At 42.6% G+C, this 57,671-nt stretch carries 48 protein-coding genes and 1 tRNA gene (2 of these 49 cut by a window edge); 38 read left to right on the top strand and 11 right to left on the bottom strand.

The genetic code is table 11. The annotated features are described in order from the left end of the window. From BT112_RS06005 to BT112_RS05985, 5 genes are all read left to right on the top strand, one after another. Positions 1-937, top strand: partial view of a M28 family metallopeptidase gene (locus BT112_RS06005; RefSeq protein ID WP_072316454.1) — the 3' portion only. It extends 20 nt beyond the left edge of the window; 937 of the gene's 957 nt are visible here — the last part of the coding sequence; its start codon lies beyond the left edge, outside the window; it ends in the stop codon at positions 935-937. Positions 938-1,008: 71 nt separating this feature from the next. After that, the gene (locus BT112_RS06000; protein ID WP_072316453.1) at positions 1,009-1,692 is read left to right on the top strand and encodes an SDR family NAD(P)-dependent oxidoreductase; all 684 of its coding nucleotides are present in this window, start codon (positions 1,009-1,011) and stop codon (positions 1,690-1,692) included. A gap of 70 nt (positions 1,693-1,762) precedes the next feature. Then, positions 1,763-2,365 carry a SprT-like domain-containing protein gene (locus BT112_RS05995; RefSeq protein WP_072316452.1) on the top strand — a complete coding sequence of 201 codons (603 nt, stop codon included), beginning with the start codon at positions 1,763-1,765 and terminating at the stop codon, positions 2,363-2,365. A 62-nt stretch (positions 2,366-2,427) separates the two neighbouring features. Further along, complete coding sequence (locus BT112_RS05990) at positions 2,428-3,516, top strand: mannose-1-phosphate guanylyltransferase (RefSeq protein ID WP_072316451.1); 1,089 nt, start codon at positions 2,428-2,430, stop codon at positions 3,514-3,516. A gap of 6 nt (positions 3,517-3,522) precedes the next feature. Continuing rightward, positions 3,523-4,995: a TIGR00341 family protein gene (locus BT112_RS05985; RefSeq protein ID WP_072316450.1), complete on the top strand. Its 1,473-nt coding sequence runs from the start codon at positions 3,523-3,525 to the stop codon at positions 4,993-4,995. A gap of 68 nt (positions 4,996-5,063) precedes the next feature. On the opposite strand, the gene BT112_RS05980 is transcribed toward BT112_RS05985, so the two are convergent. Both BT112_RS05980 and BT112_RS05975 read right to left on the bottom strand, forming a co-directional pair. Beyond that, positions 5,064-5,831, bottom strand: coding sequence for an ABC transporter ATP-binding protein (locus BT112_RS05980; protein WP_072316449.1), 768 nt, complete (start codon positions 5,829-5,831; stop codon positions 5,064-5,066). Then, positions 5,831-6,568 carry an MlaE family ABC transporter permease gene (locus BT112_RS05975; RefSeq protein WP_072316547.1) on the bottom strand — a complete coding sequence of 246 codons (738 nt, stop codon included), beginning with the start codon at positions 6,566-6,568 and terminating at the stop codon, positions 5,831-5,833. Before BT112_RS05975 ends, BT112_RS05980 begins: the two co-directional genes overlap by 1 nt. A 164-nt stretch (positions 6,569-6,732) precedes the next feature. On the opposite strand from BT112_RS05975, the gene pafA reads away from it, so the two are divergent. Then, a complete protein-coding gene (gene pafA, locus BT112_RS05970; protein WP_072316448.1) occupies positions 6,733-8,385 on the top strand; it encodes an alkaline phosphatase PafA in 1,653 nt (550 codons plus the stop codon). 58 nt (positions 8,386-8,443) lie between these two features. On the opposite strand, the gene BT112_RS05965 is transcribed toward pafA, so the two are convergent. The 5 genes from BT112_RS05965 to BT112_RS05945 form a co-directional block, all read right to left on the bottom strand. Beyond that, positions 8,444-9,907: an alpha-L-fucosidase gene (locus tag BT112_RS05965; RefSeq protein WP_072316447.1), complete on the bottom strand. Its 1,464-nt coding sequence runs from the start codon at positions 9,905-9,907 to the stop codon at positions 8,444-8,446. A gap of 15 nt (positions 9,908-9,922) precedes the next feature. Further along, positions 9,923-11,368 (bottom strand): alpha-L-fucosidase, encoded by a 1,446-nt coding sequence (locus BT112_RS05960; protein ID WP_072316446.1) that lies wholly within the window; start codon positions 11,366-11,368, stop codon positions 9,923-9,925. A gap of 175 nt (positions 11,369-11,543) precedes the next feature. After that, a complete protein-coding gene (locus tag BT112_RS05955; RefSeq protein WP_072316445.1) occupies positions 11,544-13,946 on the bottom strand; it encodes a glycoside hydrolase family 3 N-terminal domain-containing protein in 2,403 nt (800 codons plus the stop codon). Between the two features lie 108 nt (positions 13,947-14,054). After that, the gene (locus tag BT112_RS05950; protein WP_072316444.1) at positions 14,055-15,647 is read right to left on the bottom strand and encodes a SusD/RagB family nutrient-binding outer membrane lipoprotein; all 1,593 of its coding nucleotides are present in this window, start codon (positions 15,645-15,647) and stop codon (positions 14,055-14,057) included. A gap of 19 nt (positions 15,648-15,666) precedes the next feature. Further along, positions 15,667-18,942 carry a SusC/RagA family TonB-linked outer membrane protein gene (locus BT112_RS05945; RefSeq protein WP_072316443.1) on the bottom strand — a complete coding sequence of 1,092 codons (3,276 nt, stop codon included), beginning with the start codon at positions 18,940-18,942 and terminating at the stop codon, positions 15,667-15,669. Positions 18,943-19,698: 756 nt separating this feature from the next. On the opposite strand from BT112_RS05945, the gene BT112_RS05940 reads away from it, so the two are divergent. Next, the gene (locus BT112_RS05940; RefSeq protein WP_072316546.1) at positions 19,699-20,481 is read left to right on the top strand and encodes a hypothetical protein; all 783 of its coding nucleotides are present in this window, start codon (positions 19,699-19,701) and stop codon (positions 20,479-20,481) included. Between the two features lie 117 nt (positions 20,482-20,598). After that, positions 20,599-21,480, top strand: coding sequence for a GTPase Era (gene era / locus BT112_RS05935; RefSeq protein WP_072316442.1), 882 nt, complete (start codon positions 20,599-20,601; stop codon positions 21,478-21,480). Between the two features lie 21 nt (positions 21,481-21,501). Here era and BT112_RS05930 read toward each other — a convergent pair whose 3' ends face one another. Then, positions 21,502-22,002 (bottom strand): hypothetical protein, encoded by a 501-nt coding sequence (locus BT112_RS05930; RefSeq protein ID WP_072316441.1) that lies wholly within the window; start codon positions 22,000-22,002, stop codon positions 21,502-21,504. Positions 22,003-22,130: 128 nt separating this feature from the next. Here BT112_RS05930 and der point away from each other — a divergent pair, with 128 nt between their 5' ends. After that, entirely contained in the window at positions 22,131-23,435 is a 1,305-nt protein-coding gene (gene der / locus BT112_RS05925; protein ID WP_072316440.1) for a ribosome biogenesis GTPase Der, read from the top strand. Positions 23,436-23,529: 94 nt separating this feature from the next. Here the strand turns inward: der and BT112_RS05920 are convergent, their stop codons facing one another. After that, positions 23,530-24,033 carry a DUF456 domain-containing protein gene (locus BT112_RS05920; RefSeq protein WP_072316439.1) on the bottom strand — a complete coding sequence of 168 codons (504 nt, stop codon included), beginning with the start codon at positions 24,031-24,033 and terminating at the stop codon, positions 23,530-23,532. Between the two features lie 154 nt (positions 24,034-24,187). On the opposite strand from BT112_RS05920, the gene BT112_RS05915 reads away from it, so the two are divergent. The 6 genes from BT112_RS05915 (at position 24,188) to hemW (ending at position 29,691) form a co-directional block, all read left to right on the top strand. Next, positions 24,188-24,556: a BlaI/MecI/CopY family transcriptional regulator gene (locus BT112_RS05915; protein WP_072316438.1), complete on the top strand. Its 369-nt coding sequence runs from the start codon at positions 24,188-24,190 to the stop codon at positions 24,554-24,556. Further along, positions 24,553-25,953 (top strand): M56 family metallopeptidase, encoded by a 1,401-nt coding sequence (locus BT112_RS05910; RefSeq protein WP_072316437.1) that lies wholly within the window; start codon positions 24,553-24,555, stop codon positions 25,951-25,953. Before BT112_RS05915 ends, BT112_RS05910 begins: the two co-directional genes overlap by 4 nt. A 140-nt stretch (positions 25,954-26,093) precedes the next feature. Further along, positions 26,094-27,260, top strand: a complete 1,167-nt coding sequence (locus BT112_RS05905) for a tetratricopeptide repeat protein (RefSeq protein ID WP_072316436.1) — start codon at positions 26,094-26,096, stop codon at positions 27,258-27,260. An 89-nt stretch (positions 27,261-27,349) separates the two neighbouring features. Further along, on the top strand, positions 27,350-27,925 hold the full coding sequence (locus BT112_RS05900; RefSeq protein ID WP_083564805.1) for a hypothetical protein: 576 nt from the start codon (positions 27,350-27,352) through the stop codon (positions 27,923-27,925). Between the two features lie 33 nt (positions 27,926-27,958). Continuing rightward, positions 27,959-28,516, top strand: coding sequence for a crossover junction endodeoxyribonuclease RuvC (gene ruvC, locus BT112_RS05895; protein ID WP_072316435.1), 558 nt, complete (start codon positions 27,959-27,961; stop codon positions 28,514-28,516). Positions 28,517-28,563: 47 nt separating this feature from the next. After that, the gene (gene hemW, locus BT112_RS05890; protein ID WP_072316434.1) at positions 28,564-29,691 is read left to right on the top strand and encodes a radical SAM family heme chaperone HemW; all 1,128 of its coding nucleotides are present in this window, start codon (positions 28,564-28,566) and stop codon (positions 29,689-29,691) included. A 22-nt stretch (positions 29,692-29,713) separates the two neighbouring features. On the opposite strand, the gene BT112_RS05885 is transcribed toward hemW, so the two are convergent. Beyond that, positions 29,714-30,679 carry a M20/M25/M40 family metallo-hydrolase gene (locus tag BT112_RS05885; RefSeq protein ID WP_072316433.1) on the bottom strand — a complete coding sequence of 322 codons (966 nt, stop codon included), beginning with the start codon at positions 30,677-30,679 and terminating at the stop codon, positions 29,714-29,716. 186 nt (positions 30,680-30,865) lie between these two features. Between BT112_RS05885 and BT112_RS05880 the strand changes: the two genes are divergently transcribed. The 4 genes from BT112_RS05880 (at position 30,866) to BT112_RS05865 (ending at position 33,103) form a co-directional block, all read left to right on the top strand. Further along, a complete protein-coding gene (locus BT112_RS05880) occupies positions 30,866-31,612 on the top strand; it encodes a cyclase family protein (RefSeq protein WP_072316544.1) in 747 nt (248 codons plus the stop codon). A gap of 1 nt (position 31,613) precedes the next feature. Further along, positions 31,614-31,973 carry a DUF4260 domain-containing protein gene (locus BT112_RS05875; protein WP_072316432.1) on the top strand — a complete coding sequence of 120 codons (360 nt, stop codon included), beginning with the start codon at positions 31,614-31,616 and terminating at the stop codon, positions 31,971-31,973. Between the two features lie 8 nt (positions 31,974-31,981). Next, positions 31,982-32,620, top strand: coding sequence for a DUF4230 domain-containing protein (locus tag BT112_RS05870; protein WP_072316431.1), 639 nt, complete (start codon positions 31,982-31,984; stop codon positions 32,618-32,620). A gap of 114 nt (positions 32,621-32,734) precedes the next feature. Further along, positions 32,735-33,103, top strand: a complete 369-nt coding sequence (locus tag BT112_RS05865; RefSeq protein WP_072316430.1) for an MmcQ/YjbR family DNA-binding protein — start codon at positions 32,735-32,737, stop codon at positions 33,101-33,103. A gap of 228 nt (positions 33,104-33,331) precedes the next feature. Here the strand turns inward: BT112_RS05865 and BT112_RS05860 are convergent, their stop codons facing one another. Beyond that, a complete protein-coding gene (locus tag BT112_RS05860; RefSeq protein ID WP_072316429.1) occupies positions 33,332-34,735 on the bottom strand; it encodes a dipeptidase in 1,404 nt (467 codons plus the stop codon). Positions 34,736-34,930: 195 nt separating this feature from the next. Here BT112_RS05860 and BT112_RS05855 point away from each other — a divergent pair. The 19 genes from BT112_RS05855 to BT112_RS05760 form a co-directional block, all read left to right on the top strand. Then, positions 34,931-35,012: transfer RNA gene (locus BT112_RS05855), tRNA-Leu, on the top strand. A gap of 500 nt (positions 35,013-35,512) precedes the next feature. Beyond that, positions 35,513-37,300, top strand: coding sequence for a ParB/RepB/Spo0J family partition protein (locus BT112_RS05850; protein WP_072316428.1), 1,788 nt, complete (start codon positions 35,513-35,515; stop codon positions 37,298-37,300). Between the two features lie 261 nt (positions 37,301-37,561). Further along, entirely contained in the window at positions 37,562-38,398 is an 837-nt protein-coding gene (locus tag BT112_RS05845) for a DUF932 domain-containing protein (protein ID WP_072316427.1), read from the top strand. Continuing rightward, positions 38,376-38,801, top strand: coding sequence for a DUF6660 family protein (locus BT112_RS05840; RefSeq protein ID WP_083564804.1), 426 nt, complete (start codon positions 38,376-38,378; stop codon positions 38,799-38,801). The genes BT112_RS05845 and BT112_RS05840 overlap by 23 nt, the downstream gene beginning before the upstream one ends. 119 nt (positions 38,802-38,920) lie before the next feature. Then, positions 38,921-43,342, top strand: a complete 4,422-nt coding sequence (locus tag BT112_RS05835; protein WP_072316426.1) for a CusA/CzcA family heavy metal efflux RND transporter — start codon at positions 38,921-38,923, stop codon at positions 43,340-43,342. Between the two features lie 6 nt (positions 43,343-43,348). Further along, on the top strand, positions 43,349-44,578 hold the full coding sequence (locus BT112_RS05830; RefSeq protein WP_072316425.1) for an efflux RND transporter periplasmic adaptor subunit: 1,230 nt from the start codon (positions 43,349-43,351) through the stop codon (positions 44,576-44,578). A gap of 6 nt (positions 44,579-44,584) precedes the next feature. Next, positions 44,585-45,226, top strand: coding sequence for a cation diffusion facilitator family transporter (locus BT112_RS05825; protein ID WP_072316424.1), 642 nt, complete (start codon positions 44,585-44,587; stop codon positions 45,224-45,226). Further along, complete coding sequence (locus BT112_RS05820) at positions 45,219-45,641, top strand: Fur family transcriptional regulator (protein ID WP_015361364.1); 423 nt, start codon at positions 45,219-45,221, stop codon at positions 45,639-45,641. Before BT112_RS05825 ends, BT112_RS05820 begins: the two co-directional genes overlap by 8 nt. A gap of 27 nt (positions 45,642-45,668) precedes the next feature. Further along, positions 45,669-46,460 (top strand): cation efflux transmembrane domain-containing protein, encoded by a 792-nt coding sequence (locus BT112_RS05815; RefSeq protein WP_217652332.1) that lies wholly within the window; start codon positions 45,669-45,671, stop codon positions 46,458-46,460. 33 nt (positions 46,461-46,493) lie between these two features. Beyond that, positions 46,494-48,458, top strand: a complete 1,965-nt coding sequence (locus BT112_RS05810; protein ID WP_072316422.1) for a heavy metal translocating P-type ATPase — start codon at positions 46,494-46,496, stop codon at positions 48,456-48,458. 77 nt (positions 48,459-48,535) lie between these two features. After that, the gene (locus BT112_RS05805; protein WP_072316421.1) at positions 48,536-48,976 is read left to right on the top strand and encodes a hypothetical protein; all 441 of its coding nucleotides are present in this window, start codon (positions 48,536-48,538) and stop codon (positions 48,974-48,976) included. A gap of 71 nt (positions 48,977-49,047) precedes the next feature. After that, positions 49,048-50,232: a TolC family protein gene (locus tag BT112_RS05800; RefSeq protein ID WP_072316420.1), complete on the top strand. Its 1,185-nt coding sequence runs from the start codon at positions 49,048-49,050 to the stop codon at positions 50,230-50,232. An 18-nt stretch (positions 50,233-50,250) separates the two neighbouring features. Next, entirely contained in the window at positions 50,251-50,541 is a 291-nt protein-coding gene (locus BT112_RS05795; RefSeq protein ID WP_072316419.1) for a hypothetical protein, read from the top strand. Positions 50,542-50,561: 20 nt separating this feature from the next. Further along, positions 50,562-52,064, top strand: a complete 1,503-nt coding sequence (locus BT112_RS05790; RefSeq protein ID WP_072316418.1) for an efflux RND transporter periplasmic adaptor subunit — start codon at positions 50,562-50,564, stop codon at positions 52,062-52,064. A gap of 12 nt (positions 52,065-52,076) precedes the next feature. Next, the gene (locus tag BT112_RS05785) at positions 52,077-55,160 is read left to right on the top strand and encodes an efflux RND transporter permease subunit (protein WP_072316417.1); all 3,084 of its coding nucleotides are present in this window, start codon (positions 52,077-52,079) and stop codon (positions 55,158-55,160) included. Between the two features lie 780 nt (positions 55,161-55,940). After that, positions 55,941-56,285: a single-stranded DNA-binding protein gene (locus tag BT112_RS05775; protein ID WP_072316415.1), complete on the top strand. Its 345-nt coding sequence runs from the start codon at positions 55,941-55,943 to the stop codon at positions 56,283-56,285. Positions 56,286-56,360: 75 nt separating this feature from the next. Then, the gene (locus tag BT112_RS05770; RefSeq protein WP_072316414.1) at positions 56,361-56,810 is read left to right on the top strand and encodes a JAB domain-containing protein; all 450 of its coding nucleotides are present in this window, start codon (positions 56,361-56,363) and stop codon (positions 56,808-56,810) included. Positions 56,811-56,821: 11 nt separating this feature from the next. Then, on the top strand, positions 56,822-57,019 hold the full coding sequence (locus tag BT112_RS05765; protein ID WP_072316413.1) for a hypothetical protein: 198 nt from the start codon (positions 56,822-56,824) through the stop codon (positions 57,017-57,019). A gap of 433 nt (positions 57,020-57,452) precedes the next feature. Continuing rightward, positions 57,453-57,671 carry the 5' portion of a BfmA/BtgA family mobilization protein gene (locus tag BT112_RS05760; protein WP_175545754.1) on the top strand. It continues 183 nt past the right edge of the window, so 219 of the gene's 402 nt are visible here — the first part of the coding sequence; the start codon lies at positions 57,453-57,455; its stop codon lies beyond the right edge, outside the window.

The raw sequence follows: 57,671 nt of genomic DNA, 5'->3' as shown, positions 1-57,671 counted from the left end.
TGTCGTATGCTGCTGTGGACTGATCTTCGGATTGAATGCCCAGGCTGTGCAAGCTCCAGAAAAATACGAGGTCAGTGCCGACGATGTTCGGGAAACGCTTGAATATTTGGCTTCCGATGAACTGGAGGGACGGGATTCCGGAAGTCCTGGTATAGAAAAAGCGGCACAGTACATAGAGCAGGTATTTGCTGCGCACGGTGTAAAACCCTATTTCACCTCTTACCGTGATACGCTGGAGAATTTTAAGGAGCCCGCATATAATATCGTAGGCTATGTGGAAGGGAACGACCCCGAACTTAAAGACGAGTTTATCATCATCGGAGGACATTACGATCATATCGGTATTCAGGATACGGGAGAAGGTGATGATGTTATTGCCAATGGTGCAAATGATAATGCCTCGGGGACTACCGGGGTGCTGGAACTGGCCAAGTACTTCGGTGATACCCGGACTAACAGGAGAAGCCTGCTCTTTGTGCTGTTTTCAGCTGAAGAAAAAGGTCTCCTGGGATCGCGCCATCTGGCTCGAAAACTGCGTGCCGATAAATTCAACCTGTACACTATGGTAAACCTGGAAATGATAGGAGTGCCTATGCAGGCCGATTATACGGCGTATATCACAGGATATGAAGATACTAATATGGCCGATAAAATGAATGCTTATGCCGGGAAAAACCTCATAGGTTTTTTGCCTAAGGCCAAAGAATTTCAACTGTTCAAAAGGTCGGATAATTATCCCTTCTTCCTGGAATTCGATGTCCCCGCTCAAACAGTCTGCACCTTCGATTTCACGAACTTCGAACACTATCATAAAGTGGGAGATGAGGCCGGTCTTATGGATATAGAGCACATGACTTCCTTTATTTCGGATATGATACCGATATTGGAAAAAATGGCCAATGCCGATTCGGAAGAAATCACCTTTGTAAACAAATAAATTTACGTGCCGGATGGAATCTGAATTTCCTGTTGGCAGGAAGTTATTCTCACCGGCATGGTATTCTACACATGAAACACGTTATTATTACAGGTACCAGTAGGGGAATCGGGCTTCAACTGGCAGGAATTTTTGCGGATCAGGGGCACAAAGTGCTGGCGCTTTCAAGAAATGACCGTCCGGTGCTGGAGAAAAATCATCCCGGTATTACCGCTTTTATTTTTGACCTTGCCGTAAAAGGAGACCTGGAAAAGGTTGCACATTTTGTCAAGGAAGAATGGGGAGGTAAGGTGGATATATTGATCAATAATGCAGGTAAACTGGTGAATAAGCCTTTTACGGATATTACTCCCGAAGAGTTTGAGGAGGTATACCGCGTCAATGTTTTTGGCGTTGCGGAGGTCATCCGTAAGGTACTCCCTTTTATGAGCGTTGAAGGGCATGTCGTCAATATCAGTAGTATGGGTGGGGTACAAGGTAGTGTGAAGTTCCCCGGACTTGCCGCTTATAGTTCGGCCAAAGGTGCTGTCATAACACTTACCGAGCTTTTGGCTGAAGAGTATAAAGGAACAGGTCCTTCATTTAATGTTCTTGCCTTAGGTGCGGTACAGACAGAAATGCTGGAGGAAGCCTTCCCGGGTTATAAGGCTCCGCTCTCCGCATCCGAAATGGCTTCGTATATCTTCGACTTTGCTTTGAAGGGCAATAAATTTTATAATGGCAAGCTTTTACAAGTGTCCAGTTCGACCCCTTAGAAGACCTACAATACCGGGCAGATAATAGCTCCGGATATACCGCTAAAGAAATTCACATGCAGATCAGGAAGTGAGAGATATTTTAAGAAAATACCTGCCGGAACGTGCAGTAACACCATGTTTTGAACTGATTCGGGATAATGGGGTCTACCTCAAGATCGTAAACGAACGGGTAACCAGGCATGGCGATTACCGGCGTTTGCCCAATGGTATGCACCAGATCACGGTGAATGCCAGCCTGAACAGATACAAGTTTCTTATTACCCTTGTCCACGAGGTGGCACACCTGGTAGCATTCAGAGAATACGGTATGCGGATCAAACCCCACGGCGTGGAGTGGAAGTCTACGTTCCGTAGGCTGATGCTCCCTTTTATAAACCCGGCGATATTTCCGGACAGTATCCTGCCCCTGCTGGCAAGGCACTTCAGGAATCCGAGGGCGAGCAGTGACACCGATGCTTCTCTTGCCCTGGCTTTGAAACAATTCGACCCGGAGAACGATAAAAACTATATATTTGAACTCCCGTACGGAAGTTTTTTTCGTATATACAATGGAAAGATTTTCCGTAAAGGGCAAAAGAAGATTAAACGTTACGAATGTGTGGAGATTTCATCGGGAAGGATTTACCTGTTTAATCCGAATGCGGAAGTAGAACTTCTACCGGACCCATAAAACCGATTAGGGCCGGAAGTATAAAAAATGATTGACTTTAAATAACTGAAAACCAGTTTGAATTGAGTAAAAATTACTATGCAATATTAATGGCCGGGGGAATCGGTTCGCGATTCTGGCCGGTAAGTACCACAGAACTTCCCAAGCAGTTTCACGATATGCTTGGCACGGGAGAAACCCTGATCCAGAAAACATTTAACAGGCTCAGCAAGGTAATTCCGGAAGAGAATATCTGTATCCTTACACATGAACGCTATAAAGACCTGGTCCTGGAACAACTACCCAAAGCCAATCCCGGGCAGTTGTTGTTGGAGCCTGAAATGCGCAATACCGCTCCCTGTATTTTATATGCATCCATGAAGATCCGAAAGGAAAATCCGGATGCGGTAATCCTCGTTGCCCCCAGTGATCACTGGATTGAACAGGAGGATATTTTTGCCGGGGATGTAAAACGTTGCTTTGCAGAATGTGCGGAGCGCGATATTCTGATGACTCTGGGAATCACACCCACTTTCCCGAATACAGGGTATGGTTATATCGAATATGATGGGGAATCCGGTAATAATGGGCACGATGTCTGTAAAGTGAAAAAGTTCACGGAGAAACCGGACTATGCTACTGCCAAGGAATTTCTCCGGCAGGGAAACTACCTGTGGAATGCCGGGATATTCATCTGGAGTGTGAAAAGTATCCTCAAGGCTTTCGAGCATTTACAGCCCGAAATGTACCGTTTGTTCTCTAAGGGGATACCGAAATACAATACCCTGGCAGAAAGAACGTTTATCCGGAAAAACTACGGTAAGGCCGATAATATTTCCATCGACTACGCGATTTTGGAGCACTCTGATAATATTCATGTATTGCCGGCCGGCTTTGATTGGAATGACCTCGGTACCTGGGGTTCGCTCTATGATAAGTTACCCAAGGACGATTGCGGTAATGCCGTGGTGAATGCCAGGACACTGATTGAGAATTCCGGAAATAACATGATCCGTACCAGTGGAAAAAAACTTGTTGTTATCGATGGTCTGGACGATTATATAGTTATCGAAAAAAAGAAAGTATTACTGATCTACCCCAAGCAGAAAGAACAGCGTATAAAAGAAGTATTACAGAAAGTTAAACAAAAGTTTGGTGAAGATTTAATATAGTAATTTATGCAGAAAAAAGATAATTCGTCTGTGCAGCCTGAGGAAAAGAAAGAAGGCAGTCAGAACAACAGTTCGGAAAAGGTAAAAAAGGACTTTTCCGGGTTGTTAGGGAGTCTTAAAGCCTTTTTTGGAGAGCTTCTGGATATCCGTTCCAACACAGACCAGGAGACGACCATAGAACATATCAAAAATGATATACCTTTCAAAGGGCACAACTCCTGGATTTTGATATGTTCGATATTCATTGCATCCATAGGGCTTAATGCCAATTCTACAGCAGTAGTTATCGGAGCGATGTTAATTTCCCCGCTTATGGGACCTATATTGGGTATGGGGATGTCTATAGCGATAAACGATGTGGATACTTTAAGGAGATCCGTAAAGAATTTCCTGGTCATGGTAGGGTTGAGTATTCTTACCGCCTTTCTGTTTTTCCGGTTTTTCCCGTTACGCGATGAGTCATCCGAATTACTTGCACGTACGGCACCTGATATCCGGGATGTACTGATCGCCTTTTTCGGTGGTTTGGCCCTTGTTATTGCACGGGCTAAAAAAGGAACTATTGCCAGTGTAATATTTGGAGTTGCTATCGCGACGGCTTTGATGCCTCCGTTATGTACCGTAGGTTTCGGCCTGGCCATAGCCAATTGGGAATATGCCATGGGAGCCATGTACCTGTTCCTAATCAATACCATATTTATAGGATTGGCAACATTCCTGGTCTTGAAAATCCTGAGATTTCCTATGGTACGGTATGTGAATTCGGCCCGGAGAAGGCTTATTTCGAGAGTGGCTTCTTTGATTGCTATTATAGTGATGATCCCTGCGGGGTACACCTTCTTTAACGTCTGGAAAGAGTCGCGTTTTCGTAATGATGCACGTAAATTTGTACGTACCGTAGTAGCGCCGTACCAGTTTACCAAGGGGGGCATGTTCCTGGAGAACCTTTCGGAAATCAACTATCAGCGAAATGGTACATCCACGATAGAGCTCGTTTTCATGGGAGATGAAATTATTCCGGAAAACGTAATCAGTACCTGGGAAAACCAGAAAGAATCGGAATATCCGATACTGAAAAATGCCCAATTGCGGATTGTACAGGGAGGGCAGAACGACTCGCAGCAAAAATTCGATTATGTTCATGAACTGTATGAGTCGAGTAAGCGCGAACTGGTAAATACTACGGAGAAAATACAGTTTCTGGAAGCAGAAGTCCGGAGGTTGCGCAAGCTTACTTATAATGTCGATTTTGCCAATCTGAGTGCAGAAGCCAAAGTGTTGTATGACGGGGTGGAAGAGTTTGGTTTTTCGAATGAGATCAGAACGGACTTTTCCAAAATGGATACGGTACCGGCCTTTACCGTGAAGTGGAAAGAATCTGCTCCTAAAGCACAACGCGATAAGGAATACCAGAAGCTGAAAGGCTGGCTGGAACTCAAAACTTCCAATGATAAAGTAGAAGTGAAAGAATTGAACTAAATAAAAACCGGGATCTGAATAGTAAAGATCCCGGTTTTTTTATGGGACAACCAAATTAGGTTTCGTACTTAGTTTCTTTCTTCGATATACATCTGGCGTACCTTCTTAAAAAGTTCTGATGAATATACAAAATTGGTCACGGCTTCATTGTCTGTCCTGAAAATCTCTTTATTACTCCCTTCCCAGGCCTTGTGACCATCCTTCAGGAAAACGATCTTTTCTCCGATCTCCATAACAGAGTTCATATCGTGTGTATTAATAACCGTGGTGATATCGTATTCCTGAGTAATCTCCTGTACGAGGTTGTCGATGATAATAGCTGTTTTCGGATCCAGTCCGGAGTTGGGTTCATCGCAGAACAGATACTGGGGTTTATTAACAATGGCTCTTGCAATCGCTACACGTTTCTGCATTCCGCCGGAAATTTCGGAAGGAAATTTATGGTGTGCATCCGTGAGTTTCACCCTGTTCAATACAAAATCGACCCGATCCTGCATTTCACTTAACGGGGCCTTTGAGAACATCTTAAGGGGAAACATTACATTTTCCTGTACACTCATGGAGTCGAAAAGCGCACTTCCCTGGAATACCATTCCCATTTGCTGACGGAGTTCCCTTTTCTGATCGTCATCCATTTCGGAATACGTGATTCCGTTATAGATGATATTACCTTCTTCGGGTGTAAATAGTCCGAGGAGCGATTTCAGAAAAACGGTCTTTCCCGAACCGCTTTGCCCTATGATAAGATTGGTCTTTCCTTTCTCGAAAGTGGTTGAAATTCCTTTTAGTACAGGGGTCCCGTCAAAGGATTTATGTAAATTTTCTACAACGATCATCAGCCCAGTAACATTTGTGTTATGATATAATTGATAATAATAATAGCCACACTGGTCCAAACGAAAGACGTGGTGCTGGCCTTACCTACCTCCAGGGCGCCTCCTTTCATGTAAAAACCGTGAAAAGACGGTATAGTTGCCAATATAAAAGCAAAAATGATGGTTTTTGTAAAAGCATAGAACACGTGAAAAGGCTTGAAATCTATCTGGAGTCCGTCGATAAACTCTACGCTCGTACTGAAGCCTCCCATAACACTTGCAGCCCATCCGCCGAAAATGCCGAGAAACATTGAGATCGAGATCACAAAAGGATATAGTAGCATTGCAGATATTTTGGGAAATACGAGATAATTGAGGGCATTTACTCCCATAACCTCCAATGCGTCGATCTGTTCCGTAACCCGCATTGTACCGATGCTGGATGTAATATAAGACCCTACTTTACCCGCCATGATAATAGAAGTAAACGTAGGAGCAAATTCCAGAATAACCGATTGGCGCGTGGCAAAACCTACAAGATACTTTGGGAGTAATGGAGAGTCCATATTGAGCGCTGTCTGTATGGCTACTACACCGCCCACGAAAAAAGATATGAAGATCATGATACCCAGGGAGCCAAATACCAGGTCATCAATTTCTTTCAGGATGAGGTTTTTCATGATACTCCACTTCGTGGGTCTGAGAAATACCTCCCGTATCATTAAAAAATACTTGCCAATGGCTTCAAAATACTTCATACGGTAAAGATATAGCAACTAAAGTAAAAAAATAATGTTAGTCTGTTTTATTTCGGACAGATCATTTTTTTCCGGTTGCCTGCAATTTGACGTTAAATAATCTGCAGGTAACCCGATTTTAATGAGAACTTTTTACTTTTACAAGTCTTAAAATTTCAAATGTTATGAGAAAATCAATAGCTGCGGTATTATGGTGTACGCTTGCAGTGTTTAGTTCCAAAGCACAAACCGAAGAAGGTCCTTATGTAAAGCCAAAGCTCGTGGTGGGTATTGTCGTAGATCAGATGCGTTATGACTACATCACCCGGTTCTGGGAGAAGTATGGTAATGACGGTATCAGACGCCTGGTCAACGACGGTTATAACTGTCGTAATAACCACTACAATTACGTGCCTACCTATACGGGGCCCGGGCATACTTCTGTCTATACGGGAACAACTCCTGCGATACATGGTATTATCGCTAACGATTGGTATGATAAAGAGCTGGATCAGATGGTGTATTGTGCACAGGACGATTCCATGGAATCGGTAGGAACTGCATCCGACGCCGGAAAGATGTCTCCGCACCGAATGAAAACGACTACGGTTACCGATCAGTTACGTCTGGCTACCGAGTTGCGGGGTAAAGTTATAGGAGTAGCCCTTAAAGACAGAGGAGCAATTTTGCCCGCAGGACATGCCGCTAATGCTGCATATTGGTTTCACGGAAAGGATGAAGGAAAGTGGATTACCAGTTCGTATTACATGAAAGAACTTCCGGAATGGGTGGAGAAATTCAATACATCCGGAAAAGCCAAAAGCTATGTAAAAACATGGAATACGCTCTACGATATTGAGACGTATGCGGAAAGCGGTCCGGATGACAATGCGTATGAAGGTCCGTTTAAAGGGGAGAAAGCCCCTGTTTTTCCACATGAACTCAAAAAAATCATGAAAAATAACGGTGGATATGATATCCTCAAATCCGTTCCTTATGGAAATAGCATGACTGTGGATTTTGCTCTTGCGGCTATAGAAGGAGAGGCCCTGGGGCAGGACGATATTACCGATTTTCTCGCTGTCAGTTTTTCCGCGACCGACTATGTAGGCCATCGTTTCGGCGTTAACTCCAAAGAAGTACAGGACACATACCTTCGGCTGGATAAGGATATTGCCAGGTTACTTTCCGAACTCGATGAAAAAGTAGGTAAAGGGGAGTACACCGTATTCCTGACCGCCGATCATGCTGCCGTACAGGTGCCTTCCTATCTGCAATCCCTCAAGATTCCCGCAGGATATTTCGATCAACTGAATTTTACGCTCCACATGAAGAATTTTGCCAAAGAAAAATATGGTGTGGATGGATTAATCTCCAATATATCCAATTTTCAGATCTTTATAGATCATAAGGTAGCGGGCGATAACAAACTGCGTATCCGTGACCTTCAGGACGATTTCGTGGAGGAAGTTATGAAATATAAAGATGTGGAGAAGGCTTTTGCCGCTCATGTTTTTACAGAGGCCGAATTTAACGAGCGGATCACAGGATTACTGCAGCGGGGATATAACCAGAAAAGGTCGGGAGATGTACTCTATGTATTGGCCCCTGCGGTAATTTCTTATCCTAAGACCGGCTCCACACACGGCTCGGCTCTGAATTATGATACGCATACACCGCTTCTGTTTTTCGGGAAGGGTATCCGTAAAGGAAAAAGTACCGTAGAGGAAACACATATCAATGACATAGCTCCGACTATTGCAGCATTGTTAGGCATAGCATTTCCGAGCGGGACTACCGGTTACCCGGTGCACCAGGCACTGATTACGGAAGACTAAGGAGAAAATATATACAAAACAAAAAAGAGGAACTCTGACTTAGTTCCTCTTTTTTGTTTTAGTAGATTTCTATATTGGAAATTAATGGACAGGCCTTGGCGCCGGTGATATTTACCCGGATTTTATCCGTATTCAGGTCTCCTGTTTTCAGGATTCTTTTATAGCCGATAGTGGTGGCTTCTGTGATGGTTTTCCAGCCGTTTTCCTTCCAGGCTTCTACAGTAAAGGACCGGACTCTTTGCCCGAGGGCTATGTACTCCTGGAGTACGATATAGGAAATATCCTTTGCTGCTTCCAGCCGAATTTCCACGGAGCCCGTGCTGGTGTCATCATCTGTGGTCCAATAGGTGTCCTTTTTTCCGTCGGTAACATTAGAGGCGGCATATTGCGGCGAACCGGCCCGGAATGAGCTGGCTGTAGCCGATGCTTTGAAGGCGAGGTTGTTGCCCAACCTTTTATCGAGTAGTTTGCGCCACTCCCGGAGTGCCTTAACATCGTTTTCATGGATCAGTCCGCGTCTGTCCGGAGGTATATTCAAAAGCAGGTTGGAGCCCCGTCCTACGGAACTCAGATAAATATCGAATAACTGTTCTGCCGTTTTTACACTGTGATCTTCCTCTTCGTGATAAAACCAACCGGGGCGGATGGAAACATCGACTTCGGCAGGGATCCACCGTGTGCCGTCTTCCGAGCCTGAGGCCAGCAGGTCGTTTATGCCCGCTTTTCCTGCATAAAGCGTATCGTTTGAAATGGTATTCCAATTGGTTTTTCCGGCGTGTCCTTCTTCATTGCCTACCCATCGGATATCGGGACCGGCATCACTGAAAAACAAAACCTGTGGCTCGGGTTGCAATGCGCGGACCATATCCAGGGTTTCCGGCCAGTGGTAATAGGTTTTCCTGTCGATATTACGTGTTTCCCGCGCCCCTCCATAATAGCCGTCACCACCATTGGCACCGTCAAACCACATTTCAAATGCAGGTCCGTAATTGGTGAAAAGCTCTTCCAGTTGATTACGGTAATAGGTAATATATGAAGGTTGCCCGTAATCGGAACGGTTCCGGTCCCAGGGCGAGAGATAAATTCCAAACTTCATACCGTACCGTTTGCAGGCTTCGGAGACTTCTTTCACGACATCACCTTTCCCGTTTTTATAAGGACTGTTTTTTACGGAATGTGTCGTGTACTTACTTGGCCAGAGGCAGAATCCGTCATGATGTTTGGTGGTGAGTATTACACCTTTGAATCCTGTTTCTTTCAGCACCCCGATCCATTGATCGGGATTCATGTCTGAGGGATTGAAGATCGATGGGCTTTCATCCCCGTATCCCCATTCTTTGCCTGTAAAAGTATTTGTGGTAAAATGGATAAAAGCATTTATTTCCATCTCCTGCCAGGCCAGTTGTGCAGGGGAAGGAACCGGGCCGATGGCCTGGGGAGGTGTGGCTTTTATGGCGGTATCCTTACAGGAAATAAGGATAAAAAGTAGGCCAAGAGCGGAGAGAAGGGAATACGTTTTCATTGTACTGTTTTTAGATTATATGGTTTTGAAAGAGAATGCGAGTGCGGCTACATCTTTTTTTCCTTTTATAGAAGACGGCACAGTGACTTTCACTTCATCTCCGTTTAGTTCCCATTTGACATTTTTCCCGGTCTGCAGCAATTTTACACGACTGCCTTTTTTGGGTAGATTACCTTTCCAGGTAATGGTTGCGGGAGTTGCTTCGTTTTCCTGAAGACACACGATGGCATAGGTTTTTTTCTTTTCCTTATTTTGTGTAAAGTACGTATCTCCGTCCTGGTAATGTTCGACACTACGGGTGTTGTAAATAGCCTCACCGTTGGTAGCCATCCATTTTCCGATATCCTCCAGTCTTTTTATAGCTTCCTCCGGAAGTGTCCCGTCCGGTTTAGGTCCTACACCGAGGAGCAGACTTCCTCCTTTGGCAACGATCTCGGCGAGGGAATGGATGACTTTTGGAGTGGATTTAAAGGTGTCTCCGGGTACGTATCCCCAGGCGTTACCGAGCGTCATACAGCTTTCCCAGGGATTGTCTATTTTGGCATCGGGAATACGTTGTTCCGGGGTCTGGTAATTTTCAAAACGTCCGTGAACAGTGCGGTCTACCATGAGCAGTCCGGGTTGTGCTTCGCGTGCCATAGCAGCTATTTTGGGCATATCGATATCCTGGCTCCATTCGGGGATCGGAGCACCCCAGGATATCACTTCTTCATTGACCGTCTCTTTAGGACGCACCCAGCCCCCATCGAGCCATAAAATATCTATACTTCCGTAATTGTGCATGAGTTCTGAAATCTGGTTGAAGGTAAATTCCTTGAACTTATTCCAACGCCAGGGGTTTTTCCGGATATCGTAATTGTTGTTGCGGTTTGCAGTAGCATATTTGGGCCACCAGTAATATTCCGAATGCCAGTCGGGCTTGGAAAAATAAGCACCGATCATAAAACCTTTTTTCCTGAAGGCATCAAATACATATTTGGCTACATCCGCCTTTGGGTTATCTGCAAAGGGGCCATTAGATATCTTGTAGTCACTTTGTTTGGTGTCGAACATGTTAAACCCGTCGTGGTGCTTTGTCGTGAATACCAGATACTTCATTCCTGCGGCATCAGCAGCATCTGCCCATTGCTCCGGATTGAAATTGACGGGGTTGAACTTTTCACTTTGTCCCCAGTACCATTTTTTGTAATCGTTATAACTTATTGTACTGTCACGCTCTATCCAGTCTTCGGAGCATATAGACCAGGATTCTATAATTCCCGGAACTGCGTAGATCCCCCAGTGGATGATCATCCCGAATTTCTGGTCTTCCCATTGGTTGAGTTTTTCGATGACTTTAGCATCTTTCGGGGGCTCGTAAATGGTAGATCTCTGGTGTAAATTGTTTTCCTGTGCCCGGGCAGAAAGCCCCAGGCCAAGACCTGCTAAGCATGCTAATGCTGTTTTCCTGTAAAAGCTCATGGAGGATGTATTTTTTAATATTGATAATCATTAAGGCTGCGTTGAATTAGCCTGAAAAATCTATAATTGAAATCGCCCGGGGGTTCTTCGGGATAGTTTTACCGGTGCACAAACGGCCGGTTTCGTGTTTACCACTATGGCTTTCCTTTCCGAATATAAGAACCTGGGACATATTTTATTTTTTTATTTTGATGGTGCGGGAAACTTTAAAGGTGTCCTTTAACCGGATGTCTTTCGAGGAGGCTCCTATCATTACAGAGAAGGTTCCTGCCTCGGTGACCCATTCCTGCCGGACATTCCACAACATCATGTCTTTTGCTTCGAGTTCGAATTCTACGGTTTTCCGTTCACCTGCTTTCAGATGTACTCTCCGGAACGCCTTGAGCTGTTTTTGAGGTGTCACCACAGAACCTGCCATGTCACGGAGATAAAGTTGTGCAACTTCATCGCCATCCGTATTGCCTGTGTTTTTTATTTCGAAACGTATACTAACTCTGATATCATCATCTTTTTCCAGCATCTCCATGCTGAGGTTGTCATATTCAAAATCGGTATAGCTGAGTCCATGTCCGAAACTGTAAAGGGGTTCGGCATCTTCTTCGACATAATTGTGTTTTACGGGAAATAATGCATTGTAGTATACGGGAATCTGCCCTACGGATTTAGGAACGGATACGGGTAATCTTCCGGCGGGATTGTAATCGCCGAAAAGTACATCGGCAATGGCGTTTCCACCTTCCTGACCGGGATACCAGGCATCGAGAATAGCGGGCACATGTTCGGAAGGCCAGTTGAGCAAAAGCGGACGTCCTTTAAGGAGTACCAGCACGGTAGGGGTACCGGTACGCACGATGGCCTGAAGCAGAGCGATCTGGTTTCCGAGCAGGTCCAGGGTAGAACGATCATAACCTTCGCCGCTTTCCATATCGCTGATTATTCCTTTGCTGTTTTCACTGTCTACCGTAGCAGCGCCGGTATCGATATATTTCGTCTTGAAATCTCTTGCACTTGATCCTCCGAGTACAACAATGGCCACTTCCGCATTTTCGGCGGCTTCTACGGCCTTACTGATGTCTGTTTGTGTAGTGTCGCGTATAGCACATCCCTTGACATAGGTGACGGTTGCAGAAGCACCGACTTTATTTTTTATACCTTCCAGTACGGTGACGATATTGTCTTCTTCCTGGGGAGCGGTATAATCGCCGAGTTGATTGTAAATATTATCGGCATTCGGGCCGATTACAGCTATCCTTTTCAAATCTTTTCGAAGGGGGAGTAGGTGATCCTGATTTTTGAGCAGGGTGATGGATTGTTGTGCTACTTTACGGGCGAGTGCTACGTGTTCGGCGTTCCGGACTTCTTTTGCTGCTTTTGCCGGGTTGACATACGGATTTTCAAAGAGTCCCATCTCAAATTTCAGACGGAGAACACGTTTTACGGCTTCGTCCAGGGTGTTTTCGCTAACCATACCGGAAGAAATGGCCTGAAGAAGGTGTTCTCCGAATCCCTTACCGCCGAGATCGGCATCTACCCCGGCATTTGCAGCCATAGCAGCTGCTTCCGTAAAACTGGCGGCAGTATGATGATTGCCAAGCAGCCCTTCTATACTTCCGAGATCGGAAACCACAAAACCTTTAAAGCCCCAGGTATCACGGAGGATATCAGTGAGCAACCAATTGTTGGCTGTACTGGGTACGCCATCGACAGAACTGTAGGCGGTCATCACGGATAAGGCTCCTGCTTCAACAGCAGTTTTAAAAGGGGGGAGGTAGCTTTGATGGAGATCCCGTGTGCCGACATGGACTGCATTACCGTTATGTCCGCCTTCGGGCACACCGTAAGCTGTAAAATGTTTTAATGTGGAAATGATATTGATTCCGCTTTTCAGGTCTGTGCCCTGAAAGCCCTCGACCATGGCTTTTCCCATTTCACTGTTCAGGACGGGGTCTTCTCCGTATGTTTCTTCGACTCGAGACCACCGGGGTTCGCGGGCAAGGTCCAGTACGGGGCCATAACCTACATGTCCTCCCTGCAGGCGGGCTTCTCTGGCGATCACAGCCGCCATTTCTTTGATGAGCTCAGGGTTCCAGGTGCTGCTTTGTCCTATAGAAGTAGGGAATACCGTAGTGCCTATAGCCATGTGGCCATGAGGGCATTCTTCGGAGAGAAGTATGGGAATACCCAGCCTGGAGTGTTCTATGGCATATTTCTGAAGCGCATTGGTGGCCTGGGCAGCCATCTTAGGGTTCAACCCGGTCTCAAGGGTTTTTTTTGTCCAGGGATCTGCACGCAGTGTCGCCCATAGCATACCGATATGCTGCTCTTGTATGGCTTCTCGGAAAACTTCGCTTTCGGAAACCTTATTTCTTTTTTTGCTGTACATGTCCCAGCCGAGGAGTGTGCTTAATTGCCCTACTTTTTCCTCGATGGTCATGTGTTGCAGCAGGTCGTTTACTCTATCCTCAACAAGAGCTGAAGGGTTTTTATAAAGAGGAGACCCGGAATTCTTTTTTTGAGCGGTAACAGGGAAGTGACTTATGAGAAGTATGATCCATAAAATATGCCGGAGTGCTTTCATTGTCTGTCGGGAGTTTTTTCAAAATTAATAAGAAAAGAGGTTGTTTTATAATGCTAACAACCTCTTTTCTTCATTAGTAATCGGAATATGTGATTATTTTTTTCAACATTAATCTACATCCCAGAATATTTTGCCATCGCGTACATCCTGTGCCTGAACAGCCTGGTAGTTCTGACTGTTATAGTTCTTCTCGGAAGATGGATAAACCAATCTGGACGGAGGGGTGCGATAACCTGAGAGATTCGCTTCAGGGAATGTCAATTCTGGGAAGCCTGTTCTTCTGTATTCGGCCCATGCTTCTACAGATTGAAGGAACCCTAAATGTAACCATTTCTGAATCCATATTTTTTGCAGCTTTTCCTGGGTAGAACCTTCATAGGCTACACCGGATGTTGCCAGGAATTCGGTAATAACATTAGCGTCGGGTTTTTCTTCTACTGGAAGACCGGTCTCATTGATGTTGTTGAGATAGTAATAGAAAGATACCGACTGCTGAATAGCGGTTTCATAGGCTTGCCCGGCATCTCCGCCTCCCCATCTTTCATAAGCTTCTGCTTTGAGAAAGTTTACTTCGGAAGCAGTCATCACTATACCGGGCAGACTCGGATTTTGCATAAATGTCGTGGAGTCTACTATAGAATAGTTAGCAAATTGTTGTTCTTGCTGTGCAGAAGTAAATGTTATAGGCATAGCCTTAAATTCTTCGTTTGGAACAAAATTATTGCTTACTGTCTTACCGAACTTATCGAACATCACAGGAATACGCGGATCATCTACGGGAAGCATGGCCGTGTTGAGCAGGTAATCCGGTGCATAATGGCTCGGTAGCTCTGTCAGAGCACTGTTCAGGTTATCGATATAGGTAGTTAGGGGTTCAAGAAGAACGTCCTCCGAAGCAGGATTGTAATTTCCGTTATCACCACCATCTAACAGCGGATAAGTAGCACTGTTGTTCAGCATTTCCTGGATTGCAGTTTGTGCGGTACTCTCATCAACATTAGAGATTCTCATCAGCAATCGAAGTCGCAATGAATTGGTGTATCTTCTCCACATATTCACGTCCCCGCTCAGGAGAATGTCATATTTGGAAAAAGAGGCTGTTGTCTCCGTAGAAGCAAAATAATCGCTTATAGTTTTCAGATCGCTGATAAAAGTGGTGTAAAGTTCTTGCTGATCATCAAACTTACCGTTTTGAATGCTACTGTTTTCAATAAGACTCGCTGCTTCAGAAAAAGGAATATCCCCCCAAAGGTCGACCATTTTTGAGGCTTCATTGATCAAAACAACCTTTCCGGCGTTCATGAATATTTCAAAACCGGCTTTTTCTTCTTCAGAAAGATTTTCGTAAGCAACTTGCATTGCTGTGTAAGTACTCATTACTCCCCCGCCGTTAGAGCCGGACACGTAAAAATCTGTCCAGTACTGATCGGTATAGCTATCGCTTTGCTGATATGCCGTGTTGGCATTCATAAAAAATGCCGTTTGCGTGTATACAGCAGTATGCGTAAGGAGAAAAGTCCTGGTGTTCCAGTAACTCGGACGAATCCTGTCATTGTTGAGCATGGAGGTGAAAAATCCTGGAATACTGGCATCCGTAGACTTCTCAGGGCTGAGGAATTTGTCCTCCAGTTGATCCGAACACCCGCTAAATGTAGTCATTAACGAAGCGAGCAAACCTAATATTATGAATTTGTTTTTCATGATGTTCGTAAATTTTTAATTAGAATTTTGCGTTCAGGGAGATACCAAAGCTTCGTGATGCTGCAGTTGAACCGACATCTACACCCTGAGACCACCACTTGTTTCCAAGAGGAGCTTCCGGATCGATATTGTCCAGAGTTCTCCAGATGTAAAAAAGGTTTCGTCCGATAAGGGAGACCCTCAGACTCTGAACATGTAATTTTTCAGCCAGGCTTCCGGGAAGGTTGTATCCTAATACTACTTCACGCATTTTTATATAACTGTTATCGTAGATACTACCTTTGCGACTCCAGGAGTTATCTCCCCAGTTAAAGGTGTTCATATAGTAGGTTGCCGCATCGACAACCTGAGTATTGGCCTCGCCGGTATTTTCATTGACACCGTCGAGAAGTACTCCGTCGTTATAAGTAACTCCATCCACGGTATAGCTGAGACCGCCATGTTCGGCATCCCTGTATTGCATGGTGTTTTCCAGCATACCGGCTCCCATCATGTACTTGGTGTTGGGAGAAACCATTTGCCCTCCAAGCCTGTAGTCCATAGAGAAATCGATAGAAAAGTTTTTATAAGAGAAGGTATTGGAAAAACCTCCTATGGCCTTAGGCATGATGTTTCCGGCTTTAACATATCTGCTCTTGTCCATCACGTAAAGTCCGTCATCACTAATAAGATAATTGCCGTTTTCGTCAGTAGCACGTGGCATTACATATATATTACCCAGTTTTTCACCAATTCCTGCAACAATTTTCACTGTACTCTGATCTGCCGTATAGAAAGTAAGTTCATCCACTCCCGGCATCAGACTGTATACTTTAGACTGGTTTACAGAGAAGTTAAAACGGGTTGTCCATCGGAAATCTCCGGAGATAGGCGTAGCATTGATTGCCAGTTCAAATCCCTGGCTTCCTATCTCACCTACGTTTACGAGCTGGCTTCCGGCGCCTACCGAAGGAGCTACCTGTAAAGGCAGGATCTGATCTTTTACACGGTTGCTGTAGTAGCTAACATCCAGTCCTATTCTGTTATTGAGGAACTGTGTTTCCAAACCAAATTCCATTTCGTGCTTTTTCTCAGCATTGAGGTTGTCGTTACCGTAAGAATTGCTCAGGCTCAGAGAAGGAACAGAACCGTTAATGGTTTGTAAGGAGGTCTGGTTGTAAGAAATGTTTGCTTCGTACATGGGAGGTGCGTTACCTACAATACCATAAGAAGCACGTACTTTACCATAACTCATAAATTCGGGAACATTGAGGACGTCATTAAATACAAAACTCGCGTTGGCCGAAGGATAAAAATATGAGTTGTTTTTAGGAGGTAATGTAGAAGCATATTCTTGTCTGGCTGTACCTTCGAGGAACAGGAAATCTTTGTAACTCAGGTTTAAAATTCCCAGATAAGCATATTTAAGTTGCTCTTTCCTGTTGTAAGACGTTGAGAGAATACCGTAAGAATTGCTTAGACTAAACCAGTTTTCGGTAACCAATCCGCTTGTCGTTGCAGATTGCTGATCTTTATATTTTTCGGATCTCGATTGAAAACCTCCCGAGATGGAAAAGTCGAGATCTTCTGTGATCTTGTTGTTATAAGTTAACAAAACATCACCATAAAGGATGGAGTAGTTTCCTGAAGTAGCAGTAAATGCACCGGTACTGTTAGAACTTGAGTTGAACTGAAGCGGATACTCGTTGTATTGCTTGTTTTCCGAATTGAGACCGGTAAAGTCACTTCCTATTCTTCCCCGGAACTGAAGTCCTTTTGCCAACTCCCAGTTTAAGGTTGCACTGGAGATCAAACGATTTTCTGTTTCTACGTATTTGTTGCGCATTTGCTGCCAGAAGAAATCGAGGAGGTTTGTGGCGCGTATGTTGTAGATAAACGCTTCATCCGAACGTTCCGGGTTGTTGATCGTAACATATTTGTATCCGTCCGAAGTGCGGTATCTTTGCTTCATTACGCTCATGTCTTCGGCACGGCTGAAGAATCCTGAAAAAGATCCTAATACCTGCCCGAGTTGATAAGGACGGTTAGTGGTTGTTGTGTTGATATAGTTGGCAACTACATCAAGCGTAATCTTATCACTTATTTTTAATGTACTGTTCAGACCGAAAGTATTTTTTTCCAGTTTGTTTCCTTCCTGTGTGCCTTCGTAGTCAAGACGGCTATAAGTAAGTCTGTAATTTAGTTTTTCGGTCTGATCGGATACAGCGAGGTTTACGTTGGAAGTATATCCTTTTCTGTATACATCTTTGTAGTTGTCCGGTTGTGCGGAGTAAGAACGAATAGAACCGTCCCACCAGCGAACCTGCTGTCCTTCCATTTTCGGACCGAAGTTGGCATAAGCCCTGAAGTAAGGTCGATAACCTGAAGGTGAAGAACTGTCTTCAATCCATCCTTCTGCATTAGCTCCGTTGGCTAAGTTGGTTTCCCTGTCATATCCGGGGCCATATGTGTTTTGGAATTTCGGAAGGAAGGCGGCTTCTTCGACGGTACCGTTATAGTTGAGTTCTACACCCAATCCTTTCTTTTCCATACCTTTTTTCGTGGTGATAACGATAACTCCGCTGGAAGCATCGGAACCGTAAAGCGCAGTGGCACTGGCACCTTTAAGGACGTTAAGGCTCTCTATGTTGTTGGGGTCTATATCCAGAATACCGTTACCACGGATACGTTGATCGTCCCAGTAGTTATTGTTATTCGCTCCTCCTGCTCCATATTGACCATCATTACGGATAATCACACCGTCTACGACATAAAGAGGCTGCTGATTGTAAGATAAAGAGTTGATACCGCGTATTTGTACGTTAACCGCACTACTTGCTCCTCCCGGTGCCGTAGTAATCTTTACTCCGGCAGCTTTCCCGTACATCGCGGAAGCAAAGTTGGTGTTACCACTTTCGGTAAGCTCTTTGGCACTTACTTTACTTACAGCATACCCAAGAGCTCTTTCTTGTCTCTTAATCCCAAGGGCTGTAACAACAACACCTTCGAGCTCTTCCATAGATGCAGACATGGCCACATTAATTACGCTTTTGCTTCCTGTAGAAACTTCTTGTTTGGCATATCCCATATTGGAGAAAACCAAAACAACGTCTCCGGAAACCTGTATGGAAAAATTCCCGTCAAAATCTGTAGAGGCTCCGGTGGTGGTTCCTTTGATAACCACGTTTACACCAGGTAATGGCATTCCATCCTGGGCATCCGTAACGACTCCCGTAATCGTCCTGTCCTGAGCCAATAATAATTGACTGCAAAAGAGTAGGGCGGCAAATACAAAAGTTAATTGTTTTTTACACATTTTAATTTTGAGTTAGTTAAAAAAATCGAAGTAACCCGTTTAGGGCACTTCCGGAAATAGTGATTAGTCCCTTAGCTAAAAGGGTTATAAATGTTATAGTAAAAATGAACATTAGGAAATTTTTTCGACTAATGACAATTCTGGAAAGCTGAAGGAAGTGTTAAGAATGTGTTATTATATTCTTCTGAAATAGTTATGTGTAGGTATCTTGTTTTGGGTGTATGATTTCTCTGAACAGGTGTAGGGTAATTTTAGTTGTAAACTGTTTGTTTTTACGTGTCAAATGATGTGTGGGATTGAAATTTTAGAGATATTTTTAAAAGATTAATCTGTTTTCGAAGGATACACTAATTAAATAATTGTATGAATATCGATTACTTTCTTTTTAACTATAATTGGTAATTTTTAACATTTCTATAACACGAACAGCTTTGTGACTATTTTATGATTTTAGGAATTGTATGGTTGACAAAAGAGGGAAGCTAAAAACTTTTGCCCCCTGTACATAGGATATGCGAAAATAGTACGTTTACTATATATTCAAAGTTTTATTTTTGGATATATTGCTGAAGTTTGTGTAGCGTTTGTAGCAAAAAGTAAAAATTGCGAGGTAATAATGGATATATTCCGGAGGTTAAAAGAGAATGCCTGGTGTTTTTGCAGGGTATGGCGGTGATTATTAATTTTATATGTTGCCATTTTAACAATTCTTTTGCACCTTTACCAACTCAATAAAATTTTATGACGGTAAAAAATATGGTAAGTAGAGCGCTGTTGGCAGCTTTGTTTACAATGGTTGTGGTGGGGTGTTCGGGAGACGATGAGGAAGGTGGAATGGTGGCTTCAGAGCAAAGTAAAGTGCTCAATAGGGAGAAAACGGGAAGTTCTGCCTATGATTTGCTTTCTGCCGAAACGTATTCCAAAATTGTTCTGGAGTTTATATATGTCGAAGGGTATGAGCCTGCGGCTCAATCTGTAGAAAACCTGAAATCTTTTATAGAAGCCCGTATGCACAAACCGGGAGGAATTGTTATTGAGGAGCGGTGGATAGATTCGCCGGGATTGTCGGAGTATAGCGTAAACGATGTTTTTGAGTTGGAAAAGGAAGAGCGCATGCGTTATTCCGATAAAGAAGAAGGAGAGATCACTGTTTTTGCATTTTTCGCAGACCAGGCCTCAGATAAGAACGAAGGGAATAAGGTGACACTCGGAGCTGCATATTTGAATACTTCATTTGTCATTTACGAATCCACTATACGTGAGGTGTCCGGCAGAGCAGGAACATCCGGGAGAATAAGTATGGAAAGTACGGTATTGCAGCATGAATTCGGACATTTGCTGGGACTTGTGGATCTGGGAACACCCATGCAGGAAGATCATCTCGATGAAGAAAACGGTCACCATTGTGACAACGAAGATTGCCTGATGTATTACCAGGCAGAATCGGGAGGGGGTATATCCGGCCTTATTAATGGCGGAAGCATTCCGCAACTCCATGCACAATGTCTTGCCGACCTTCGGGCTAATGGCGGAAAATAAGGAAATTGAGGAGTTTCATCATCTCATATACAGTCCGCAGCAATACAATAGTAGCTGCCATATAGTACTTTATTGCTTCTTTATTGATAATTTTGCCGGGTAATCATAATCGGTATTATGCATAAAGCAGGTTTTGTAAATATTATAGGGAATCCCAATGTGGGGAAATCAACGTTGATGAATGCTTTTGTAGGAGAAAAGCTTTCCATTATCACCTCCAAAGCGCAAACTACCCGTCACCGGATTTTCGGAATTGTCAACGGAGATGATTTTCAGGTGATCTTCTCGGATACTCCCGGTGTGATCAAGCCTGCCTATAAACTTCAGGAATCCATGATGGATTTTGTGAAATCCGCTTTTGAAGATGCTGATGTACTGGTGTATATGGTGGAGATCGGGGAGCATAAACTCAAAGATGAGGCTTTTTTCGAAAAACTGGGAAAAACATCTATTCCCGTACTCCTGTTATTAAATAAAATAGATACGTCTTCACAGCAAGAGCTCGAAGAACAGGTTTCCTATTGGAAAGAGGCATTGCCCAATGCGGAAATATATCCGGTTTCGGCATTACAGAATTTCAATGTTCCGGAGGTATTTCACCGTATACTGGACTTGTTGCCGGAGTCCCCTGCATTTTATCCTAAAGATATGATTACCGATAAGCCGGAACGTTTCTTTGTAAATGAGGCTATCCGCGAAAAAATCCTGCTTTTTTACAAAAAGGAGATCCCGTATTCCGTCGAAGTGGAGACTGAAGAGTTTCTGGAAGAAGAAGATATTATACGTATGCGTGCCGTTATTATGGTTGAGCGCGATTCGCAAAAAGGAATTATCATCGGACATAAGGGGAGTGCCTTGAAAAAGGTCGGCATGGAAGCCCGTAAAGACCTGGAAGCTTTTTTCGGAAAGCAGGTACACCTGGAACTTTTTGTGAAAGTAAATAAAGACTGGAGGAGTAACGACAGGCAGTTACGTCGGTTCGGATATAACCAGAAATAAAACGGTTCCGGCATATTATTTTCAGTTCAGTATGCTCCGATTGTTCAGAAATTCATAAAATCCGTAGATAAAAGTCTTGCCCCGGGCTTTCTTGGCGCTGCGGATCGCATAGAGCATCCCCCAAATGGCAAGAGTAATAGGGAATATCCACCAGAGAAAAGCTATTCCCTCTGTCGATGAGGCAGACCATGCGACGATTATCCATGTCCCTGTAATTAAACAAGCCAGCCCTACAAAGAGTTGTAGGGAAAGCAAGGTGTTCCACAAAAGTGATCTCGGAGCAAACCATCCGAAAAGTAGGGTTCTCGACTCGTCAACCTTATTGACTTCCAGATAAAGTTGGGGAGACCACCAGTTTTCTTCGGTTTCTGACATTATGATCAGGGTGTTTTCGTCGGGACGGGTGACCCGGTACAACGGATTAGAGTTTCGCAAAAAGGTAGAGACCACAGAATTCTTGTTTTTTGGTAACTCTACGGTAAATTGCTGGTCGAGAGCAATTTTGTCGCCAAGGCTTTTCATTACCTGTTTTTTAGTGAATTAAATATAGCTCTTTTTATTTAAAAATTACAATTTTTTCTGTTGCTTGTAAAGTTTAAATCTCCTCTTAAAGAAGGAAGTATTACCTTTGCCCCGTTAAAACTTTTCGCATGAGCAATATAGTAGCGATAGTAGGGAGGCCTAATGTCGGAAAATCAACACTTTTTAACCGGTTGATACAACGCAGGGAAGCCATTGTGGATGCTGTCAGCGGGGTTACAAGGGATCGGCATTACGGAAAAACCGATTGGAACGGAAGAGAGTTTTCACTTATAGACACCGGGGGTTACGTGGTGGGTAGTGACGACATCTTTGAACAGGAAATAGACAAACAGGTGGAACTTGCCATAGATGAGGCCGATGCCATATTGTTTGTTGTAGATGTAGAGACCGGGGTAACCGGTATGGATGAAGATGTAGCACAGCTTTTAAGGCAAACCGACAAGCCGGTGCTGGTTGCGGTAAACAAGGTTGATAATGGTCAGCGTGAGGCCGATGCCGTGGAATTTTATTCTCTGGGACTCGGAGAATATTACAGCATTTCCGGTATTAACGGTAGCGGAACGGGGGAATTACTCGATGCTTTGGTTGAGGTTCTTCCCGAAAAAGAAGAGGTAGAAGATGTAGAACTGCCGAGATTTGCCGTAGTAGGCAGGCCAAATGCCGGAAAATCGTCCTTTATCAATGCACTTATAGGAGAGGACCGTTATATCGTAACCGATATTGCCGGAACTACACGAGACAGCAATGATACCAGGTACAATCGGTTCGGATTCGAATTTAACCTGGTGGATACGGCCGGAATTCGCCGTAAAGCTAAGGTAAAGGAAGATCTGGAGTTTTACTCGGTCATGCGTTCCGTACGTGCCATTGAGCACAGTGATGTATGTCTGCTTCTGATCGATGCGACGAGGGGATTCGAAGGACAGGACCAGAATATTTTCTGGCTTGCGGAACGAAACCGTAAAGGGATCGTTATTCTGGTTAATAAATGGGATCTCGTAGAGAAAGACACCGGTACGGTAAAGGAATTCGAAAAGAGCATACGTAAGATTATAGAACCTTTTACGGATGTGCCTGTTATCTTTATATCCGCACTGACCAAACAGCGCATTTTTAAGGCTATAGAGACTGCGGTAGAAGTATATCAGAACCGTAGCAAACGGATTTCTACGAGTAAACTCAATGAAGTGATGCTGCCTATCATAGAGCAGACACCGCCTCCGGCCAATAAAGGAAAGTATATCAAAATCAAGTTTTGTACCCAGCTTCCCACACCGATGCCGCAATTTGCATTTTTTGCCAACCTGCCTCAGTACATCAAAGATCCATACCGCAGGTTCGTAGAGAACAAGCTTCGTGAACATTTTGGTTTTCACGGAGTGCCTATCGATGTGTTTTTCAGAAAAAAATAAAGCTTTTATATATTGTCTTTACTACCCCCGGTCTGCTCGGGGGTTTTTTGTGTCCGGGAAAATTATGCATACCCGGTACGGAAAAAATGTACTGTCAGAATGAAAAAAGTGCGGTGCGGAACTCCCAGACTTTTGCTACGAAGAGTACCAATAGTATTACGGTAACCATCAGCTTCATAAAGGTACCGGTCAGGAATCCCAGGAAAGAACCGAAGGCAGCTTTGAGTGCCGTCTTCCTGTCTGCCTTATTAAGCAATTCCCCGATAAGGGCTCCGAGAAAAGGACCTATAAGAATACCCAGTGGAATAGGGGCTATGATCCCGACAATCAGTCCTATGGTCGTACCCCAGACACCGGCTTTACTACCCCCGAACCTTTTAGTACCCATAGCGGGAATAATATAGTCGAGTACCGTAATGCCAACGGCAACAAGCAGTGTAATGCCTAAAAACCACCAACTGAGGGTTATCGCTTCGGTAAGATGAAGCAGTAAGAGCCCCACCCAACTGAGGGGAGCTCCCGGTAGTACGGGAAGTACACTTCCGGCAATACCTGTAATCATGCACAGGAAGCCCAGAACGGTAAGGACGATATCCATGTAAACTGTTTTTGTAAGCTAATGTAAGGAAAAACCCGGATACCCGGATTTCTGAAATACTTATATTTTTTAACTAAAAAATTAGTTTTAACTAAAATTTTAGTTATATTTGTGAGTGTGTAACTAAGAAATTAGTTGATTAAAAAAATAGTATATGAAGCAGTTAACCAAGGCTGAGGAAGAAGTGATGCAGATTTTATGGGATCTGGAAAAAGCCAATGTGGCTACTATTATTGAAAAATATGAAGGCTCCAAACCTGCTTACAATACGGTATCAACCATTGTAAGAATACTCGAAAGCAAAGGGTTTGTAGGACATGAAAAAGAGGGCAAGGGCTACCTGTACTTTCCGTTGCTCAAAAAGTCCGAATACAGTAACCAGTCTATAAATAAGCTGGTTAATAATTACTTTCAGGGTTCGTTCAAAAGTATGGTGTCATTTTTTATGAAAAAGAACGATATCAGTATGCAGGAACTGGAAGCTGTTTTAAAGGAAATTAACGATAAAGAAACGGAAAAATGATACATTACCTGTTACAGACTGTTGCTTTTCAATTATTTTTTCTGATGGTATATGACCTGTTTCTGAAAAAGGAGACTTTTTTTAACTGGAACAGGGTTTATCTCCTTATCACGCCTTTGCTGGCTATGGTTATACCATTGATCAGCATAGAAAAACTAAGCCGGGTAATTCCCGGTGAGTATATAATCGCGCTGCCTGAGGTCGTGGTAGGGCCGGGTACAAATGAGGTCCGCGAGATGGAGATAGAAGCTTCGATCCCGTTATGGCAATGGATACTGTTGGCAGGAATTTTACTCAGCGTTCTCTTTTTTGCGCTGAAAATATTAAGGGTGTATGCTATGAGGCAAAAAGGGCGGGTGGTGCGAAAAGAAGATCATGAAGAAGTGATCCTTCCCGATAGTGACACAGCTTTTTCTTTTTTCCGGAGTATCTATCTCGGAGATCATGTGTACAGCAAGGATCACGGGCATATCATCGCACACGAATTGGTGCACATTCGCGAAAGGCATACCCTCGATCTGTTGTATTTTGAGGTTCTTCGTATTCTTTTCTGGTTCAATCCTCTGGTTTATATATTCCAGGGACGGATAAGCGAACTACACGAATTTATAGCAGATTCAAAAACGGCAGGACCGGACAAAAAAGCAAATTACAGTGTACTGCTCCGGGAAGTTTTTAAAACCGAAACAATATCATTCATCAATCCTTTTTTTAAATCATCATTAATCAAAAAACGAATAGTTATGTTACAAAAATCAAGATCCAGAAAAATCTGGCAGTTCAAGTATCTCATCCTCGTGCCTTTGGTATTCGGAATGCTGCTCTACAGTTCATGTGAAAGCGACGACAAGGTAGTCGCCGGTGAGAATTCATCTATTTCAGAACAGGTACGTACCCTCAAGGCGGCAATAGCAGAAAAAGATCAGCTTACTGAAGAGGAGATAAAAGAGGTTATGACGCTCAATGAAGTTCTTGTTGTAGGGTACGGGGCAAAACCGAAGGTGGCTATAGAGGAAATAGAAACAACTTCGGGAAATGGGACTATGGAGATTGAAGTGCCCTTTGGTGTTGTAGACGAAGTCCCCGTATTTCCGGGTTGTGAGAATGCCGATGACCCGAGGGCGTGCTTCCAGGAAAGTATGCAAAGTCATATCCGCAAGTATTTTCATTATCCGGAAGAAGCCCAGGAACAGAAAATTCAGGGAAGAGTCGCGGTGATGTTTACCATTGATAAGGAAGGTAATATTATACGGATTAAGAAGAGAGGGCCTTCTCCTTTGCTCGAAGCGGAGGCACAGCGGATCATAGAAAAACTTCCGAAAATGAAACCTGGACAACAGGGAGGAAAGCCGATAAATGTTCCTTTTTCCATACCGATCACTTTTCGTTTAAAATAACAAATGACCTTTTAAGATCTGTAATGCCCCGGCAAGAGCGGACAATAAGAAATATGGATACGTAATGCGCATTACAGGATGAGATTATATTCTCAGTGATAGTGCGGATATAGAAACAAGATGTAACAACGTTTTAAGCCATGACAAGATTATTTTTATGGGTTTTATGTTTTGTTGCCGTGGGACTCAAGGGCGGGGCGCAATCCCCGCCCTTGGCTGTTGCAGACAGTTTGTATGCGCTCGGGAATTACACGGCGGCGATCACCGAATACAACAAATATCCTTCCCCCGGCAGTAGGATGCAGGTGGCCCGGGCATATCATGCGATTGGGAATTATGAGAAAGCCTTGGGGCAGTACGAAAACCTTGTTGCGGAGTATCCGGATATGCCGGTTGCGCAAAACGAACTGGGGAAGCTTTATCTCAAAATCAAGCAATTTGAAAAAGCCAGGGATGTTTTCCTTCTTTTAACCGAAAAAGAATATGGCAGTGCTGACAATTTTTACCTTCTTGGTAAAAGTTATCAGTATATAGCCGGAGAGTCCGGATATGCACTGCCTGCTTTTAAACAGGCATTCCGTAAAGATACCACCCATCTGAAAAGTATTTATGAAACCGGAAAATATTACCTGAAAAACCGTGAAAAAGATTCGGTTCTGAAGTATGTCGATAAGGGGCTGACATTTTACCCGAATTCAGTTGAGCTCATCAATCTGAAAGCTCTTGCCTTATTTAACAACGGAAATCACAGGGAAGCCAGTCCGTGGTTTGAGCGTCTCACTGCATTGGGGGAAGAAAAACCCTATATCTATGAAAGGCTCGGCGATTGCTACGTTCGACTGATAGCATACGAAAAAGCAGTAATAGCCTACGAAACCGCCCTGAAACTCGAGGGACTAAATCCTAATCCGAAGACCCTCCTGGCTTTGGGGAAAATACATCTGAAACTCAAGGATTATGAAAAAGCAGCAGCGTATACAAAAGAAGCTATAGCCGTGCAGCAGGTAACCTTTGAAAGTGAATATGAAACACTTGCCAATATTGTACTGGAGCAGAAACAGGTAAAAGAAGGGCTCGAATACCTAAAGCTGGCCTATGAGGAAGACCCGGAGAGCACACATCTGTACTACAGAATATGTCTCGTGGCCGATAATTATTATGTCGATCCCAAGTTGAAACTCAGGTATTACGAAGATTTTATGCAGAAGACAGGAGATTCGCCGATCGTGGAGATCTACAAAGCCCATGTGAGCAAACGCATATCCGCACTCAGGCAGGAGATACATCTGGGGGCCAAAGCAGAGTAACATCCTGAAGATGAAAATAGGGATAAAGCGTAATAAGTTTGTCTGATATTCTCAAAAAGTCGTAATTTTCAGCATTGAACGGTTGTTTTATGCGAGAATTAAAAGCTTTTTTCTTTTTCGGAAGTAGTAGCGGATATGGAGCGATCTGTTTTTTGCGTATGCTGACTGTGATGCTGTTTTTTCTCGGGGTGGCATCCTGTAAGGAAAAGCCCGAAGAAAAAGCTTCCGCCAATACAATGGTACAGGAAGAAATAAGGAATATCAACTGGAATGAAGTCGACCAGTATCCGCTGTTTGAAACCTGTGATGAAACCGCTGCAAAAGAAGTCAGGAAAGCCTGTTTCGAAAAAACGTTTGTCCGTTACCTTTATGCCGGTATGGAAGATCAGCAGGTTATTATGCACGGTACCATAGAAGATACGCTTTACGTCCGTTTCCTGATTTCCGGTACCGGCAGAATTTCTGTTGCGGAGATAGAACAAAAAGAAAAGTGGGAAAAACACGTTCCGGGACTGGACAGTATTATGGAGGTGAGCCTTAGAAAAATGCCCGGACTCCATCCCGCATTGAAGCGGAATATTCCTGTTTCCACAAAATATCGTTTACCTATCGTCCTGCAATCTGCCGTACCTTCTTCGGGGAGGACGCACCAAAACCCGTTCTAACTTCGTACCTTTATCCCGGAAATCCATACAATTTTGGCAGAAGAAAAGATCATATTGGGAATAGATCCCGGAACAACAATTATGGGATTCGGGTTGATCCGTGTACGTGGAAAGCAGATGCATTTTATGCAACTGAACGAATTGCAGTTGCAAAAATACAGTGATCACTATCTGAAACTCAAGCTTATTTTCGAACGCACCATAGAACTCATAGATACGTATCATCCTGATGAAATTGCGATAGAAGCTCCTTTTTTCGGAAAAAACGTACAATCCATGCTCAAGCTGGGCCGGGCACAGGGAGTTGCCATGGCAGCCGGACTGTCCAGGGAGGTACCGATTACGGAGTATTCTCCTAAAAAGATCAAAATGGCGATCACAGGAAACGGAAATGCCAGTAAAGAACAAGTTGCAGGAATGTTACAGAGTCTGCTGGGACTAAAAGAGCTTCCCAAAAACCTTGACTCCACCGATGGACTGGCAGCAGCGGTATGTCATTTTTTTAACTCCGGAAAAAGCATCGGGGGCAAGACATATAGTGGCTGGAGTGCTTTTGTAAAACAGAACGAAGACCGTATTAAAAAACAATAACCGTTCCTTGTACCCCACGGAACAATAAATCCCGTTAATACACTACCTTGGGAGCAGTTTATATTCATATTCCATTTTGTAAGCAGGCCTGTCACTACTGCGATTTTCATTTTTCCACATCCATGGGGAAAAAGGAAGAGATGTTGCGGGCATTGAAGAAGGAACTGTATCTGCGGAAAGGGGATTTTGAGGATGAAATCGTAGAAACTGTTTATTTCGGGGGTGGCACGCCTTCGATACTATCCGTGAAGGAACTACAGGATATCATAGATACGGTATACGCATACTATAAAGTGGAAGCCAATCCGGAAATTACGGTAGAAGCCAATCCGGATGATCTGTCCGACGACAGGATTATGGCATTGGGGAATTCTGCGGTAAACCGATTGAGTATCGGCATACAATCGTTTTTCGACGAGGATCTGAAATGGATGAACCGGGCGCATAACGGGGAAGAAGCCAGGCGGTGTCTCGCTACAGCCACCGGGTATTTTGATAATATCACCATCGATCTTATTTACGGAGTCCCCGGAACAGATCACGCACACTGGAGGAAAAACCTGGAACTGGCCCTGTCTTACGGCATTCCTCATATTTCTGCTTATGCCCTTACGGTCGAACCCAGAACCGCACTCGATAAATTCATACGGGACGGAAAGACAACGGCTCCCGATGAAATTCATGCGCGCGAGCAATTCCTTATTCTTACGGAGGTGTTGCAATCCCAAGGGTTTATACATTATGAACTCTCTAATTTTGGGAAAGAAGGATATTTTTCAAGGAACAACACATCATACTGGCTCGGAAAGAAATACCTCGGTATAGGTCCTTCCGCTCACAGTTATGACGGGGTTTCGCGTAGCTGGAATGTGGCAAATAATGCGAAATATCTCAAAGCTCTGGACAAAGAGATATTACCGGGGGAAAAGGAAGAACTCTCGCTCTCCGATCGCTATAACGAATATGTGATGACCGGTTTACGAACGATATGGGGAGTATCCCTGAAGCGCCTTGAAGAAGATTTCGGGGCCATTTATTACCGGTACCTGCTCCGGCAGGCAGCAAAACATCTCGACCTCGGTCTCCTTGAACTCCAGTACGATGTGATACGACCAACGGCCCGGGGGAAGTTTCTTACCGATGGTATCGCATCCGATCTCTTTTATGTGGACTAAGAGGAAAGCAAAAAATGCAACCTTAGCTTTTAACTTCCGTAAACGGTAATTTTTCCTTTTGCATGGCGTGTTCGATGAGTTGTATTTCCAGATCTATAATTCCTGCTTCGGCTTTGGCATTGATCTTATCTGCATCATCGGATGGCATATGGTAATCCGGATGTCCGCCGGTGTGGAAAAACAATACGGGTATCTGTTTAGCGTAAAAAGACCCGTGATCCGATCCTCCGCTGCCCGCATTATCCGTAAAGAATTTTATTGTTGTATCCAGGCCTTCAAACACCGAAGGCCATTCGCTGCTCGTACCATATCCGCCGATACCTATACCGCGTTCCGGGTTGTAACGGCCGATCATGTCCATATTGAGCATAAAATGGATTTGCTGCAGGGGAATAACAGGATGTTCTACAAAATATGCCGATCCCAGCAGGCCCAGTTCTTCTCCCGAAAATGCTATGAACAGAACGTTGTATGGTTCCTTCGCTCCGTTGCCCGAAAAATAACGCGCCAGTTCCAGGAGCCCGGCAACCCCCGATGCGTTATCATCGGCACCGTTGTGAATGAGTCCTTCGGGCTTCGGGTGTTTGGATCCTCCCTGTTTTCCCATACCCAGGTGATCGTAATGCGCACCTATCACGACGGTATAAGGGGCTCCGTTGTCGAGAAACCCGATGATGTTATTCGCTTTGCGCAGGCTGTCTTTGACCACAACTCGTTTTACCTTTGCTATAAAAGGTTGTTTATAGCTTCGGGTTCCCATCGGTTGCAATCCGTATTTTTTAAATTCTTTTTCGATATAACGCGCCGCCTTTTTCAGGCCTTTGCTGCCGGTGCCGCGTCCTTTAAGTTTGTCGGCAGCCAGGACGTTTATATGTTGTTGTATGATGGAGGCATCGGGCCGGACGGTATGGTCCTGGGCAAATGACTGGAAATAACTGCTGATGAAGAGTAAAACGGAGCAGCACAATACTTTTTTGCTTGTGGTCATCGGGATGAAAATTTACGGAAAGCAAATCTATACGTTTTACCGGTAAGCTGCAAAAAAATAACTGTGAAAGCCGAAACCCGGAACCTTGGCAGATTCCGGCCCTGCCGGAAAGCACTGCTCCAGACACGCCGTCCTAAAACCGGAACTACGACTTACAACTTTAAACGATTATTCCTAAATTGCAATATGCAAACGACTATAGTGTACAGGGGGAAAACGTATCACACCGATCTGGATGATCCCATAGATATTTCGATGCCTTTGCGGGCATCGGAAGACAATCCGGTAGCATGGTACCTCGGAGCTCCGGAAATTACTCCCGTAAAGGAAGGAAGCTGGACGGGAAGCGTGGCCGAAGGGGGGGCTACCAATTTTAATACCATTGTGTTTAATCCGCATGCCCATGGTACACATACCGAATGTGCCGGACACATTACACGGGAGTTTTACAGTATAAATACCGTGTTGAAGAAATTTTTCTTTATTGCAGAACTGATCTCGGTATCACCGGTGCAAAAAGGAGAAGATCAATGCATAACCAGACAGCAACTCGAAGACGGCATGGAAGGGAAAAATGTGGAAGCCATCGTAATCCGGACGTTACCCAATGGGCCCGAAAAGCTTCGCAGGAAATACTCGCATACCAATCCGCCTTACCTGGAGGAGGATGCAGCCCGCTACCTCAGGGATATAGGAATAAAACATTTGCTGATCGATCTTCCTTCGGTAGACAAGGAAAAAGACGACGGTCGGTTGCTGGCGCATAAAGCATTCTGGGATATAGAACACAACATCCGGTTGGATGCTACCATAACAGAACTTATTTTTGTACCCGATGGTGTACAGAATGGGACATATTTGTTAAATTTACAGATAGCATCTTTTGAAAATGACGCATCACCCGGTAAACCTGTACTGTATAAATTGAAGTAATATGAAGTTTTCCTTAAAGCTGGAAGAATTGGCCATGCTTGTTCTGGGAATATACCTGTTCGGGCAGACGGAGTTCTCCTGGTGGTGGTTCGCAGGGCTGTTTCTGGCACCGGATATCGGGATGATCGGGTATATGCGGAATGCAAAAACAGGAGCGTTTACCTATAACCTCCTGCACCATAAAGGAATTGCAATAGCCCTTTACCTGGTTGGTGTTTTCGCGCAGCTCCCGGTATTGGAGCTCATCGGAACGGTATGTTTTGCGCATTCCGGTTTTGATCGCATGCTGGGATACGGACTCAAATACGGCGATTCTTTCGTTCATACACACCTGGGACGTATAGGAAAAGAACATAACTGAAATAATTTATGAACGATATATTTACCTTGATGATAGGATTGGTACTTGGCGTTGGCGTTACGTACTGGTTATACACCTATCTCAAGAAAAAACAGCACAAGCAGTTGACCCATAAACAATCGGTAGTCCTTCTCGAAAAAATCAGGAGGGTTTGTAAGCTGATAACGGTAGAAGGGGATTTTGCGGAGATCTATCATTACGAAAATACCAGACAGCATTTGATGAGCCTGGTGTCGAGCCGAAAAAAAGCACTTATCGTAATCAATGCCAAAGTACATATAGGCTTTGATCTGAGAAAGGTGAAAATGAGGGCGGATAATGAGCGTAAACGTATTATACTTACCAAGTTTCCGCAACCGCAAGTGTTGTCTATAGAACCCGACCTGAGGTACTACGATGTGAAGAACGGTTTGTTCAACAGATTTGCTTCTTCCGATCTCACCGAACTCAATAAAGAGGCCAAGCAACATATCCTGGACAAAATTCCGGATAGCGGCCTAATGGAGACAGCCAGAAAAGAAGTTCTCGAAGCGGTCCTGCTCATAGAGACCATAGTGCAGACCATCGGCTGGAACCTGGACTATTCCGCATTAGAGATCAGGGAAGAAGAGAAAGCACAGCTTGAACAAAAGAGAGAGGAGTATTAACGGCATGAAGTTTGCACAATGATATAACACGTTTTTAACCGACCGGCATATAAAAATGGCACCATACCCTGGATAACTATACGAACACGAACACTAACATAAATATCCGAGTATATGACAATTGATACATTAAGGAGTTACTGCCTGAATAAAAAAGGAGCTACCGAAGACAACCCTTTTGGCGAAGATACCATCGTTTTTAAAGTTATGGGGAAAATGTTCGCACTGACTTCTCTGGATAAATGGGAAGCAGGAGACCATTCGGTAAACCTGAAGTGCGATCCCGAACGGACTGAAGAGCTTCGTGCCTCTTACGATAGTATACAGCCAGGATATCACATGAACAAAAGACACTGGAATACCGTACAACTCGATGGTGGCGGACTTTCTGATGAACTGATCAGGGAACTGATCGATGTGTCTTACGGTCTTGTCGTTAAAGGGCTAACCAAAAAACAACGCGAAAACCTGGAATCTCTTTAAACCAAGTTTTTTAACTGTTGTTGTTCGATGCGGAAATATATGAACGGTGTAATGTCTGCCGATCCCCGATCCCGTGCGGAATAGTACTATTCCGTATCCGGATCTTGTTTTTCAGGACATGAACGGTACCAGAACCTCAGACGGTACTAAACATAATTATACAACAGGAACAAAGCGGCTGGTAAAACCCCCGGCCGCTTTGTTTTCTGATGGTTCAGTGGTATATTCTTATGCGCCTTGCTCTGCCAGGTACAACGTGGTAAAGTATTTGTAAAACAGCGGAATAGTCTCTATACCTTTTAGGTAATTAAAGAGGCCGAAATGCTCATTGGGTGAATGTATAGCATCGGTATTGAGTCCGAAGCCCATCAGTATGGTCTTGCTGTGAAGTTTTTTCTCGAACAGGGAAATAATAGGGATACTCCCACCACTGCGTTGTGGGATCGGTAAAATCCCGAACGTATCGTTATAAGCCTTGCTGGCTGCCTGGTAACCGATATTGTCAATAGGGGTTACATAAGCCTGCCCGCCATGATGTGGTTTTACCAGTACTTTTACGCCCTTCGGGGCGATACTTTCGAAATGCTTCTTGAATAATTCCGTAATTTCCGTCCATTCCTGGTCCGGCACAAGCCGCATGGAAATTTTAGCAAATGCTTTGGAAGGAATCACGGTTTTGGCGCCTTCACCCGTATAGCCTCCCCATATACCGTTTACGTCGAGTGTCGGTCTTATGGAGTTACGTTCGTTGGTCGTATATCCCTGTTCGCCATATACGTCATCGATGTCAAGCGTATTTTTATATTTTTCCAGGGAAAACGGTGCTTTAGCCATTTCGGCACGTTCTTCGGCAGAGATATTTTCTACTTTGTCATAAAATCCCGGTATGGTAATATGATTGTTTTCGTCGTGCAGGGAAGCGATCATTTTGGTCAGAATATTTATCGGGTTGGCCACAGCTCCGCCGTAAAGACCGGAATGCAGGTCTCTGTTGGGACCGGTGACTTCCACTTCCACATAACTCAGTCCCCGTAATCCTGTTGTAATAGAAGGCTGCTCATTACTGATCATTCCGGTGTCTGAAATGAGGATAACATCATTTTTCAGCTTTTCCTGGTTACGTTCGATAAACCATCCCAGACTCTCAGAGCCTACTTCTTCTTCACCTTCTATCATGAATTTCACATTACAGGGCAGTACGTGGTTTCTGACCATGTATTCCAGGGCTTTAACATGCATATACATCTGCCCTTTGTCGTCGCAGGCCCCTCTGGCGAAAATAGCACCTTCCGGGTGAACAGCGGTTTTCTTGATCACAGGGTCAAAAGGACCGCTTTCCCAGAGATCGAGAGGGTCCGGAGGTTGTACATCGTAATGCCCGTAGACCAGTACCGTAGGCAGGTCGGGGTTAATCGTTTTCTCCGCATAAACGATAGGATAGCCCGGGGTTTCGCAGATTTCCGCATGATCACATCCGGCCTTCAGGAGACTTTCCTTTACGGCATCTGCGGTATTGAGTACATCCTGAGAAAAAGCCGGATCGGCACTTACTGAGGGGATTTTGAGGAGCTCTATAAGCTCTTCTATAAATCGTTCTTTATGTTGCTGAACGTATGATGAAATATCTTCCATGAAGTAGCGTAACTTTTATTATCTAAATCAAAAATACAAAAAAGATATTTTTTAGGGGGCGGCCGCCTTTTATTAGAAAAATAAATTATATTTGCAGCCCGATATCGTAATAGTATCGTTTTGCGGATGTGGTGGAACTGGTAGACACGCTAGACTTAGGATTAAACCAAATAAAAAGTGTTAAAATATTAAAATGCGGGCGTGGTGGAATTGGTAGACACGTCAGACTTAGGATCTGATGCCGCGAGGTGTGGGAGTTCGAGTCTCCCCGCCCGCACAAAAGCCGAAGAGAAATCTTCGGCTTTTTTCATTTGAAAATAGTGGCTAAAAATAGGGCAGGTACAACATAGGTACAACATTTTGCTTTTTTTTGGTGCTAATATAAAATGATATGCTTTTTAATTTTTTGACATTAAGTGCTATGAAAAACTCTTTATTTCAATAAAGTCTAGCGTTTTTTTATCATTCTATTCAAAAAACATTCTCTTTCAGTTACTTTACTCTTGTCCCAAAAAAAGCATAAATATGGGACAAATTCTTGTATTTAAACATCTACATTCTTCAACGAATAAAAGTTAGAATTGAGCATACTTTAGGGTGAAGTTTATTATCATACAATATTACCGCAAGTTAAACTCGTAAAATACTTCCATCAAAAGACTACGGCATAAAGCCAACGCTTCTTCCACTACTCATTTATTCCGTTTCCTTTTGAGCCAAGATTTTATCTTCCGTTTGGTTTCTGCTCAAATATTGTTTAATCAAAAATTTGAGTATATGACAACAAAAGCGAGTACCACAAAAAAGCGCAGTCGAACAAAAGTAGCTGCCAAAAAAGAAGTGAACGGAAAAAAAGTCCAGGCACTTAAAATTGAGAATCTGCCTATTGCAAAAGTCAAACCCGACCCGATGCAACCCAGAAAAACGTTTGATGAAAAGTTGCTAGAACAGCTTTCAGAAAGTATTGAGAAGCACGGCGTACTACAACCTATTACGGTAAGGAAATCCAAAAAAGATTATATCATCGTAATGGGCGAGCGTAGGTATCGTGCTAGTAAGTTAGCTGGCAAGAAAACGATACCCTGTATTGTAAGAACGTATAAGGACGATGATGTTCTGGAAATTCAAATTATTGAAAATCTACAAAGACAGGATGTTGAACCTACCGAAGAGGCCGAAGCAATTGCCTTTCTGAGTAAAAAGTATGCACCTGCTGAAATTGCAAAGCGATTGGGCAGAACAGACAACTTTATAAGACAACGCCTAAAGCTGGCAGGATTGATAGAGGGCTTTAAGCACTTTGTCCGCAATGGCGAAATGACCATTTCATTGGGTGTCGGTGTCGCACTTTTTGAACCCGAAGAACAGCAAATGATGTTGGAAACGATGGGCGAAGATTTTAATGCACACCAGATAAATAGGATGATTAAGGACCAGACCTATGATTTGGAAAAAGCATCCTTTGATGTCGCAGATAAAGAGTTAGTGCCACAAGCTGGGTCTTGTGTAGAATGTCCGTTCAATGCAGCAAATCAAGGAAATCTGTTTGGTGAAGATAAAATGGTCTGTACCAAGTCAGCTTGTTTTGAGACCAAGAAAACGAAGTCTTTCTTGAACCTGATTGAGAAATCGAAGAAAGAAAACATCTTGTTAATTCCTGAAATACGACGGTATTGGGCAGACGATGAGAGTAACCAGCTCACTATATCCCAACTGGAAAAGAATGGATTGAAGGTCTATTTGCTGAATGATGTTGAAATAATTGAAAATCCGATTGAGCCAACAATTGATGACATCAAAACAGAGTATCAACATTACGAACTTTCTGATGATGAATTAAAAAGAAAATTACGGGAAGCTGTACAAGATTATGAAGAAGAATTAGAAATATATTTTTCAGCTCAAGAGAATGGATTTGTAAGCGGTATCGTATTCCATCCTGAAACATACCAAAATAAAGAAGTTTATGTAAAGGTCATAGAGAAACCTAAAAATAAATCAAATGATTATTCGGCACCATTGACTGATAGGAAAATGGCGGATTGTACCCCTGAAGAACAAATCGTTAAAATCAACAAAAGGGAAATTCGTAAGAAGCAAATTGACAACAACAAGCAGTTTGAAGAAGTTGTTCAAATGATTAGAGAGACCAAATATATCAATACCAAGAAAACACTATCGGTAGATGAAATGGTTGCTTTTTCAATATCACTTTTTGAAAATAATGTGGATTATATGAGCCAACAAAAATACTTTTCTGGATTGTTGGGCGATACTTCAAAGATGACCAAAGTTGAAATTGTCGAGAATTTCAAGAAGAAATTCAAAAAAGAAATCTTTCATAAGCTGATACGGTATATGCTCACCAAGCAAGTGCATTTTGGCGAAAGCAATCACGTTAATAATCTGACGAACATTTCATTCTACAATGCGTTGCAAGGATTTTACAAATCCAAGATTGCCGGTATTGAAAAGGAATACGCTGAAAAAAGAAGCAAGCGTGAAGGACGTTTGAAAGAGCGAATAGGAGTTCTTGAAAAGAAAATTCAGGAACTCAACGAGTAGCTTTTGTTGTTCTGAAGAAGGGTCGGCATTCGTGCTGGTTCTTCTTCTTTTTTATTCTAATACTGTATTGGCGATGAGAGCTAAAAAATAGAGAGTTATCAATCAATATCAACGCAAAGGTAAACTCGTAAAATACACCCATCAAAAGACTACGGCATAAACCGTTCGTACCTTCACTATTTATTCCGTTTCCTTTTGAGCTGAGATTTTAGCTTCCGTTTGGGTACTGCTCAAATATTGTTTAATCTAAATTCAAAAGCTATGTATTTACAAAATTTGCAACTGGACAACATCTTCGTACCATCAGAAATGAAATCGTTAAAAACCTTGACACAGATGGAATCACGACGTGGACTTGAAAACGTCATAATTTCCAATGGAAAAATTGTCAATGTAGTATCGAACAGCTATGGCCACATTCCGAATCAATTGTTCTTCAAGCAAGCCGAAGAAATGCTAACCGATGCACAACTGAATTTCCACAAACGCACTATCAATAAAAATGATAGGTCGTTCATTACCGACTTCATAATCGATGATAAAAGCCAGTTTACAGTAAAGAACGATAAGGATTTAATACTGCCGATGCTTCGGTTCAAGAACTCGTATGACGGTAGTGAAAAGACCTCTGGCCACTTTGGCTTTTACAGAGAAATATGTTCTAACGGATTGCACGTCTCTAAGGCGGAAATAGAGTTTTCCATAAAGCATAGTAAGAATAATACGCACCTTATTATGCCGAGATTGAACAACCTCTTCGATAAATTTCTGGACAATGAGTTTTACACCATTACCAAGAAATTCGACAAGATGAAGGAATTTAAAATCATCGACACACAAGAATTTGTGAAAGCGATTCTTGACAGAACGAAATTGTTCAGATATGAATGTAGCGACAAGAATAGCGACCCTTCAAAAAAGTCTCGTGAGGTCATAGAAATCTTGAACTACGAAGCCTTGCTACTGAATGAAGAACCAAATCTGTGGTTAGGTTACAATGCATTCAATTCAGTACTTCATAACGTTTTGAAGAAAAGCTTCGGCCAACAAGAACGGTTAGATAAAAAGCTGTTTGATGAAGTCTATGCTATGGCATAAAGTTAATATAGGTTTGTCCAGTACCTCAAACTGGATTTTTTCTGCCTTACCATTTTGCAACACAGTTGCACCAAAATATTTTTATCTTTGCATTGTGAAAGTTGTAGCAATCATTTTATCGTTTTATTTCTTGGCACTCAATGTAGTGCCTTGTAGCGATGCGGCAAATAGAGCTGATGATACCCAAGTAGTTACAGTAATCGATATTGATGGCGACCACGACCAAGACTGTGAGTTATGCTCGCCTTTCTGTCAATGCCATTGTTGTCACGTTCACACGATAAATTTTGGGCTTGTTGCATTTCAACCGCTACAGCCTGCTATTCCTCAAGAATTCTTTGCCCATTTCGATGACCTTGGCAAAGATATTCCCCATTCCCTTTTTCAGCCACCTCGGGCATAATTCAGTTTTCATAAGATAACTATATCCTTTTTTGAAGTTTTCCTAATGGGAATGCTCAACTATGTTTTTGCTACGCGAAAACGCAAACTCGTTTTTTAACTGAATTAATACATTAATCTATGATTAACAGAATCATTGATTTTTCAATCAATAACAAATTCATCATTGGTCTGTTCACGTTGACTCTTATAGGAGTTGGCATTTGGTCAATGGCAACAGTAAACCTTGGGTCTGTCCCAGATATTACCAATAATCAGGTGCAGGTCATCACGCAATCGCCCAATCTAGGAACGGAAGATATTGAACAGTTCGTAACCTATCCCGTAGAACTATCTATGGGTAATTTACCAGGCGTTACAGAAATAAGATCTATCTCACGCTTTGGCCTTTCCGTAGTTACTATCGTTTTTGAAGACGATATGGGAACCTATCTTCCTCGACAGCTGGTACAGGAAAAACTAAACGAACTGGGCGAATCTATCCCTGAAAAATTTGGAAGTCCATCTATGGGTCCCATCTCTACTGGTTTAGGTCAAATCTATGAATACACTATAAAGCCAGAGGAGGGTTTTGAAAACAAGTATTCGCCTATGGAACTGCGCACCGTGCAAGATTGGGTTATCAAACGACAACTCACATTACTGGAAGGCGTGGTAGAGGTCAACTCTTATGGAGGCAGTATTAAACAGTACGAGGTCGCTGTCAACCCAGATAAGTTGAATAGTTTGGGTATTAGTATTTCACAAGTGTATGAGGCTCTCGCTCGGAACAATGTGAATACAGGCGGTGCTTACATAGAAAAAAATAAAATGTCAAATTTCATAAGAGGTGAAGGTCTTATTCGCTCTTTGGAAGACATTAAAGATATTTCGATTATTAACGAGGGCAACATTCCCGTAACTATTGGAGATGTTGCAACACGCGTCCATTTTGGGAATCAGGTACGTTATGGTGCTTTTACGCAAGACGGTAAGGAAGCCGTGGGAGGAATAATAATGATGCTAAAAGGTTCAAACCCTAATGCGGTTATTCAAAATGTTAAGAATCGTATGGCAGAAATTGAAAAATCCCTGCCAGAAGGTCTCACTATCGCCCCTATCATTGATCGTAGTGAGCTAATTGCCAGAACGACCGATACCGTTAAAACCAATTTACTGGAAGGCGCCCTAATCGTGATATTTGCCCTTGTTTTATTGTTGGGTAGTTTAAGAGGTGGCATCATAACGGCCACGACCATACCGTTGTCCTTGCTTTTTGCCTTTATATTAATGAAGCAATTTAATGTATGGGCAAACTTAATGAGCTTGGGAGCTATAGACTTTGGGATTATTATAGATGGTGCCGTGATTATTATAGAAGGAACGGTGTATGAGATCCAAAAACGGATTAGGTCTGGAAAGCTAAAATTCAATCAAGGCGTAATGGATAAAGTAGCCTATGATGCCGGAACCACGATGATGGGTTCTGCTTTTTTCGGGCAGATCATTATCCTTATAGTTTTTACACCTATACTTTTCCTTACAGGTGTAGAAGGTAAAATGTTCAAACCGATGGCATACACCTTTGGTTTTGCTATGATAGGTGCAATTATTCTGTGTCTTACCTATGTCCCAATGATGTCTGCGCTTTTTATGAAACCAGTTCAAAACACCAAAAGCTGGTTTGGCAAATTTGAGCGTTGGCTTGAAAAGATAAGTGATAAAATTATTGGTGCTATACATAGTGCTTATAAGCCATTATTAAAAGGTGCACTGCGGCTTAAGCTTATCGTGTTATCATCTTCTGCTGTTCTACTTATTATTGCTGGTTTTATATTTTCTAATATGGGTGGAGAATTTGTGCCGCAGCTCGATGAAGGAGATATAGCAATGCAGGCGTTTATAAGACCAGGAAGCTCGCTCACAGAATCCATTGAAGTTTCAAAGAAAATAGAAACTATCCTATTAGAAAATTTTCCTGAAATTAAAACGGTAACAGCACGTATAGGTGTGGCAGATATACCTACAGATCCTATGCCTATGGATATTGCAGATATGTACATCATTCTCAATAAGGATATGGACGAGTGGACAACTGCTTCTACTAAAGAAGGTTTGATTGAAGCCATAAGGGATAAACTGGATGATGAACTCGTCGGGGTTAATTTATCATTTACCCAACCGGTCGAATTAAGATTTAATGAGCTTTTAGAAGGCGTAAGAGAGGATATTGCAGTAAAGCTATATGGCGAAGATTTAGAGGTGTTATCAGACAAGGTTCAGGAAATGGCAGCTATTATAAAGACCGTTCCTGGCGCGGGCGATGTGAGTGCAGAACGTACAGCTGGACTACCACAAATGACCGTAAAGTTCAGACGAGATAAAATGGCGCAATATGGACTGGATATTCAAAAAGTAAATGATTACATAAGTACTGCTTTTGCAGGTGGTACCGCTGGCGTCATTTTTGAAGGCGAGAAACGATTTGATCTGGTGGTACGATTTGATGAAAGCCATAGAAAAAGTATTGATGACCTGCGCACGATGTACATCGATCTTAAGGATGGAAGCCAGGTACCCATTATTGAAATAGCAGAGATTGAATACGTGCCTGGACCTATGCAAATCTCACGTGACAATACGTATAGAAGAACCTATGTAGGTGTAAATGCACGAGGCAGAGATGTGGAGTCTGTTGTAAAAGATATACAACAAAAGTTAGATGAAGAACTGGACTTGCCATCAGGATATTATATTACCTATGGTGGAGAGTTTGAAAACCTACAAAGCGCTAAGGATCGTTTAACAATTGTTGTGCCCATCGCCCTGTTCTTGATATTTGTACTGTTATACTTTGCCTTAAAATCCTTTTCACAATCGCTAATGATTTACATCGCGATACCCTTGGCGGCCATTGGTGGTGTGTTTGCTTTATGGCTTCGAGATATGCCATTTAGTATTTCGGCAGGTGTAGGATTTATTGTGCTATTTGGTGTCGCAGTTCTTAACGGGCTGGTACTTATTAACCGATTTAATTCTTTAAAGGAAGAAGGTGTTACAAGCATAAAGGATAGAATATTTCAAGGGACTAAAGAACGTATTCGCCCCATTATGCTCACGGCTACCACAGATATTTTTGGGTTTTTACCTATGGCATTTTCCACATCAGCCGGTGCAGAGGTGCAACAACCGCTCGCTACGGTAGTTATTGGTGGGATGCTTACGGCCACCCTACTCACGTTGATAGTACTTCCTGTACTCTATATCTTTATAGAAAAGCGACGTGAGCGCAAAGACCAGAACAAGATTGGTTCGTTTAATCCGCAAGCATTGACCACGATTTTAATACTTGGTTTTATGTTAGGTGGTACCGCTTTGGCGAAAGCGCAACAAACACAAGCACCTGTGCCAGACCTCATTGTTCAGGATAGCATTACACGCATTACCTTATCTCGGGCTGTAGAAATTGCCAAAGAGAATTATCCAGCACTCAAGACGAGCCAACTCGAAATAGAAAGACAGAGCGCACTCACGGGCAATGCCTATGACTTCGGTAATACTAAAGTATTTACAGGTGGCGAAGAAGTGGCAGATGGTCAGGGCATTTATACCTTGATAGGTATCGGTCAACAAAATATTGATCTATTGGGAATAGGTGCCAAAAAACGCTTGCAACAACAACGCATCCAGTTAGCCGAAACAGCTTTTGACCTATCTGAAATCCAGATAGAACTGGAAGTCAAAAAAGCCTGGTCAGAAGCTTTTCAGGCAAAGAAGAAATTTGTTCTTTATCGAGAACTGGACAGCATTTATGGTCAATTTGCACAATCTGTAGAACTCAATTTTGAAGTCGAAGCCATTTCGAGACTGGAATATGCTGCTGCGCGCAATCAAGCGTTACAGATAACCAACAGGTTTCAGCAGGCAGAAACAGATTATTTAATCGCATTACAAAAACTCAATCTTTGGTTGACACCAGATACGATGTACACCGTAGCTGATGAATTTGAAGCTACCGAAATTTCGGTGTTAGAGACTGATGATACATTGGATGAACATCCCGAGTTATCGCTTTCGCGAAAGCGTATAGACGAAGCACAAGCAAGCTATGATGCAGCAAGGGCAAGCTTACTGCCCCAGTTTAATCTGCAAGGTGGCCTGCAACGTGTAAATGGCGATAGTGGTTTCTACACCTATCAGGCAGGGATTTCCATACCGCTGTTTTCTGGCCCAGACCGCAGCCGCGCAAAAGCTGCTAAACTGGATGCACAGATTGCAGAAACCAATGCCGCATTCAAACAACGCGAGCTGCAATCCCAATATACACAAGCACAGCAAAATTATACACGATGGCGAGATACTTGGTTTTTCTATAAAACCGAAGCTCTGCCACTTGCCATAGACCAGCGCAAAGGCGCATTGCTCGCCTACAAAGAAGGTGCGCTTGATTATGCAGCATTCACGCAAATTATACGTGATGCCATACAGACCGAAATGGATGCACTGGACGCACTCGATAATTATTTAGAAGCCTTGTTTAAACTACAATATTTCCAAAACTAAAAAAAGATGAAAAAATTAAAATATATACCGATTACCACAATGCTTATGGCATTGACATTATTCAGCTGTGGCGAGTCAAAAACTGAAGATGGCCACGATGAAGCCACCCATTCTGAAACAGAAGAAAATCACTCTGAAGGGGAAGATGAAGAAGATAATATGGAAGGCGAAGCTAAGGAAGTAATGCTCACGGCACAGCAGTTTGAAGCCTTACAGATGGAAATTGACACGCTCTCACAACGTTATATGAGCGGTTATGTAGAAGCAAATGGCACGCTGGAAGTACCACCCCAAAACGAAGCATCCATTACCGCCATAACAGGAGCAAATGTGGCATCCATAGAAGTAATAGAAGGTGATGAAGTGAAAAAAAATCAAGCGGTTGCCTATCTCTCACATCCCAGCATCATACAGATACAGAGCGATTACTTAAATGCACACAGCAACAGTCGGTTTTTAAAACAAGAATACGAACGTCAAAAAAGGCTTTATGAAGCTGGTGTGGCATCTGGTATGAATTTCCAAAAGGCAACGGCAGACTATCAGTCATCTACCGCAATGGTAAACGGGCTGGAAGCACAATTGCGACAGTACAACATCAATGTGAATGGCGTGCGCAATGGCACTATCTACCAGCGTGTTGCATTGCGCAGTCCCATTGCAGGGGTTGTAGAAAAAGTTTTTATAAAAACTGGACAATATGTGGAGCCACAGACCAACCTAATGGAAATAGTAGATACAGACCACGTACACGCAGATTTAATGGTTTTCGAAAAAGATGTTGATAGGGTAAAAAAAGGTCAACAAGTACGATTTAGCGTTCAATCAAGACCAGGAACGGAACTCGTTGCCGAAATTTATTCAGTAGGAAAAACCTTCGAGCAAGATCCCAAAGCGGTGCACGTACACGCAGAAATTGAGAACAAAGGTGGTGGTCTTATCCCAGGAATGTACATTAAAGGTAGGATTGAAGTTGATAACGATGAAACCGCTGAAACCGCATTACCAGAAAGTGCCATTATTACAGAAGGTGGTAGGGACTATGTGTTTAAAGCGCAAAGGGAAGGCAACACTTGGAGTTTTATACCAGTAGAAGTCACTACGGGCGAGAAGGATGGTGACTGGATAGCCATACGTTTTTTTGAAACCCCAGACCCAAATACTCATTTTGCCTTTAATAATGCCTATTACCTTATGGGAGAGATGAAAAAAGGGGAACTTGGTGACGATGATTAAAATGGAATGAAAGAAAAAAGAAAGAAAAACTTAAAAGTAGCAAGAACCTTACAGATTTGGAACGTCATCTACGATGTTATTGAAGTTGCGGTCTCGCTTATTGCTGGATTTACGGCAAATAGTTCGGCTCTGATAGGTTGGGGATTGGACAGCACGATTGAAGTGGTTAGTGCGGGAACATTAGGCTGGCGACTATACGGCGAGATTAAAGGTATCGATGAAGAAAAAGTAAAACGAAGACAAAAAATCACGTTAAACGTAATTGCAGTTTCCTTTACGCTCATCTGTATTTTCATTTCCTACGATTCCATTACAAAGCTTATAAATAAAGAAACCGCAAACTGGAGCACGATGGGACTGATTATATTATTGGTTTCCCTGGTTGTAAATCCTATCCTGATCTATTTCAAAAGAAAGTATGGAAAGAAATTAGACAGTCCAGCCTTGCTGGCTGATGCTAAAGACACCTTTATTTGCTTATACCAAACCGTGGTCGTACTTATAGGATTGCTATTGGTCAACTGGTTAGGCTGGTGGTGGGCAGATCCTGTGGCGGCATTACTTATCGTTCCGTACGCTGCAAAAGAAGGCTATGAAGCCTACAATAAAGCTAAAAATATCAATTATAACACCGCACAAAATGACTGAAATTGAAAAAACATTAAATGACCATAACGTGCGTCCCACCGCAATGCGCATCTTGATTTATAAGTATATGGCCGATAGGGATGCCGCCATCGCCCTGACTGATATTGAGAATGCTTTCGCAAAAGCGGATAGAACCACATTGTACCGAACCCTAAAAACGTTTGAAGAAAAAAACGTGGTGCATCACATAGATGACGGAACTGGAATCTCTAAATACGCACTTTGTGAAGAAGGCTGTAATTGTGAAATAGAACAGGATTTGCATTTACATTTTCATTGCACTAACTGTGACGAAACAGTTTGTTTAACGGAACAAAAAATCCCGCATATCAATTTGCCAGATGGATATTTGGCAGAGGATGTTAATCTCGTGGTTACGGGAATATGCGAAAAATGCAGCAGTAATTTACTTTAATAAACAAACGAACAAATTAGATTGATTTTGAAAAAAAGCACTTTTATAATAACTAAAATGGACTGCCCTTCAGAAGAGCAGATGATTCGGATGAAGTTAGAGTCTTATGCTCAAGTAAAACACTTGGATTTTGATATTCCAAACAGAAAATTGGAAGTATATCACGTGGACGACGTCAAGGCGATAAAAACGTCTATAGCCAGCTTAAAACTTGGGGATTCCTTAGAAGGATCCACAGAAGCCGAACCACCCGTAATGGAAGACCAATCCAAACAAAAAAGAATCCTATGGTGGGTCTTGGGCATCAACTTTGGCTTTTTCGTTATCGAAATGACCACCGGTTGGATTTCTTCTTCGATGGGTCTTGTGGCAGACTCATTAGATATGCTGGCAGATTCCATCGTATATGCATTAAGCCTATTTGCGGTAGGCGGTGCCATTTCAAGAAAAAAGAAGGTTGCGAAATACAGCGGATACTTTCAGATGGCATTGGCAACACTTGGGTTTGCAGAGGTCTTGAGAAGGTTTTTTAGCAATACCGAAACACCCTTGTTTCAATGGATGATTATCGTTTCAATTTTCGCATTGGCAGGTAATTTGATATCGCTCTGGCTCATCAACAAGGCAAAGAGTCAAGAGGCTCATATGCAGGCAAGTGCCATTTTTACATCCAATGATATTATTGTTAATGGTGGTGTTATAGTAGCTGGGGTGCTGGTTTATTTTCTGAATAGTAAATGGCCCGATTTAGTGATTGGCGGCATCGTTTTCACTTTTGTAATGCGCGGTGCATTGAGAATATTGAAATTATCGAAGTAGTTTTTAAAATGATATCAAACTTGATTAGAACATATGAAAAAGAAAAAAATAAACTTACGTGACTTAGAACCAAAAAAACAACAAGGCGAGCACAGTCACGACGATGGCCATAACCATAGCAGCCCTGAAGAAATTTCAAATTTTAGAACCTATCTACCGGCTATTTTCAGCTTTGTGATGTTGATAGCCGGAATCGCTATTGATTACTTTGATGCGTTTCCTTTCTTCAAAGGATGGATTCGCGTAGTATGGTACACGGTAGCCTATATCCCTGTAGGTTTTCCGGTGATAAGAGAAGGCTGGAAAAGTATTAAAAATGGTGATTTTTTTACGGAATTCTTCTTAATGTCCATAGCCACTTTAGGTGCATTTGCCATTGGCGAATATCCCGAAGGTGTTGCCGTAATGCTGTTTTATGCTGTGGGCGAACTCTTCCAAAATGCGGCCGTTAACCGTGCGAAAGGAAATATAAAAGCCTTACTCGATGTAAGACCCAATGAAGCTTTGGTTTATCGTGATGGCGACTTTGTTTCAGTAAATCCCGAGACTGTTGAAATTGGCGAAAAGATACAGGTACGTGTAGGCGAAAAAGTTCCGCTTGATGGTATTCTGCTTTCTGAAAAGGGTTCTTTTAATACTGCTGCCTTGACAGGCGAAAGCAAACCTGATACGATTGCTAAAGGCAATACTGTTTTTGCCGGAAGCATTAATCTTGATGGCGTAATCGAAATCGAGACGACCAAGGAATTCAAGGATAGTTCCATTGCACGAATTCTGGATATGGTGCAGAATGCAACCGCCAAAAAATCAAAGACCGAACTGTTCATTAGAAAATTTGCAAGGATTTATACGCCTATCGTTGTATTCCTTGCCATCGGACTGACGTTTCTACCTTACTTTTTTGTAGATGATTATGTGTTTAGGGATTGGCTCTATCGAGCATTGATATTCCTCGTGATTTCGTGTCCTTGTGCGTTGGTCATCTCTATTCCTCTCGGCTATTTTGGCGGTTTGGGTGCGGCATCGCGCAATGGTATTCTTTTTAAAGGTGCATCCTTTTTAGATGCAATGACCCAAGTAAACACGGTCGTAATGGACAAAACAGGAACCGTTACCAAAGGGGTTTTTAAAATCAAAGAAATCAATTCCATCACATTTGAGGAAGCCGAATTTATGAAATACCTGATGGCAATGGAAGAGCAATCTACCCATCCTATTGCAAAAGCGATTCTCGAATACAAAGCAGACGGTTCGGATTACGAGGCGACCGATGTTTCAGAAGTTGCAGGAAAAGGTTTAAAAGGAACGGTCAATGGTAAAACGGTATTGGTAGGTAATAAAGCTTTGATGACCTCAAATGGCATAGAAGTCCCCTCGGAAACAGATGGTATTGTAGAATCCATCGTAATGGTATCCATTGATGGAAATTTTGCAGGTTATGTAACCATTGCAGATGAACTAAAGGATGATGCGCACCAAGCCATTAAACAAATTCGAGATTCCGGAATTTCAAAAATTATAATGCTATCAGGCGACAAGGACTCTATTACACAGCAAGTTGCAAAAGAGTTAAATATTGATTGGGCGAAAGGTGGATTGTTGCCTGAAGATAAACTCAATGAAGTTGAAGAGCTCAAAAAACAACCCGAAACCAAAGTAGCATTTATTGGCGATGGTATTAACGATGCACCCGTTTTGGCAGCAAGTGGTGTAGGTATTGCGATGGGTGGTTTAGGAAGCGATGTCGCCATCGAAACAGCCGATGTTATCATACAGACCGACCAACCCAGTAAGATTGCAAGAGCGATTAAAATTGGTCGTTCAACGCGAAGAATTGTCTGGCAGAATATTGGGCTTGCCTTTGGCGTAAAGGTTATTGTCCTCATTCTCGGTGCAGGTGGATTAGCCACGATGTGGGAAGCCGTTTTTGCTGATGTTGGTGTTGCTTTATTGGCTATTCTCAATGCTGTTCGATTGCAGAAAATGAAGTGGAACTAATTATTGTCCAAGTTATATTTTGATTTCAAGTCTTAAAACTCTAAAAATATACTCAAATTTCATTAGTTTTGTATTTGATGCAAAAACCAAATAAAATAGCGGCATTTTTCTTTTTAGGCTTGTTTAGCCTATTGATGTTGCATCAGGCTTTTCCACATTTGCATCATCAGCACGAGGAAACGCATTCCCATTCAGATATTGCCCATACTGGCGAACATCATCATCACGATGACAGTTCTCACGAAAAGAAAGAATCACCATACGGTTTCTTTGGATTTTTTATGGATATGCACGTTCATTCAACGGTTTCCAGCGATATTGTTGTACTTAAAAGGAATACTGTTGAGCGGCAAACTATCGTAGATGACAATGTCGTAAAACTTACTTCTGATTTTCAAGAATTTTATGTCGTTGATAATAGGCAAAACGATAAACCGCCAATTTATCATCCGCCCAATAGGCATTTTAATCCTTACCTCTCATCCCTCGATTTACGGGGCCCACCATCTTTAGGTTAATCGTTTAGGAATACCTACCGCTACGGCAGGAATCCTCTTATACTTTAAGATTAAACCTAAAACTTCAAACAATGAATAAATACATCGTATCCGCGATTTGCGGATGCCTGTTCTTCGTTAATGGTTTCTCACAGGATAAAAACATTGGGGAACTGCTAAACGTAATAGAACAGAACAATACTGAGTTAAAAGGCTATCAATCTTTCATTGAAAGCCAACAGCTCGAAAACAAGAGCACCAATAATTTACCCGACCCACAGCTTTCAGGCTATTATTTGCCCTTTGGCGATAACGTATCGGGAAATTACACCGAATATGAAATATCGCAATCCTTCGAATTTCCGACGGTTTACGGTTCACGCAGTAAATGGAACGACTTAAAGGCGATACAACTGCAAACGTCCTATGCCAAAAAGCGGCAGGAAGTTTTATTGGAAGCAAAATCGGTATTGATTGAACTCGCTTTCCTTCGAAAGCAGAAAGCTATTGAATCCGAAAGGCGAACCCAGAGCAAACAGGTTTTCGACCAGGTTCAAGAGCTGTATGATAAGGAACAAGTCGGGATTTTGGATTTGAACAAGGCGAAAATCGCTTGGATTCAAGAGCAATTCGTTGTTCAACAGATTGAAAGCGAAATCCAAATTGTACTGTCCAACCTCAGAACATTGAACGGCGGTAATTCCATTGATGGTTTTACAGAAGTTATCGATTTACCTATCGAGGTTGCTTCGGTCGAAACGCTTTGGCAAGAAAGATTAGCCAGCGACCCTTCGTTACAAGGTTTAAAGGCAGCTGAAACGGCTTCGCTTCAAAAAGTAAAACTTGAAAAAAACAAGGTGTTGCCCAATATGGCACTTGGTTACAATTACCAGGGCGTTAGCGGCAGTAATTTTTCGGGTTTTTACGGTGGTCTTTCCATTCCGTTGTGGAACAGCAAGAACAATGTAAAAGCGGCCGAGGCCGATTATGAATATCAGCAATCGAATACTCAAGTCATTACCGCTTCGCTGTATGCCCAATTTCAGGAAACATACAATCGATACGAATTGATGCTCGAAAAATACAATGAGTATCTAACCACAATGGGCAACTTAAACAGCGAACAACTGCTCTTTAAGGCCTATATGTTGGGCGAATATTCGTTTATGGATTACTATGTAGAGCTTCAGTTTTACCGCAATGCATCTGACAGAATGTTGCAGATGGAAAAAGAAATACAATTACTTCAGGCACAATTATTAAAACATACATTATAAACCTTTAAAACAAAGATTATGAAAATTTCAAAAATAATATTTGCAATAGCAATCGCATCAACATTTTTGGTAAGCTCTTGCAGGGAAACAAAAAAAGAGAGTACAGATGACCACGGTCACGAACATAATGAAGACGGAAGCCATATGCACGAGGAAGACATAGAACAAGAAGAATTTGAAGTAGGAAAAGATTCTATGGAAATGAAGACAAATGACCACGGTCACGACCACGATTCGGACGGTAACCATTTAGATGACGGTTCTGATACCCACAAACACGATGATGGTTCTGAACACAACGACCATTAAAAATCAAATACATTCAGAAGATGAAATATATAATAATTGTGCTCGCCTTTTTGGCAATGTCCTGTAATAACAAGGCAGAAGATGCACACGCACATAATGCAGATGGTAGTCACGTGGGCGAAGAAATTACACGATTGAGCCATACTATCTGGACGGATAAAACAGAACTCTTTGTTGAGTTTCCTGCGCTTATAGTGGGCAACGGCAGCAAATTCGCAGCCCACTTTACGGTTTTGGATAAACACCAACCCGTTCGGGAAGGTTCTGTAACGGTAAGATTGATAAAAGATGGTAAAGGAATCAGAAATACGGTAGATGTACCGTCATCACCAGGTATTTTTTCGCCTGCCATACAACCGAAAGAAGCTGGGAACTATCAATTGGTTTTTGAATTGACGACACCAGAGTATTCGGATAAAATTTCCATTGATGATGTAATGGTATATGCCACTACGGATGAAGCCATAAAAGCTTTAGGTATGGAAGAAGACGATGGAAGTATTTCGTTCTTAAAGGAGCAGGCTTGGAAAATCGATTTTCAGACCGCACCTGTTGTTTCTGGTAAAATCTACGATGTCATCAACACATCAGGTGTTTGGATGCCATCGCCAGGTTCAACAAAGTCCTTGGCGGCAAAATCCAATGGTGTGGTGGATTTTAAAATGGATAACCTTACAGAAGGTACAGCGGTAAAACAAGGCCAGCTGTTAATGAGCTTGAACAGTCAAGGTTTAGCTTCGAACAATTTGAGTACGGATATCGCTTCCGCGAAAGCGAAATTCCAACAAGCCAAATCGGAATATGAACGGAAGAAAGAGCTATACGAGTCTAAAATTGTCCCAAAATCTGAATTTGAGAAAGTGGAAAGCAGTTTTGAGATAGCCAGAGCTAACTATCAATCCTTGGTATCCGGTGTTTCGGGCGGAAGCAAACAAATCCGCGCCCCTTTTGATGGGTTTATCAAATCCATAACCGTTTCAAATGGCGATTATGTAGCACAAGGCGTTGCGCTGGTAAGCGTTGGAACACATCAATCCAAGGTTTTAAAAACCCAATTGGCACCCGACTACGGACTTACGATGGACAATGCACAGGGCATTTGGTATCAGGATAATGACGGCCAATGGAAGGACGTAACCGATGCAGAGGGCAAAATCCTTTCTATTGGTAAAGACGTAGAACGTGAAAACCCATTGATTTCTGTTTTCGCACAAGTAAACGCAGAGGTCGAAATGCCAGAAGGTAGCTTAACGCCCGTACAGATTGCGATGGGAAATGCTACCCAAAACACAATGATTCCCGTGAATGCTCTTTTGGAGGACTATGGCAGCTATTCCGTTATCGTTCAGCTTTCGGGCGAAAGTTTTGAAAGACGACCTGTAAAGATTGGAAAACGCAATGGCGAAAATGTAGAGATACTGGAAGGTCTGCAAGTGGGCGAAGTGGTCGTGACAACGGGAGCGTATCAAGTTAAAATGGCTTCAATGTCCGGTTCTACACCGGCACACGGTCACGAACATTAAAAACGAAGAGAAATGTTAAATAAAATATTATCAATTTCACTTCAAAACAGATTGCTCATTCTATTGGGAGCGGTTGCATTGAGCGTGTTGGGCATCTATTATGCCCGTACGATGAACGTGGATGTATTCCCAGACCTAACGGCACCTACGGTAACCATTCTTACCGAAGCGCACGGAATGGAATCTGAAGAAGTCGAAAAATTAGTAACCTATCAATTGGAAACTGCCTTGAACGGTTCGCCCAACGTGAGACGAATCCGTTCGTCATCGGCAGCAGGTATTTCCATTGTTTGGGTAGAATTTGAATGGGGAACCGATATTTACCGTGCACGCCAAATTGTAAGCGAACGCATCCCAATGGTACGAGAGAACCTACCCGAAGGAATCGGTGCGCCTACAATGGCACCTATATCTTCCATTATGGGCGAAATAATGCTCTTGGGCGTGACATCGGATAGTCTTTCGCCAATGGAATTGCGAACCTTGTCCGACTGGACCATCAGACCTCGCATAAAAGCCATTGGCGGTATTGCGAATGTGGTGGTCATTGGCGGCGATTACAAGCAATACCAAGTATTTGCCAATCCCGAAAAGATGAAGTATTACGGCGTGAGCCTATCGGAATTGGTAGAACACGTTAAGGAAGCAAATCAAAATGCGCCCGGTGGTGTCATCAATCAATATGGCAATCAGTACATCATTAAGGGAAGCGGTAGAGCCTATGCGCTGGAAGACTTGCAGGAAGCAGTACTTAGGGAAGTGAATGGTCAAACTATCAAGATTAAAGACGTTGCAACCGTACAGATTGGTGCAGCTGATAAAATTGGCGATGGTTCATTAAACGCAAATCCCGCTGTGATTCTGACTATTTCAAAACAACCCGATGTGAATACATTGGAGTTGACAGACCGACTGGATGAAGCGATTGCTGATTTAGAATCCACATTGCCAAAAGGGGTCAACATCAAAAGTCAAATTTTCAGGCAATCTGATTTCATAGATGCTTCTATTAGTAATCTAAATATGACTCTTTTAGAAGGTGCGTTTTTTGTAATGATTATCCTGTTCATCTTTTTAATGAACTGGAGAACTACCGTTATTTCCTTGCTGGCAATCCCTATTTCATTATTGGTATCCATCATTATTTTGAAATGGCTGGGTTACACCATAAATACAATGAGTTTGGGTGGTATGGCCATTGCCATAGGAGCGTTGGTAGATGATGCCATCATCGACGTGGAAAATGTATATAAACGCTTGCGTGAAAATATCAGAAAACCAAAAGCGGAGCGGGAATCGACCATAAAAGTAGTGCGTGACGCTTCAGTAGAGATACGAAGTTCCATTATCATCGCTACCTTAATTATTATCGTTTCGTTTGTTCCCTTGTTCTTTTTAAGCGGAATGGAAGGCCGATTGTTACAACCGCTCGGAATAGCCTTTGTGACCTCGGTATTGACCTCATTGGTAGTTGCCGTGACGGTCACGCCCATTCTGTGTTCCTATTTATTGGACAATGAAAAGCTTTTGAACAAGCAAGCTGAAGGTACACGTGTGGAGCGATGGTTACAAAAGCATTATGGCAACCTTTTGGAACGTGCAACACGAATTCCCAAAACCATTATTGGCCTAACTGTGATTGCCTTTCTGTTAAGTCTTTTAGTGGTCACACAGTTGGGAAGGAGTTTTCTTCCTGAATTTAACGAGGGTTCTTTAGTAATAAGTGTAGTCGGTCCACCGGGAATGTCCTTGGAAGAAAGTAATAAGACTGGAAAGTTAATAGAGACCATTTTATTGGATATGCCCGAAGTAGAGGTCGTTACTCGAAGACAAGGACGTGCAGAACTGGACGAACACGCGCAAGGTGTGAATGCTTCGGAAATCGATGTGCCCTTTGTTCTCGAAGACAAAACCAAAGAAGAATTCTTTGAAGAAGTCCGAAATAAATTGAGCATCGCACCTGGTGTTAATATCACATTAGGACAACCTATCGCACACCGAATTGACCATATGCTTTCGGGTACACGTGCCAATATTGCAATCAAGATATTTGGTTCAGATTTACAACGTTTGTTTGAAGTTGGTAAAAGCATAGAGCAGAACATTAAGGATATAGATGGACTGGCTGACGTTGCAGTTGACCAACAAATTGAAGTGCCACAAATCCGCATCAAACCCAAACGCCAGATTCTCTCGGCCTATGGAATGACGGTGGGCAATTTAATGGAGCAAGTGGATATTGCCTTTGCGGGGGAAGAAGCGGGCGAGATTTATGAAGGTCAACAGTATTTTGATTTGGTAGTACGCTATGAAAAACAGTTTCGGGACAATATTGAGAACATCAATAAAACCTTGATTAGTTTACCAAATGGCGGACAAACCACGCTGGGCGAATTGGCAACCGTTCAATCGGTAAGCAGTCCAAACACCATCAATCGGGAAGAGGTACAACGAAAGATTGTGGTCGCCGCCAATGTTCAAGGCAGGGATTTACGTGGTGCTGTTAACGAAATAAAGGAAGTCGTGGGCAACAATGTAAATATGCCAGAAGGCTACCGTGTGCAATATGGTGGACAGTTTGAAAGTGAATCCAAGGCATCACAGCTTCTCTTGATAACGGCCATCATTGCCATAGCCATCATTTTCTTGTTATTGTATTATGAATTCAAGGATGTAAAACTGGCGTTCGTAGTGTTGATTAATTTACCGTTGGCATTGATTGGTGGTATCTTGATAGTGTATTTTACTTCAGGTATCATAAGTATTGCAGCGACCATAGGTTTTATCAGTTTGTTTGGTATTGCCACACGAAATGGTATTCTATTGGTCTCACGGTATGAAGATTTGAGAAAAGAAGGAGTACACGGTTTTCAGTTAATAAAAGCTGGAGCTTTAGACAGATTAAATCCCATATTAATGACCGCCTTTACCACAGGTCTGGCATTGATACCATTGGCTCTAAAAGGTGGCGAGCCCGGTAGTGAAATCCAAAGTCCAATGGCCGTCGTAATTTTGGGAGGTTTGCTTTCAGCCACTATTTTGAATTTGGTGGTTATTCCTTGTGTGTATCAGTTGGTTCTAAAAAGGGAAAAATAGCAAACGAATTACAATTAAAAACCTTCTTGTTATGGTAGGAAGGTTTTTTTATGCATTAATTTTATAATCCCACTAAGCACATTCCCCTACATTCCACGCTCGCCTGCTGAAAAAGCAGGCAACCACTTCACTTCGGGCAAAGAGCTTCACTACAAAGGTCTTGGACACAATCCCCAATTTCAGCTTTCCATTTCGTTAACCCTTCCCGCTACGCTGGGAAGGAACACTACATTCCAGAGCCAAAATCGTGAATCAAGTCCGCTTTTTCATCGGAAAGGCATCGCCTCGATTTTCTTAACGGAATTTTCGGTGCGGTCTTCTTGAGTCCTTACTCGAAAATGCCTAAAAACCGAACCGTTGCCTTGCACATTTTAAGGGGTTTATAATGGATAAAGCCTTTGTTGTTTTTCGGGTCGTCGAAAAACAGGCAGTACATAACCAATTCTAAATTAAACCCAGCCACTCATTTCGCTTAACTGTCGGTACGCTCAAATCGCAACTGGCTTTAAAAGAATTGCTAATGCCCTTATGGAACTTGTCAAGACTATACAAGTTTTAGTGAAAAATAAGGTTTCTACTTCCTTGAATCCCGCAAAATGGCGGGATTACTACGTCGCAAACACACCTGATTTTATCCCGAAAAGTCTTGACAAAACCCACTCTATCCATTGTGCGGTGCACGAAAGAAAAGAACAAACACCCCTTAAAATTTAATCTGTTTTAAATCAATAGGGGAATTATAAATCAGTCTGTAATTAATCAGACACAAATCTTTTTATTATGAGTACTATTAAAAATCACGTACAGTTAATTGGAAACGTTGGGCAAGAACCAACAATTACGACCCTTGAAAGCGGGAAGAAAGTAGCCCGTTTTTCACTCGCAACAAACGAGTATTACAAGGACAAGAAAGGCGAAAAGCAAACGGACACCAACTGGCATACCGTAGTGGCTTGGGGCAAGACTGCTGAAATTGTAGAAAAGTATGTCGAAAAAGGCAAAGAAGTTGGCGTATCGGGAAAACTGAAAACCCGAAGCTACACAACCGAAGCAAATGAACAACGCTATGTTACCGAAGTGGTAGCCGATGAAATCTTATTGCTTGGAAGCAAAAGCGACAAGTAATCTTTAAAATTAAATAGGGCGTTCCTCTCGAAAGTTGCGCCCTCTTTTTCATTATTCACTTTAAATAGATAAACAATGAAAGCACAAGTTAACGAAATAAAAATTAGTTATAAAGGGGGTTTAAAATCTTCTAAGTGGCAGAAAATAAGCAATTCACAAGATGCGGCAGAATTGCTCTTTGAGGATTGGGATAAAGATACAATCGGCATACAAGAAACTTTCAAAGTTGTGCTGTTGAACAACAGCAACAAAGTAAAAGGTGTCTATCAACTTTCACAAGGCGGAATTACAAGTACATTGATAGACCTACGGATTTTGTTCGCAGTCATATTGAAATCCCTATCTGTAGCTATAATTTTAACCCACAACCACCCAAGTGGAAAGTTACTACCAAGTGATGAGGACAAGAGGCTAACGAACAAGATTAAAAAGGCATCAAAATTATTTGATATCACAATTCTTGACCATTTGATTTTTGCACCAAATGGGGATTATTATAGTTTTTCTGATAACGGAATTTTGTAAAATCAAAAGCTATGGTATATCTCAATTTTACAGACTTGAGCGAAGAAGCTCAAAACCGACTTTTGGAAACTTCCAAAGAAGATGTGAAACGAAAATTTGGGGATAGCATTCGCAAATACGTAAAAGAAAATTATGGTTGTTTTGAAACGATGATTGAGGAAGAAGCTCTTCGGAATTTATATTCCTATACATACGTTTTCAATATATAATTTTACCAATTTTTAAATCGAACACCTCTGAATTTTTAGAGGTGTTTTTGTATGCAATTAATATATAGTCAAGAAAAAAACGTATCTTTATATTGCTGAAATTAAGCATTCAATTTTACGTAGGGTTATCCACTTTTCGACTTTCGCCGATAACCGTACACATCGAAAATAACATATCGGAAAATCATTTTCCCTGAAAATGGCAATCGGCTCTTTAGCCGGATTGTATGGATTTTTGTCACGCTTTCGCGTGACGAAAAGGAATAGCAAGAGGGTAACACGCTCTGCGGTGTTACGTTTTTGATGTTCCTCCGGAACCCTTATATAATAAGGGTTTTGGGGCGGTGCCCGATTTGTGGTCTGGGCCTTTGGCCAAGGTTTTTCAGAAAAAACCTTGGCAGCCCAATAAAAACAAGAAAATTTTTCAGAAAAAATGGATAAAGGCTATGAAAAAGAGCGATTTGAAAAGCTGGGGATTAAAACTTCCGTGGCAAAGAAATTCAGGAAATTCTGTAGAAAAATGTCCTGTTCCCAATCGATGGGGCTGCTGCTGATGATTGATTTTTTTGAGGAGCACGGCATTTCGCCAAAGGAGTCCTTGGGGCCAAACATGCAGACGTTGGAAAGTAAAATCAAGAAACGAATCAATGCC

The organism is Sinomicrobium oceani, from assembly GCF_900119185.1.
Classification (GTDB): Bacteria; Bacteroidota; Bacteroidia; order Flavobacteriales; family Flavobacteriaceae; genus Sinomicrobium; species Sinomicrobium oceani.
This window is presented reverse-complemented; position numbering and strand designations above follow the sequence as displayed.

Excerpts from the sequence above, each read along its gene's own strand:
- BT112_RS05905 (WP_072316436.1), top strand. The coding sequence starts at position 26,094 with ATGACAAGATTATTTTTATGGGTTTTATGTTTTGTTGCCGTGGGACTC.
- BT112_RS05930 (WP_072316441.1), bottom strand. The coding sequence starts at position 22,002 with ATGAAAAGCCTTGGCGACAAAATTGCTCTCGACCAGCAATTTACCGTA.
- BT112_RS05975 (WP_072316547.1), bottom strand. The coding sequence starts at position 6,568 with ATGAAGTATTTTGAAGCCATTGGCAAGTATTTTTTAATGATACGGGAG.
- BT112_RS05955 (WP_072316445.1), bottom strand. The coding sequence starts at position 13,946 with ATGAAAGCACTCCGGCATATTTTATGGATCATACTTCTCATAAGTCAC.
- BT112_RS05810 (WP_072316422.1), top strand. The coding sequence starts at position 46,494 with ATGAAAAAGAAAAAAATAAACTTACGTGACTTAGAACCAAAAAAACAA.
- BT112_RS05945 (WP_072316443.1), bottom strand. The coding sequence starts at position 18,942 with ATGTGTAAAAAACAATTAACTTTTGTATTTGCCGCCCTACTCTTTTGC.
- BT112_RS05880 (WP_072316544.1), top strand. The coding sequence starts at position 30,866 with ATGCAAACGACTATAGTGTACAGGGGGAAAACGTATCACACCGATCTG.
- BT112_RS05845 (WP_072316427.1), top strand. The coding sequence starts at position 37,562 with ATGTATTTACAAAATTTGCAACTGGACAACATCTTCGTACCATCAGAA.
- der (WP_072316440.1), top strand. The coding sequence starts at position 22,131 with ATGAGCAATATAGTAGCGATAGTAGGGAGGCCTAATGTCGGAAAATCA.
- BT112_RS05790 (WP_072316418.1), top strand. The coding sequence starts at position 50,562 with ATGAAATATATAATAATTGTGCTCGCCTTTTTGGCAATGTCCTGTAAT.
- BT112_RS05980 (WP_072316449.1), bottom strand. The coding sequence starts at position 5,831 with ATGATCGTTGTAGAAAATTTACATAAATCCTTTGACGGGACCCCTGTA.
- BT112_RS05840 (WP_083564804.1), top strand. The coding sequence starts at position 38,376 with ATGAAGTCTATGCTATGGCATAAAGTTAATATAGGTTTGTCCAGTACC.
- BT112_RS05850 (WP_072316428.1), top strand. The coding sequence starts at position 35,513 with ATGACAACAAAAGCGAGTACCACAAAAAAGCGCAGTCGAACAAAAGTA.
- BT112_RS05860 (WP_072316429.1), bottom strand. The coding sequence starts at position 34,735 with ATGGAAGATATTTCATCATACGTTCAGCAACATAAAGAACGATTTATA.
- BT112_RS05820 (WP_015361364.1), top strand. The coding sequence starts at position 45,219 with ATGACTGAAATTGAAAAAACATTAAATGACCATAACGTGCGTCCCACC.
- BT112_RS05900 (WP_083564805.1), top strand. The coding sequence starts at position 27,350 with ATGCGAGAATTAAAAGCTTTTTTCTTTTTCGGAAGTAGTAGCGGATAT.
- BT112_RS05940 (WP_072316546.1), top strand. The coding sequence starts at position 19,699 with ATGGTAAGTAGAGCGCTGTTGGCAGCTTTGTTTACAATGGTTGTGGTG.
- BT112_RS05965 (WP_072316447.1), bottom strand. The coding sequence starts at position 9,907 with ATGAAAACGTATTCCCTTCTCTCCGCTCTTGGCCTACTTTTTATCCTT.
- BT112_RS05865 (WP_072316430.1), top strand. The coding sequence starts at position 32,735 with ATGACAATTGATACATTAAGGAGTTACTGCCTGAATAAAAAAGGAGCT.
- BT112_RS05875 (WP_072316432.1), top strand. The coding sequence starts at position 31,614 with ATGAAGTTTTCCTTAAAGCTGGAAGAATTGGCCATGCTTGTTCTGGGA.
- BT112_RS05775 (WP_072316415.1), top strand. The coding sequence starts at position 55,941 with ATGAGTACTATTAAAAATCACGTACAGTTAATTGGAAACGTTGGGCAA.
- BT112_RS05825 (WP_072316424.1), top strand. The coding sequence starts at position 44,585 with ATGAAAGAAAAAAGAAAGAAAAACTTAAAAGTAGCAAGAACCTTACAG.
- BT112_RS05835 (WP_072316426.1), top strand. The coding sequence starts at position 38,921 with ATGATTAACAGAATCATTGATTTTTCAATCAATAACAAATTCATCATT.
- BT112_RS05765 (WP_072316413.1), top strand. The coding sequence starts at position 56,822 with ATGGTATATCTCAATTTTACAGACTTGAGCGAAGAAGCTCAAAACCGA.
- BT112_RS05870 (WP_072316431.1), top strand. The coding sequence starts at position 31,982 with ATGAACGATATATTTACCTTGATGATAGGATTGGTACTTGGCGTTGGC.
- BT112_RS05795 (WP_072316419.1), top strand. The coding sequence starts at position 50,251 with ATGAAAATTTCAAAAATAATATTTGCAATAGCAATCGCATCAACATTT.
- pafA (WP_072316448.1), top strand. The coding sequence starts at position 6,733 with ATGAGAAAATCAATAGCTGCGGTATTATGGTGTACGCTTGCAGTGTTT.
- BT112_RS05950 (WP_072316444.1), bottom strand. The coding sequence starts at position 15,647 with ATGAAAAACAAATTCATAATATTAGGTTTGCTCGCTTCGTTAATGACT.
- BT112_RS05920 (WP_072316439.1), bottom strand. The coding sequence starts at position 24,033 with ATGGATATCGTCCTTACCGTTCTGGGCTTCCTGTGCATGATTACAGGT.
- BT112_RS05915 (WP_072316438.1), top strand. The coding sequence starts at position 24,188 with ATGAAGCAGTTAACCAAGGCTGAGGAAGAAGTGATGCAGATTTTATGG.
- BT112_RS06000 (WP_072316453.1), top strand. The coding sequence starts at position 1,009 with ATGAAACACGTTATTATTACAGGTACCAGTAGGGGAATCGGGCTTCAA.
- era (WP_072316442.1), top strand. The coding sequence starts at position 20,599 with ATGCATAAAGCAGGTTTTGTAAATATTATAGGGAATCCCAATGTGGGG.
- BT112_RS05910 (WP_072316437.1), top strand. The coding sequence starts at position 24,553 with ATGATACATTACCTGTTACAGACTGTTGCTTTTCAATTATTTTTTCTG.
- BT112_RS05885 (WP_072316433.1), bottom strand. The coding sequence starts at position 30,679 with ATGACCACAAGCAAAAAAGTATTGTGCTGCTCCGTTTTACTCTTCATC.
- BT112_RS05785 (WP_072316417.1), top strand. The coding sequence starts at position 52,077 with ATGTTAAATAAAATATTATCAATTTCACTTCAAAACAGATTGCTCATT.
- BT112_RS05985 (WP_072316450.1), top strand. The coding sequence starts at position 3,523 with ATGCAGAAAAAAGATAATTCGTCTGTGCAGCCTGAGGAAAAGAAAGAA.
- BT112_RS05830 (WP_072316425.1), top strand. The coding sequence starts at position 43,349 with ATGAAAAAATTAAAATATATACCGATTACCACAATGCTTATGGCATTG.
- BT112_RS05800 (WP_072316420.1), top strand. The coding sequence starts at position 49,048 with ATGAATAAATACATCGTATCCGCGATTTGCGGATGCCTGTTCTTCGTT.
- BT112_RS05960 (WP_072316446.1), bottom strand. The coding sequence starts at position 11,368 with ATGAGCTTTTACAGGAAAACAGCATTAGCATGCTTAGCAGGTCTTGGC.
- BT112_RS05770 (WP_072316414.1), top strand. The coding sequence starts at position 56,361 with ATGAAAGCACAAGTTAACGAAATAAAAATTAGTTATAAAGGGGGTTTA.
- BT112_RS05805 (WP_072316421.1), top strand. The coding sequence starts at position 48,536 with ATGCAAAAACCAAATAAAATAGCGGCATTTTTCTTTTTAGGCTTGTTT.